Annotated in this window: 40 protein-coding genes and 3 tRNA genes; 32 read left to right on the top strand and 11 right to left on the bottom strand. The window is 40.2% G+C overall.

Going from position 1 to position 47,686, the window contains the following annotated elements:
- Positions 1-426: 426 nt before the first annotated feature.
- Positions 427-519, bottom strand: a tRNA-Ser gene (locus tag VXK47_RS01835).
- Positions 520-529: 10 nt separating this feature from the next.
- Positions 530-617: transfer RNA gene (locus VXK47_RS01830), tRNA-Ser, on the bottom strand.
- Positions 618-861: 244 nt separating this feature from the next.
- On the opposite strand from VXK47_RS01830, the gene hisD reads away from it, so the two are divergent.
- Positions 862-2,175, top strand: a complete 1,314-nt coding sequence (gene hisD / locus VXK47_RS01825; protein WP_435547070.1) for a histidinol dehydrogenase — start codon at positions 862-864, stop codon at positions 2,173-2,175.
- A gap of 22 nt (positions 2,176-2,197) precedes the next feature.
- Here hisD and VXK47_RS01820 read toward each other — a convergent pair whose 3' ends face one another.
- The 3 genes from VXK47_RS01820 to VXK47_RS01810 are packed head-to-tail and all read right to left on the bottom strand — an operon-like array spanning position 2,198 to position 4,822.
- A complete protein-coding gene (locus tag VXK47_RS01820; RefSeq protein ID WP_435547069.1) occupies positions 2,198-3,217 on the bottom strand; it encodes a hypothetical protein in 1,020 nt (339 codons plus the stop codon).
- Positions 3,214-3,879 (bottom strand): ABC transporter ATP-binding protein, encoded by a 666-nt coding sequence (locus VXK47_RS01815; protein ID WP_435547068.1) that lies wholly within the window; start codon positions 3,877-3,879, stop codon positions 3,214-3,216. Before VXK47_RS01815 ends, VXK47_RS01820 begins: the two co-directional genes overlap by 4 nt.
- Positions 3,880-3,886: 7 nt before the next feature.
- Entirely contained in the window at positions 3,887-4,822 is a 936-nt protein-coding gene (locus VXK47_RS01810) for an ABC transporter permease (protein WP_435547072.1), read from the bottom strand.
- Positions 4,823-5,103: 281 nt separating this feature from the next.
- Here VXK47_RS01810 and VXK47_RS01805 point away from each other — a divergent pair, with 281 nt between their 5' ends.
- The 6 genes from VXK47_RS01805 (at position 5,104) to pgi (ending at position 10,842) form a co-directional block, all read left to right on the top strand.
- Complete coding sequence (locus VXK47_RS01805; RefSeq protein WP_435547067.1) at positions 5,104-5,292, top strand: hypothetical protein; 189 nt, start codon at positions 5,104-5,106, stop codon at positions 5,290-5,292.
- 48 nt (positions 5,293-5,340) lie between these two features.
- A complete protein-coding gene (locus VXK47_RS01800) occupies positions 5,341-6,486 on the top strand; it encodes an ABC transporter permease (protein ID WP_435547066.1) in 1,146 nt (381 codons plus the stop codon).
- 12 nt (positions 6,487-6,498) lie between these two features.
- Entirely contained in the window at positions 6,499-7,251 is a 753-nt protein-coding gene (locus VXK47_RS01795; protein WP_435547065.1) for an ABC transporter ATP-binding protein, read from the top strand.
- A gap of 129 nt (positions 7,252-7,380) precedes the next feature.
- Positions 7,381-8,358, top strand: coding sequence for an MlaD family protein (locus VXK47_RS01790; protein ID WP_435547064.1), 978 nt, complete (start codon positions 7,381-7,383; stop codon positions 8,356-8,358).
- A gap of 28 nt (positions 8,359-8,386) precedes the next feature.
- Positions 8,387-9,034: an ABC-type transport auxiliary lipoprotein family protein gene (locus VXK47_RS01785; RefSeq protein WP_435547063.1), complete on the top strand. Its 648-nt coding sequence runs from the start codon at positions 8,387-8,389 to the stop codon at positions 9,032-9,034.
- A gap of 170 nt (positions 9,035-9,204) precedes the next feature.
- Positions 9,205-10,842: a glucose-6-phosphate isomerase gene (gene pgi / locus VXK47_RS01780; RefSeq protein WP_435547062.1), complete on the top strand. Its 1,638-nt coding sequence runs from the start codon at positions 9,205-9,207 to the stop codon at positions 10,840-10,842.
- A gap of 80 nt (positions 10,843-10,922) precedes the next feature.
- On the opposite strand, the gene VXK47_RS01775 is transcribed toward pgi, so the two are convergent.
- Entirely contained in the window at positions 10,923-12,266 is a 1,344-nt protein-coding gene (locus VXK47_RS01775; protein ID WP_435547061.1) for a sigma-54-dependent transcriptional regulator, read from the bottom strand.
- Position 12,267: 1 nt separating this feature from the next.
- Complete coding sequence (locus tag VXK47_RS01770) at positions 12,268-13,686, bottom strand: ATP-binding protein (protein WP_435547060.1); 1,419 nt, start codon at positions 13,684-13,686, stop codon at positions 12,268-12,270.
- Positions 13,687-13,921: 235 nt separating this feature from the next.
- Here VXK47_RS01770 and VXK47_RS01765 point away from each other — a divergent pair, with 235 nt between their 5' ends.
- The 10 genes from VXK47_RS01765 to VXK47_RS01720 are packed head-to-tail and all read left to right on the top strand — an operon-like array spanning position 13,922 to position 26,376.
- The gene (locus VXK47_RS01765; protein WP_435547059.1) at positions 13,922-14,365 is read left to right on the top strand and encodes a universal stress protein; all 444 of its coding nucleotides are present in this window, start codon (positions 13,922-13,924) and stop codon (positions 14,363-14,365) included.
- A gap of 7 nt (positions 14,366-14,372) precedes the next feature.
- On the top strand, positions 14,373-15,302 hold the full coding sequence (locus tag VXK47_RS01760; protein WP_435547058.1) for a sulfite exporter TauE/SafE family protein: 930 nt from the start codon (positions 14,373-14,375) through the stop codon (positions 15,300-15,302).
- A complete protein-coding gene (locus VXK47_RS01755) occupies positions 15,302-16,105 on the top strand; it encodes a TIGR02186 family protein (RefSeq protein ID WP_435547057.1) in 804 nt (267 codons plus the stop codon). The genes VXK47_RS01760 and VXK47_RS01755 overlap by 1 nt, the downstream gene beginning before the upstream one ends.
- Before the next feature lie 36 nt (positions 16,106-16,141).
- Entirely contained in the window at positions 16,142-18,703 is a 2,562-nt protein-coding gene (locus VXK47_RS01750; RefSeq protein ID WP_435547056.1) for a PEP/pyruvate-binding domain-containing protein, read from the top strand.
- Positions 18,700-19,074, top strand: coding sequence for a response regulator (locus VXK47_RS01745; protein ID WP_435547055.1), 375 nt, complete (start codon positions 18,700-18,702; stop codon positions 19,072-19,074). Before VXK47_RS01750 ends, VXK47_RS01745 begins: the two co-directional genes overlap by 4 nt.
- A gap of 59 nt (positions 19,075-19,133) precedes the next feature.
- On the top strand, positions 19,134-19,970 hold the full coding sequence (locus VXK47_RS01740) for a cytidylate kinase family protein (RefSeq protein WP_435547054.1): 837 nt from the start codon (positions 19,134-19,136) through the stop codon (positions 19,968-19,970).
- Between the two features lie 26 nt (positions 19,971-19,996).
- On the top strand, positions 19,997-20,743 hold the full coding sequence (locus tag VXK47_RS01735; RefSeq protein WP_435547053.1) for a YidH family protein: 747 nt from the start codon (positions 19,997-19,999) through the stop codon (positions 20,741-20,743).
- 33 nt (positions 20,744-20,776) lie between these two features.
- Positions 20,777-21,193 (top strand): response regulator, encoded by a 417-nt coding sequence (locus VXK47_RS01730; RefSeq protein WP_435547052.1) that lies wholly within the window; start codon positions 20,777-20,779, stop codon positions 21,191-21,193.
- Between the two features lie 6 nt (positions 21,194-21,199).
- A complete protein-coding gene (locus VXK47_RS01725) occupies positions 21,200-23,788 on the top strand; it encodes a PEP/pyruvate-binding domain-containing protein (RefSeq protein WP_435547051.1) in 2,589 nt (862 codons plus the stop codon).
- Positions 23,776-26,376, top strand: coding sequence for a PEP/pyruvate-binding domain-containing protein (locus VXK47_RS01720; RefSeq protein ID WP_435547050.1), 2,601 nt, complete (start codon positions 23,776-23,778; stop codon positions 26,374-26,376). Before VXK47_RS01725 ends, VXK47_RS01720 begins: the two co-directional genes overlap by 13 nt.
- 24 nt (positions 26,377-26,400) lie before the next feature.
- Here the strand turns inward: VXK47_RS01720 and VXK47_RS01715 are convergent, their stop codons facing one another.
- Positions 26,401-27,063, bottom strand: coding sequence for a metallophosphoesterase (locus VXK47_RS01715; protein ID WP_435547049.1), 663 nt, complete (start codon positions 27,061-27,063; stop codon positions 26,401-26,403).
- Positions 27,064-27,103: 40 nt separating this feature from the next.
- On the opposite strand from VXK47_RS01715, the gene VXK47_RS01710 reads away from it, so the two are divergent.
- The 15 genes from VXK47_RS01710 to VXK47_RS01640 all read left to right on the top strand — a co-directional run bounded on the left by VXK47_RS01710 (position 27,104) and on the right by VXK47_RS01640 (position 41,589).
- Complete coding sequence (locus VXK47_RS01710) at positions 27,104-27,382, top strand: hypothetical protein (protein ID WP_435547048.1); 279 nt, start codon at positions 27,104-27,106, stop codon at positions 27,380-27,382.
- A 260-nt stretch (positions 27,383-27,642) separates the two neighbouring features.
- Positions 27,643-27,718, top strand: a tRNA-Gly gene (locus VXK47_RS01705).
- Positions 27,719-28,026: 308 nt separating this feature from the next.
- Entirely contained in the window at positions 28,027-28,542 is a 516-nt protein-coding gene (gene rimP / locus VXK47_RS01700) for a ribosome maturation factor RimP (protein ID WP_435547047.1), read from the top strand.
- Positions 28,536-29,834, top strand: a complete 1,299-nt coding sequence (nusA, locus tag VXK47_RS01695; protein WP_435547046.1) for a transcription termination/antitermination protein NusA — start codon at positions 28,536-28,538, stop codon at positions 29,832-29,834. Before rimP ends, nusA begins: the two co-directional genes overlap by 7 nt.
- 220 nt (positions 29,835-30,054) lie before the next feature.
- Entirely contained in the window at positions 30,055-32,733 is a 2,679-nt protein-coding gene (gene infB, locus VXK47_RS01690) for a translation initiation factor IF-2 (protein WP_435547045.1), read from the top strand.
- 259 nt (positions 32,734-32,992) lie between these two features.
- Positions 32,993-33,280 carry a DUF503 domain-containing protein gene (locus VXK47_RS01685; protein ID WP_435547044.1) on the top strand — a complete coding sequence of 96 codons (288 nt, stop codon included), beginning with the start codon at positions 32,993-32,995 and terminating at the stop codon, positions 33,278-33,280.
- On the top strand, positions 33,277-33,636 hold the full coding sequence (gene rbfA, locus VXK47_RS01680; RefSeq protein WP_435547043.1) for a ribosome-binding factor A: 360 nt from the start codon (positions 33,277-33,279) through the stop codon (positions 33,634-33,636). Before VXK47_RS01685 ends, rbfA begins: the two co-directional genes overlap by 4 nt.
- Before the next feature lie 56 nt (positions 33,637-33,692).
- Positions 33,693-34,667 carry a DHH family phosphoesterase gene (locus VXK47_RS01675; RefSeq protein ID WP_435547042.1) on the top strand — a complete coding sequence of 325 codons (975 nt, stop codon included), beginning with the start codon at positions 33,693-33,695 and terminating at the stop codon, positions 34,665-34,667.
- Positions 34,668-34,760: 93 nt separating this feature from the next.
- Positions 34,761-35,663 carry a tRNA pseudouridine synthase B gene (gene truB, locus VXK47_RS01670; protein ID WP_435547071.1) on the top strand — a complete coding sequence of 301 codons (903 nt, stop codon included), beginning with the start codon at positions 34,761-34,763 and terminating at the stop codon, positions 35,661-35,663.
- Between the two features lie 212 nt (positions 35,664-35,875).
- Positions 35,876-36,145: a 30S ribosomal protein S15 gene (gene rpsO / locus VXK47_RS01665; RefSeq protein ID WP_435547041.1), complete on the top strand. Its 270-nt coding sequence runs from the start codon at positions 35,876-35,878 to the stop codon at positions 36,143-36,145.
- A gap of 369 nt (positions 36,146-36,514) precedes the next feature.
- On the top strand, positions 36,515-38,608 hold the full coding sequence (gene pnp, locus VXK47_RS01660; RefSeq protein WP_435547040.1) for a polyribonucleotide nucleotidyltransferase: 2,094 nt from the start codon (positions 36,515-36,517) through the stop codon (positions 38,606-38,608).
- The gene (locus tag VXK47_RS01655) at positions 38,595-39,860 is read left to right on the top strand and encodes a M16 family metallopeptidase (protein WP_435547039.1); all 1,266 of its coding nucleotides are present in this window, start codon (positions 38,595-38,597) and stop codon (positions 39,858-39,860) included. Before pnp ends, VXK47_RS01655 begins: the two co-directional genes overlap by 14 nt.
- A 2-nt stretch (positions 39,861-39,862) precedes the next feature.
- Positions 39,863-40,321: a dUTP diphosphatase gene (dut, locus tag VXK47_RS01650; protein ID WP_435547038.1), complete on the top strand. Its 459-nt coding sequence runs from the start codon at positions 39,863-39,865 to the stop codon at positions 40,319-40,321.
- 1 nt (position 40,322) lies between these two features.
- Positions 40,323-41,135: an MBL fold metallo-hydrolase gene (locus VXK47_RS01645; protein WP_435547037.1), complete on the top strand. Its 813-nt coding sequence runs from the start codon at positions 40,323-40,325 to the stop codon at positions 41,133-41,135.
- 61 nt (positions 41,136-41,196) lie between these two features.
- Positions 41,197-41,589: a DUF4143 domain-containing protein gene (locus tag VXK47_RS01640; protein WP_435547036.1), complete on the top strand. Its 393-nt coding sequence runs from the start codon at positions 41,197-41,199 to the stop codon at positions 41,587-41,589.
- A gap of 454 nt (positions 41,590-42,043) precedes the next feature.
- Here the strand turns inward: VXK47_RS01640 and VXK47_RS01635 are convergent, their stop codons facing one another.
- From VXK47_RS01635 to VXK47_RS01625, 3 genes are read right to left on the bottom strand one after another with little or no spacing between them, the layout of a single operon-like run.
- Entirely contained in the window at positions 42,044-44,728 is a 2,685-nt protein-coding gene (locus tag VXK47_RS01635) for a DEAD/DEAH box helicase family protein (protein ID WP_435547035.1), read from the bottom strand.
- Between the two features lies 1 nt (position 44,729).
- A complete protein-coding gene (locus VXK47_RS01630; protein WP_435547034.1) occupies positions 44,730-45,023 on the bottom strand; it encodes a BRO family protein in 294 nt (97 codons plus the stop codon).
- Positions 45,023-47,260 carry a site-specific DNA-methyltransferase gene (locus VXK47_RS01625; protein ID WP_435547033.1) on the bottom strand — a complete coding sequence of 746 codons (2,238 nt, stop codon included), beginning with the start codon at positions 47,258-47,260 and terminating at the stop codon, positions 45,023-45,025. Before VXK47_RS01625 ends, VXK47_RS01630 begins: the two co-directional genes overlap by 1 nt.
- Positions 47,261-47,686: the final 426 nt, after the last annotated feature.

Here is a 47,686-nt window from a genome sequence, read left to right as displayed (position 1 = left end):
AGGCATAACAGTCATCTTCACTCTGAAAGTCTTCCTGGAAAATCAACCAACTCATTTCCCCATAATTTGGCTTAACCCCAATATTGCTGCTCATGATGTTTATTATAAATAATTGGGTCAGCTAAGTCAATAGGCCATAATGTTATATTGATTACTGGATAAACAGATAAAATCTATTAAAGTATGAAACCTTTTATATTGATGGTAGGAGGAAGATATGCTTATTGCAGAAAAGCTCGAAAGTCCATAATCATATAATGAATTTAATCCTTTTTATGACAATTGCTATAAATGGTGAAAAATGCGTTTTTATTCCAGCGCTCTTGCTAAGGCCTGTCCCGGCTTTGTTTAATCCTGAGTAATAAATTCTGTATAATAGATATGTTCCAAGATGCTGCGCAGATATCAAAACGGAAGAAAAGAGTGTGGCGGAGAGACAGGGATTCGAACCCTGGGTAGAACTTTCGCCCTACACTCGCTTAGCAGGCGAGCGCCTTCAGCCGACTCGGCCATCTCTCCGTTTTGTTTGTGGCGGAGGGAGTAGGATTCGAACCCACGGAGCCGTTAAGCTCAACGGTTTTCAAGACCGCCTCCTTAAACCACTCGGACATCCCTCCATTTTGAATGGTCTCTTTTCTAACATCATATCAGATACACGTCAAGAATTTATAGGATAAGAAAGGTATTATTTATTATAATTTTTCAAAACATAGCATGATATCATTAAAAATATAAAACCTCATTGATCTTGATAAATCAAGATGATAGAGTTTTTTTATAAAATAAGCAGACTGTGCGTAAATATTAATTAAACCCCGAAAATATGAAGTGCGGGAATAAGAACAAAAAGGATCAGATATAATGAATATTCTTGAATATCCTTCAAAGCAGGCTGAAGCAAGGCTTAAGGCTATCATCAACAGAGGGCTTGCTTTCAGCCGCAAGGATTATAATGCTGTTAACCGTATACTGGAAGATGTTCGAAAAAGCGGGGACAGCGCGCTTGTAACTTACGCCAGGCGTTTTGACTCTCCGGCTATAAATCAGGACTCTATTAAGGTTGGCAATAAAGAAATTGATTCCGCTTTTAAAAAAACATCAAAGGCTTTCAAGGCTTCTTTAAATCGTGCAGTTTCCCAGATAGAAGCATTTCACAGGCAGCAAACACGATTATCCTGGATAAATAATAAAAGAAACGGTGCTTTTCTCGGGCAAATTATTAATCCGGTTGATGCAGCAGGAATATATGTGCCGGGTGGTAAAGAAGGGAAAACCCCGCTTGTTTCATCAGTTCTTATGGGAGCTATACCGGCAAAGATTGCCGGAGTGCGTCGGATTGTAATGGTTACTCCGTCTACAAAAGACGGCAGTATTAATCCGCATCTTCTTGTTGCGGCCAAGACGGTTGGCGTTGATGAAATATATAAAGTCGGAAGCGCCTGGGCGATAGCTGCGCTTGCTTACGGCACCGAAACAATTTCCAGGGTGGATGTTATTGTCGGTCCTGGAAACATGTATGTGACTCTTGCAAAAAAAATTGTTTCAGGAACAGTTGGAATTGATATGACGGCAGGGCCAAGTGAGATTCTTGTTATTGCGGATGAAAGCGCAATACCCGAATATACTGCTGCTGATTTGCTTTCCCAGGCGGAACACGATGCCCTTGCTTCGGCAATGTTTGTTACTGATTCCATGAAAACGGCAAAAGCAGTTCTTGCAGCTTTAAATGACCAGCTTAATAAGCTTGAAAGACGCGATATTGCCGAAAAATCTCTTTCGAAATACGGCGCTATAATCGTTGTCTGCGATATTTTAGCTGCAATAGAGCTTTCAAACAGAATAGCTCCCGAACATCTGGAACTTCAGATAAACAACCCTTTTGAGTATATCGGAAAGATAAAAAATGCAGGCGCAGTGTTTCTTGGAAACTACACTCCCGAACCTGTGGGAGACTACATCGCAGGGCCTAACCATGTGCTTCCCACTGCAGGAACGGCAAGATTTTCATCAGCCCTTTCTGTGGATAATTTTATAAAAAAGACAAGTCTTATAAGTTATACAAAAGAGGCTTTCAATAGAGAAGCAAAAGATATCATTATGCTTGCCGAAACCGAGGGGCTTGGCGCACATGCCAATTCGGTAAGAATCAGGCTGAAAGATACTAAAAAAGTTTAAAACATAAAGCATGATCAACTATCTAAAGGGCTAAAGCCAAATGAAGCGATAGGACAGCCAATTCGCCAGCCACCATAAAGCCGGACCATTTGAGTAATTTTACCATATATTTATTTAAGATAAGGTTTACGTTTCTATAGTTTTTTGAACATACTACCCAGAAATAGATAATAAAAAGCGTAAGTCCGATAAAAATCATAGCAAAAAAAAGAAGCGCATCCCATACTTCCTGGCCAAGACAAAATACGCAATGATGAAAAGGAAGCCCAAGAAACAGCGGGCTTATTTTGGTATGCAGCGCAAGAATAAATACTATAAAGGCAAATGTAGTAACCAGAGTTTCAAAAAGCATTAGCGTTTTATTTCCAAACCACCATTTATTGCCGGAAGATAAGCTTCTTTTCTGGCCAATAAAAAAGTGCAGGATTTCCCCCAGAATAAATAGTATGAGGATATAAAATATTATAAGCCAGATCCATGTTGATTGTGAAACGACCGAAGGAATATTGTCCGTAGGAACGTCAAAAAGAGATGTGCAGCAAGATACCTGACGGGGAGGATTGGAAAAGAAAAAGGAAATATCAAGAATAGTTTCAAGAAGTATTAAAATTCCCAGAGGAGCAATAAAAAGCAGTTTTTGTTTCATAAAAGGCTGGGATTCTGCCTGACGGTCTAAAAAGTTCAGGATTAACCAATACCCGTATAAAGCAGGAAGAAGCAGTTTGAGAGCGCTTGCAATATAAGATAAGGGGGCATTAACATTATGTACTCCTACGAGACACATAGCTCCGGGAATTGAGATTATCATGCTGTGCAGGGAAAAAAACCATAAGGGCGCCATCAGAAGCCTTATGAAAAATCCGACAGATAATATTGTAATAAGAAGATAAACTCTTTTTTCCAAAAGATATTGTTCATCCGCCTGGCTGTTGATATCCCATTTTTTCCAGACATAGAATCCGTTAAATGCAGCAACAAGTCCTATGAAGATAGAAACAACCGAGCATACGAGATATGTAACTATATAGTTGTTTATAATCATAATATTTTACCCGAATCGAAACTGACCATTCGGTCGATCAATTTTGTAATAAGCGGCTGTGAATCGTGAAAAGATATAATTATTGTTTTGCCTTTTGTTTTCAACTTTTCCAGAACAGTAATAACTGTCCTGGCATTTTCAACATCTATATTGGAAAGCGGTTCATCAGCCAGAATAATTTCAGGGTCATTAATCAACGCTCTGGCAACGGCAGCCCGCTGCTGTTCCCCCCCGCTTAACTCATTTGCATAAAAATCAGCTCTGGTTTCAAGATTCAATTCTTCCAGCAAATTCATAGCTTTCTTTTTTCTCATTTTTTCAGAAATTCCCATTGGCAGCAGAGGGATGGAAACATTCTCCCATGTGGTGTATCCTGAAATGAGGTTGAATTGCTGAAAAATAAAACCGAATTTTTCTCTTCTTATGGCAGATAAAAAATGATCGGGAAAATGGGATATTTCCATATCTTTCAGAAAGAACCGCCCGCTAGTAATTCTAGTAAGACAGCCTGCGATGTTCATAAAAGTTGTTTTACCTGAGCCCGAAGGCCCGTTTAGCACAACGAATTCTCCTTTTTTGATATCAACGGAAACGCTGTCAAGAGCTTTGACTTTCACCTTTCCCGACCGGTAGCTTTTTGTAACTTTATCAAGCCTGATCATAACTGGGTTATTTCCTTATCGTTTCATCCGGATCAACAATGCCGGCCAGCCATGCAGGGATGGCGCTTATTGCCGTTAATGGAACTATCCCCAGAATAAAAAGAAGCGCAACAGAGTTAAAATCACAGTTTACCGGAACGGGAAATTTTGGATAAATACTGGCGCAGCCAAGGCAATATCCTGATATTCCCGGCGTACCCATCAGAGCATAGACAAATCCGGCAAGAATTCCGGCGGATGTACCGAAAAGACTCAGGCTGAGAGACTCCATCATTTTCATCTCTATGATTTCCCCTGCTTGCCATCCCACGGCTTTTAATATTCCAATTTCTTTGCTCACATCAACGCTTATATGGGCTGATTGTGCCCAGATTAAAAGAAGGATAGTTACAAGCAATATAAGCCACATTGCCTGAAAGGTCCCCCCTCTTCGCCCGAAAGCCTCTTCCACCAGATTGGTCAGCGCTTTAGCTGTTAATACCCTGACATTTCTGAAACGTCTGACAATTTCCCGTGCGATTAAATCGGCATTTTCAGGGCTATCCGCATATATAAGAAGATCGGATGCCTCATCTTTTTGATAGTTAAAAAATTCCCTGGCATCATCTATAGATACAAGTACCAGATCAGTGCTGTAAACTTGTACAGTATTGTTAAAAATTCCTACCACTTCAAATTCACCCTTATTTCCTAAAGTATCTTCGATTTCAAGCCTGTCTCCCACATCGGCATCAAAACTTAAAGCTACTCCACTTCCAAGCACAGCTTTATGGCGATCTCCTGCGGCAAGAAAAGTGCCTTTTTCAATTGTCCATGGAAGTTTATTGCTGTATAAAAGATTGTCAAGATCAAGGCCCATCAAAGTAAAAGCTGCATCAACAGATCCGATTTTTAACGGAAGATACCCCCATGTTCTGGCAACAACCTTTTTCACATGACTTATATCTTCAATCTTTGTAACCGGTACCTTTCCAAATTATAGATGTTGGGGAGGTGAGCGAGCCCTTTAGGGTGAGCTCGCGGAGCCTCCCCAACTCTATAATTTGGAAAGGTACCGGTTACAGATATCATTTTATCTTGTTATAGTGACAATGTTATGATATGTATTTTAATATATTGAAAATATTTGTCTTATGAAATATTATGAAGAAAGATGAATTTTATCTGAAAATATTTAAACCATATTGCACGAAGATCAAATAATCAAAATCAGGATAGGTCCTTTTGAAATATATTCCTAAATTAGAAGCCATGAGCTACAGGTTTGACTTTGAAATAGGCCACCTTATTAAAAGCCCGTGCAGAGAATGCCAGTGTAGAATAAATTTTCCTGAATGCGCCGAGACTTGTGTTGTTTTGGGCAGACTTCAGTCTATATTATCCGAAGGTATTTCATGCACAAGAAGAATCTGATACTGTCTTGTATTTGGTCTGAGATTAGTTAAATTATCAGGTCTGATAATGCAAAAACCGGAGCAGCATAAATCTAACAGCTACGATATTTCCGAAGATAAGGAGGGCTTTTTTACTATTCATTTTCATGGGGAAATGGACGCGCAATCCTCCCCCGGAATAATCGGTAAACTCCTTGGCGAGGTAGATTCATTATCCCTGCTATCCATTACAGCCGATCTTGATGATGTTTCATATTTTGATGATTTCGGTCTGCTTGTTCTGATAGAATTGCAAAAAGCCGCAAAAAATAAAAACAGCTCCTTTAATGTTACAGACAACAGCGGTAAAGCAAAAAATATTCTTTATTTACTGGAATCAAACTTTGAAAGGTCTGTATTACCTGCTAAACAAAACAGGTTGCAACTAAAAATTACGCAATTAGGTGAGTCGGTATTGGATAATATTTCCAATTCCAGGGTGTTTGTTTCTTTCATAGGCTCCGTTGCTTTATCATTTTACCAAATTTGCCGTCATCCAAAGTCTCTTCGTATTAATGACACAATATTGCATATGGAAAAAACCGGCGTTAATGCTCTGCCCATTATAGCCCTTATCAGTTTTCTCCTCGGACTTGTTATTGCTTTCATGTCTTCTCTTCAGCTGGAACAGTTTGGTGCAAATTTATATGTTGCTTCTCTTGTATCTATCGGCATGGTTTCGGAACTTGGCCCTATAATGACTGCTATAGTAATTGCAGGAAGATCCGGGTCCGCTTTTGCCGCCGAAATCGGGACCATGAAAATATCGGAGGAAACTGACGCCCTGTTTGTTATGGGATTTGATCCTACTCTTTTTCTTGCAGTTCCCAGAATACTCGCATCAATTATTGTGGTGCCGCTGCTAACCCTTTTTGCAGATATTTTTGCGATTGCAGGCGGCCTTGTGGTGGGGGTATTTATTCTTGATCTTACTACAAGCTCATATCTGACTCAAACAATGAATGTATTGAATCTTTTTGAAATATGCTGGGGTATTTCCAAAAGCATCGTATTTGCCGTAATAATCTCCTGGGTTGGATGCTTAAGGGGTTTTCAGACAAAAGGAGGAGCCGATGCAGTTGGAAATGCAGCTACATCCGCTGTTGTGAGCAGTATTTTCCTTATTATCCTGATAGATTCAATGTTTGCAATAGGACGAAGCTACTGGAGGTAAATAACGGCGCTTATGGGGGAAAATATACTTACAGTAAGAAATCTCGTTGCCAGGTATGGTGACGAGGTGATACTTAATAATATCAATTTAGATGTTATAAAAGGTGAAATTCTTGTGATTTTAGGAGGAAGCGGTTGTGGTAAAAGCACTCTTTTAAGGCATATGATAGGACTTTCCACACCTGCATCCGGGAGTGTTTATGTTGGTAGTACGGACATTACGGAATGCGATACGGAAACATTTCACAACATCTTAAAGGGAATAGGCGTTTTGTTTCAAAACGGAGCACTTTTAGGCTCAATGACTGTCGCTGAAAACATCGCTCTTCCGATTGCCGAATATACCGGTCTTTCCAAAAATTCAGTCGATATCCTGGTGAATTTAAAACTTAGTTCCGTTGAACTTGAAGGTTATGAAGATTATCTGCCTTCCCAGCTTAGCGGAGGAATGAAAAAAAGAGCCGGGCTTGCGCGGGCTCTTGCCTTAAATCCGAAAATATTATTCCTTGATGAGCCAACAGCAGGACTTGATCCGGTGATTTCATCCGAAATTGACCGGCTTGTAATGCAGATAAATGAAAAATACGGCACAACGATTGTAATTATCACACATGATCTTGATACAATATTTACAGTTGCAAAACGGGTTATAATGCTTGATAAAAAAACCAAAAGCATAATCGCCGAAGGCGATCCGAAACATTTAAAGGATCACAGCCCTGATCCTGCGGTAAGACGATTTTTTAACCGTAATGCAAAAGTATAGACTTTCAGATAATGTTTTGGCAAGGCCGGAAGTAGCCCTTCTAAGTAAAGCCTACATCCGGTACGCAGTCGAAGCAGGGCGACTGATAACGCAGTCCAATAATTTTATCTGAAAGAATATGGAAATAATATGGCTACAATAAAAACCAAACTCAGCGTAGGTATTTTTGTTATAATAGGGTTTATTATCGCATTCCTTGCAATAATCTGGGTTGGCATGTCACACTATTTTGAGCAGGGGCGTCTGTATTCTGCATATTTCAATGATTCGGTACAGGGGCTGTCAAAAGACTCGCCTGTAAAATTCAGAGGAGTTACAATCGGAAGAGTTTCTGAAATAGCTGTTGCTCCTGACGGAAAGCTTATAGAAGTTGTATTAAAAATAGAATCCGATATGAAACCGGATGAAAATATAGTCGCTCAGTTAAGATCTGTTGGAATTACAGGCATTATGTTTGTAGAGCTCGACTTGAAGAAAAATGGCGAGTCGAATCTTTCTCCGCCGCTTGGCTTTGTCCCCAAGCATACAGCTATTAATACAAAACCATCTGAAATAACACGTTTTATGGATAGTATAAGCGATGTTATAACCCAAATCAATAAGGTTGATTTCGAAGGATTATCAGTTAAAACAAAAGCGACTTTAGATAAAATCAACAGCGCGGTAAACGAAGCAAAAATTGAGAATTTTTCTTCCGACATAAAAGAATCTTTAGAAAAATGGAACACTGCGATTACCTCGGTGGGAGATGCGGCGGGTGTATTTAAAACATTTACATTAAATACCGACAATACTGTGTCAAATCTCAACAATGCTGTTACAAAAATAGATGCTATAATAACCGGCAATAAGGACAGTGTTGCTCAGGCAATTAAAAATTTAAACCATGCAGTGGAAAATGCAGAATCGCTTGTGATTGATGGAAAAGAATTTATAAGAAACTCGGATCAAAACTTTTCATCTATGCAACAGCAGATACTTTCCACCATGCAAAGCCTGGAAAAAACCAGTGAAACCCTGAACCGCTCAGTTGATCAGATTTCGGATCAGCCCTCCCTTCTTCTTTTCAGTTCCCCTCAACCTGAAAAAGAAATGGAAAAGGATTAGAAGCGGCAATAATTTTACAGGAGCTATTATGAAGATTTCCTTGAAAACCTATTCAATAATTTATTTTGCATTTTTGCTCGCATGTGTTTTTTTAATGCTAAGCGGATGCGGCGGATTTGGCGGATCGGAAACAAAAACTGATTTTTATACACTTGAATATGACCCGCCAAAACTTGCCGGTTTAAATACCCTGCCGTTTATTATAAAGGTTGATCGTTTTAAATCCCCTTTATATAATTCCGATAAAATCAGTTATAGAAAAAATGATTTCCAGACTGATGAATATCTTTATCACAGATGGGAAACAGACCCTGCAAGACTGGTTTCATATTTTCTTTTCAGAGATATCAAGAACTCAGGTCTTTTTAAAGGAGTTTTCACTTATGAAGCAGGTTTTCCGGCCACTCATTCCGTTTCGGGAACAGTTGATGAGTTTTTTGAAGACGACAGAGGAAAAACATGGGAAGCCGTGCTTTCACTTGATATTGTTCTCATGGCGGAAAATGAGCCCGACTTAAGCAAAAAAATTCTTTTTCAGAAAAAATACAGTACCAGAAAAGAATGCGCCAAAAAAAATCCCAAGGCTCTTGCAGAAGCAATGAGCAAGGCTATGCAGGAATTATCAGGACAGATTATTAACGATATATATAAAAGCCTGCCAAAAAAAATTGAATAGATATAATGGGTTGCCTGTTGGAACATCTGCCGGTATTAATAAAAGGACCACCTTCAACAGGGTTTGTGATTTTATATGGGTTTTTGGGCCGTAAAAAAGGGATCGGGAAGAGAAGGCTTGATCCATAGCACCAGTTTCCCAACCAAAATACAATATGGGAGAAATTATTTATGTCTCATCAAAGCTTAGTTGATCTTATCGAATGGGAAAGTCTGAAAAAGCAAGCCGGTATTATAAATCGCAAGCAAAATCATCTTAAACATCTGATAAATGAAAAAGGCCGGATTGATAATTATTCCTTAAACGGCGCCGGTATCATATATGATTTTTCAAGGCAAAGAGTTGATGAAAAAACAATTGCGCTTCTTCTTGAGTTAGCAAAAGCAAGAAAAATAAAAAAACAGTTTAAAGATATGATGGATGGAAAAAAGATCAACAGTACAGAAAAAAGAGCGGCACTCCACACAGCCACAAGGTCTTTTTCAGATTCCCCGGTATTATTAAACGGAAAAGATGTAATGCCCGAAATACTGGCAGTAAATAAAAAGATCAAAGACTTTTCAGACAAAGTCCATTCCGGAAAAATTAAAGGCTCAACCGGTAAAGCATTTGAACACCTTGTAGTAATAGGAATAGGAGGTTCATATCTTGGAACAGAATTTGTCTCTGCAGCGCTAAAGCATCTTGCCAAAAATAATATAAACCTTTATTTTCTTTCAAATGTCGATATCCATAATTTTGCGCAAATAGCGGCATCAATAGATCCTGAAAAGACTCTCTGGATTGTGATTTCAAAAACATACACAACTGCCGAGACAACCGCAAACACGAATCAGGCTATTGAATTTATGAAGCAACAAGGGCTTGATCCTGCAAAGCATCTTATTACTGTAACAAGCAAGGGAAGTCCCGGAGATGATCCCGCATCGAACCCGGTATTGGCATCTTTTCATATGTTTGATTTTATAGGCGGAAGATACAGCGTTACCTCGGCAGTAGGAGGTGTTCCGATAAGCCTTTATCTGGGATATGATGTTTTTGAACGTTTTTTAAGAGGGGCCGAAGAAATGGATCTGCACGCAAAAGAAGCCCCTTTGCATAAAAATCTGCCTTTGGTAGCAGCACTGATCTCGGTATGGAACAACAATTTTCTTAATTACCCGGCGCAGGCAATAATTCCCTACGCCTCCCCTTTATCAAAGCTTGCTTCCCACATTCAGCAGCTCAGTATGGAAAGTAACGGAAAATCTGTGACAAAAGACGGTAGTATCCTTGCTGTGCCTTCAGGAACAATTATATTCGGTGAACCCGGGACCAATGCCCAGCACTCATTTTTCCAGCTTGCACACCAGGGACGGCCGTTTCCCATAGATTTTATAGGTGTCATAAACCCATGCTGTGAGCAGTATAAAAATAAGTCAAAAGGAGTTACAAACCATCAGGAACTCTGGGCCAATTTAATAGCTCAGCCTACAGCGCTTGCCACAGGCAAAGAAGATAAAGATCCGGCGAAATGCTTTTCGGGAAACAGGCCCTCATCCACCATTTTGTTAAATGATTTATCTCCCGAAAATATCGGCCGGCTTCTGTCTTTCTACGAAGCAAAAACAGTCTATGAAGCTTTCATATGGGGCATAAATCCCTTCGACCAGTTTGGCGTTGAGCTGGGAAAAAATCTTGCTTCCGATGTCAGAAAGAAAATGGCTGAAAAAAATACAAACCGGGAATATGTATTTGATGACGCGGATCCGATTACAAGGTTTTATCTGGAAAAGCTGTTTTTGATGACTACCCCGGTTATTAAATGAATTAGCTGATTGGGGATATAATCGGGATCGGATTAAGTTCATACCCCTGTATTCAAGGAGATTTGATGAAACTTTTCTCCTTACCCCAAACCATATTTTTTCATTTTTCTCCACAGTGTAGTGCGGGGAATATTTAATATCTTTGCAGTAATGCCCTTGTTATAATCGGAACGTTCAAGAACCTTGCCTATAAATTTTTTTTCAAGTTCATCCAAAGACATGAGTTTTCCGCTTTCTATAGAGTCAAACTCAAGCTGCTGTAGATCAGAAGGAAGATCGCTTGGCCGGATTTGGTCATAATCGGTTAAAGCTACAGCCCTTTCAATAATATTTTCCAGTTCACGAACATTTCCGGGAAAAGTATAATTGAGCAAAATCTCAAGCGTCTGCTGATTAATCCCTGCAACAGGTTTATGAAATGCGAGACTATATTTATTAATAAAATGCTTTATCAGTAAAGGTATATCATCTTGGCGTTCTACCAGTTGTGGCAGGTGAATTGTTACCACGTTTAATCTGAAAAAGAGATCTTCCCTGAAGTTTCCTGAGCTTACCTCACGCTTTAAATCTTTGTTGCTTGCGGCTATAATCCTGATATCGAGATCGATCGGCCTTACACCGCCTACACGCATAATGCGTTTCTCCTGTATAACATGCAGCATCTTAACTTGCATGGATAACGGCATCTCGCCGATTTCATCAAGAAAAACAGTTCCGCCATCCGCAGATTCGAGAAGTCCGATACGTGTGGCTGTGGCGCCGGTAAATGCGCCTTTTTCATATCCGAATAATTCGCTGTTTATCAGTTCATCAGTAAATCCGCCACAGTTGAAAGAAACAAAAGGCCGCTCTTTTCGAAGACTGGTCTGATGGATTTCTCTGGCTACAAGTTCCTTGCCTGTTCCGCTTGCGCCCTGAAGAAGAACATTGCAATCCAACGGGGAAACCTTGCGGATCATAGAAAAAACCTTTTGAATAGCTGTGCTTGATCCTATTATGCTTTTAAATTTATCTTTACCATGAAGGGCTTGTCTGAGCTTTTTATTTTCAAGACAAATGCTAAGTTTTTCAAACGCACTTTTAGCCAGAAGTCTTATCTCACTTAACTTTAAGGGTTTTGGCGCATAGTGATAAGCACCCTGCTTGATTGCCTCTATAGCTTTATCAATAGAGCTGTAGCCAGTAATAATTATTACTTCGCTATTTTCATTTATTTTTTTGATTTCGGCCAGAAGCTCCATCCCGTTTATGTCGGGAAGCATAAGATCAACAAAAACAATCCCGAAAGGTGAGGCCTTCATACGCTCAAGAAAAGGACTTCCGGAAGTATAAGTCTCAACTTTAAAGCCGTCTTTAGTAAGCGCTTTGGACAGAATGCGGCAGACTGTAATCTCATCATCAACAATAGCTATCCGTCTTTCCATATTATCGATTTTCCGCCTTGGTTATAGAAGGAATAAAAATAGAAAACGTAGTTCCCCGGCCAGCTTCACTTGTCACCTTGATATTTCCTCCGTGGTTTTTAATAAGTGAATAAGTTACGGAAAGGCCAAGACCAACTCCTTTTCCAATGCCTTTTGTGGTGTAAAACGGTTCAAATATTTTTTCAAGAGATTCGGGAGGTATCCCAGGCCCGGTATCAGTAATATCAATTCGTATAAAGCGGGGAGATTCCGGATATGCTTTTATCTCTATACTTCCGCCATTCGGCATGGCCTGATGAGCATTAATCAGCAGATTTAAAAAAACCTGCTGTAAACTTCTTAAATTCCCTTTTATTTGCAGTAAATCCGGGCTGAATATGATGTTCAGTTTTATTCCGGAAAACTTGATCTGGTTCTTTATTAATTTTATAGTACTGTTGATTACATCTTTGATATCCAAATCCGAAAAAGAAGACTCCTCCGTGCGTGAAAAATCCAGCAGATTTCTTACGATATCATTTGCTCTTTCTACCTGAGCAATAATATCGTTAAGCATCTCCTTCCCTTCGGGATCAAGCCGTTCGGAATATTCATCCAGGAAAGTTTCGGCGGTTAAACTGATATTGTTTATCGGATTATTCAGCTCATGAGCAATTCCGGCGGTGAATGTACCCAGGGCAGCCATTTTTCTTGATTGTAAAAGGTTTTCCTGGTTTGTCTCCAATGCAGTAGCCATAAGATTAAATGCTCTTATGAGTCCTGAAATTTCATCATTATGGGGATCTTTGAAAGAAATCGGCGTGAAATCCCCGCTTCCCACCTCTCTTGTTTTCTTTTTAAGCATACTAAGAGTATAAAACAAACGCCTGGAAATAAATATGGAAAATAAAACCGTAACCAGTATAAATATGCCGAGAAAGGCGAAAGGAAGCAAAGATATGCGATAGATGGTTTTGTGTATTTTATTTCGCTTTATTTTTATAAGCTCATTTACAAAGTCCACCATGCTTTTGCCTTCTGAACGCATCTGCTCCTGATTGATTCCGGCTACTTCGCCTATGTTTAATTTTAAGCGTTTCATATTTTGATGATAGGCGCTGAGATTTTGCCTGAATTCCGAAAATCGTTTCATTCCGTTAAGCCTGATAATATCTGCCGACAGCTCTTCCACCAATTCATCGGTTCGTTCAAGATAAGTGATTACCTCCCCAACACTTTCCTTGTCGTAATAAAGAAAAATATTTTTTTCAAATCTGCGTACCTCAAGAATATTATTTGCCAGATCACTGAATCTTTCACTCAAAACCATAAGTTTATTGATATATGAAAAGCTCCAAAGATTCAGGCCGGTTAATGTACATACAGAAAAAAATATGATGCAGGTGGCAAAAATCAGTTTTGAGCGTATCGTTTGAAGCATTAAAATTCTCCTGTTTTGCATTTCACAGCTTATCAAATATTCATTTTACATGTTTCAATATGGCACAAACAAATATAATAATCCATTTATTTTTTCATATTGAAACATACATGTTTTCACAATTATTCAGCCAATCGATAGTATATATTATATTATCATAGTGTTATTGGCATTTGACCAATTTGGCCCTTCTATTGCTTATATTGATTACATAAAGAAGAAGATAAGGAGAATAATGGAAAGAATTCTCGTAATAATGAATGCTCAATATGATGCCTGGGAAGCTCTTGGCAGAGCGATTTCTCTTGCAAAAAGAATCAAAGCCACAGTCTTTGTACTCAGAGTTTTTAATCCTGAGGCAAAGGAAGGTGCAGCACAGGAACAATTCATGAAAAATTCAGCAGCATGCCGTCTGGAAAGTATAATTCAAAATGCAAGATCAGATTCAGTGAATATTGAATACTTTGTCACTGAAGGAGATTTTAACGAGGAGGTGATCCGTTTTGTAGAACACAATAAAATAAGTTTGCTGATAATGGAACCCGGAATTCTGGAAGGGGATATTTTAAAAAACTCCGAAAAAGGATTATGTCCTACAAAGGATATACTCTACCACATTTCATGCAGAGTGGAAGTAGTTTCTCCTAAAAACCATTTTAAGAATATTAAGGAAAGGTGATGAACATATGTATGTATACCTACCCATAGCAGGTAATGCTGTGAACATCTTTGTTATACTAGGCCTCGGCGGTCTGGTCGGTCTTTTATCGGGAATATTTGGTGTTGGAGGGGGCTTTTTGATGACCCCGTTACTGATTATGATGGGTATTCCCCCAACAGTGGCTGCGGCTTCCGATTCAAATCAGATTGTGGCAGCCTCTGCTTCAGGAACCTACGCACATTATAGATTAGGGAATGTGGATTTTAAAATGGGACTTGTACTTCTCATCGGTGGAGTTGTCGGGGGAACCTTTGGAGTCCAGCTGGTAAAAATACTGAGGGCTACAGGTAATGCCGATTTTGTTATAAAGATTACCTATGTAGCTATGCTGGCTATAATTGGCGGCTATATGTTTGCAGAAAGTATCCAAAACATGAAAAAGGCGCCGGCAACCGAAGAAACTTCGTCCTCAATTGCAAAGCCTCCTTCATTATATGCCCGAATGATGAATATCCTTCCTTTCAAAGTCCATTTCGACAAATCCGGAATTAATATCTCCCTTATTGTGCCTCTCATTCTTGGAACGCTTGTCGGTGTACTGGCGGCTATCATGGGAGTCGGGGGAGGCTTTATCATGGTTCCAATCATGGTATATTTATTAAGAATGCCAATGCATGTTGTAGTTGGGACAAGTCTTTTTCAGATATTTTTCACATGCGTAAACGTAACCATTATGCAGTCACATATCAATCACAGTGTTGATTTTATACTGGCCCTCGTACTGCTTGTCGGGTCCTCAGCCGGTGCCCAGATAGGAACGCGCATCAGCAAACGTCTAAAAGGAGAACAGATAAAAATTCTGCTTGCAATAATCATTTTAATAGTAATGGTTCAGATGTTGTTTGGGCTTATCATGACACCTCATTTACTTTTATCATATATAGGAGGCCATTAATGAACCTACTATTATTAAAGCGCCCCGTTTATCTGTTTTTTATTGTTCTTTTGGTACCCGCAGTTTTTATTTGTGTGAGCCATGCCCAGAATTCTCCGGTAGGTGTTGATGTTATTCAACCAAAAACAATTCAGATCAAAAGTACTTTTTCAGGAGGAAAAATTACAGTAAGATCAGTAATTCCCGCACAAGATAAAGTAGCCTTAAGACTTATTGGCCCTAAGCAAAATCTGGCTTTAATGAGAAAGGACAGAGTTAAGGGATTATGGATGAATGTGGAACAAATCCATTTTAAAGATATACCCAATATTTATCTTCTCTGGACTTCAAAAGATTTATCTTCCTTGGAAAACAGGGAGAACCTTAAAGTCATGAAACTGGATTACGTTTCTCTGCTTGCCGATAGTCTGCCGGAAACAAGCGCGGATAAAGAGCCGGATAAATCTGTTCTGATTAATGAACTGATCAAATTGAAAGAAGCTGATAATCTTTTTAAGATATCTGATGGAACGGTCAGTATCAGACCATCGGAACAAGCAGGTTGGAATCAGATTGATGCGGTATTGGATGTGCCGTCTAAAATTGCTCCCGGAACCTATACTCTGGATCTGGTTGCTCTTAAAGACGGAAAAGGAACATTGCTGCAATCAAGCGAGATCAAGGTAAAATTGGCCGGGGTACCGGCTATAATATCGAATCTGGCATTCAAAAAAGGCCTGCTATACGGAATACTGGCTGTTATCATAGCTACCTTCAGCGGATTACTGATAGGTATCATTTTTGAATCAAAGGGAAGCCATTAACTATAATGAAACTATCTGAGAAAGGACTCAATCTGAATGATAAATCCTTTTAAATTATTATTCGGGAGCAACAAAAACGGAGGAGAGTTGTCCCTTAAGTTTCTTTTTCAGACATTCAGGGAACTATTGGTATATAATAATAAGGCTCTGGATCTAATGGCAGACATGGGTGAAAAACTTAGCGGTGATTATCTTTTTGACAAGCAGTATATTGAGTCGGTTACAGATGAATTGGAAGATATGGTTTATAAAATAGTATATGATCTTAATCTGATAACCTCCAAAAAATATCTGGCTCTTTTTGATGTATTTGAAAAAACAAAAATAGAAATACGGGGAGAACTAAATTCTCAGTTCACTCTTCCAAAAGGAGATTATGTTTATTCAATTAGTGATCTTACCAAAGAAATGTCCGATTACGCCGGAGAAAAAATGGCTACCCTTGGCGAACTCAGAAACCGTCTTGATTTAAAAGTTCCGGAAGGCTTCGTGATATCAACCTATTCTTTTAAACAATTTATTGAATACAACAGGCTTGAAGAATTGGTTGCTCCATTATGTGAAGGCAAATTTAACCAGGAGGTGATGGAGAAAAAAGCAAAAGAGCTGAAGGAAAAGATATTGCAGGCAAAAATACCTCCTGAAACCAAAAAAGCGATCCGCAAGAAACTTTCCTCATGCGAATCTAGTTCTTCAGACAGATGGGCGGTTCGAAGCAGCGCAGTTGGAGAAGACAGTCAAATAAGTTATGCCGGCCAGTATACAACTGTGCTGAATATTCCTTCCTCGCAAATAGGCTCTGCTTACAAACAAGTCGTAGCGAGTCTTTTCTCTCCCCAGGTTATAGTTTATCGTAAAGAAATGGGAATTAAGCAACAGGAAATGGCTATGGCTGTAGGATGCCTGCCAATGATATCTCCAATTGCCAGCGGAGTAATTTATACTGCTGATCCTAACGGGCTGGAAGTTGATAAAGCCATTTTGTCGGCTTGTTGGGGGTTGGGTAAGGCTGTGGTGGACGGAGAAATGGAAGTGGATCAATACAAGGTTTCGAAGACCTCTCCATATACCGTTTTATGGCAGCATATCGGCAGAAAGACTAAACAATACGCTATGTCTGAAGATAGCGGAATCGAATTGGTTCCTATGTCTGTGGAAAAGCAGGAAATTGCATGCCTGAATGAAACTATGATGCATAAACTTATAGAAGGGGCCATCCGCATAGAGCAATATATGAAGTCCTTTCAGGATATCGAATGGGCGATTGATAAGTATGGACAAATTACATATCTCCAGGCCCGGTCTCTTAAGCTTTCAGAAAAGCATGCGTTAGATAAAAACCGGTTGGTTACAGCTGCCAGAAACTATCCTGTTCTTTTAAAGAACAAAGGAGTAGTTGCCAGCAGAGGGATAGGCGCTGGAATAGTTTCCCAGGTTAAATCCGAACAGGACAGTCAGCATTTCCCACGCGGAGCAGTACTTGTTATAAAGCATACTTCTCCGCGAATGTCTAAGTTGGTTCCTTTGGCAAGCGCGGTAGTAACCGATATAGGAGCGGTTACAGGTCACATGGCCACGATTTGCAGAGAATTCAGAGTTCCCACAATTGTAGATACTTCTCTTGCAACTCAAATCCTGAAAACAGGAATGGAAGTTACAGTTGATGCTGAAGAAAATATTATTTATCAGGGGATTATAAAAGAACTTTTAACAGCTCAATTGATTGAAAAAATACCATATGAAGAAACTTATGAATTTAAATTGCTTAGAAGGCTGTTGAAAAAAGTATCAACCCTTCACTTAACGGATCCCCAATCAAATGAATTTGATCCTGCTCATTGCAAGACATTTCATGATATCATCCGGTTTGCCCATGAAATGGCAGTAAGAAAAATTGCCCAGGGAATTCAGCCCAGACAATTAAGTTTTATACACTCCATGACAAAACTAAAACTGAACATACCTTTAAATTTAACTGTCATTGACACCGGAGGAGGAATTAAAAAGGGGATTTCCTCAAACGAGATATCACTTAAAGAACTCTCCTGTGAACCCTTGCTGATTCTGCTGGAAGCTCTTACTGCTCCCGGTGTATGGCAATACCAGCCCGTCAACCTTGATTTTAAGGGATTTATGTCCAGCTTTACCAGCAACCGTTCATCACAGTCTCCGCCGGACAGGATTAATATAAATTTAGCCATCATATCAAAGGAATACATAAACCTCAACCTTGGTTTGGGATATCACTTCAATATGGTTGATGGGAACATGTCCGACGACAGGAACGACAACTACATCTATTTTCGCTTTTTTGGAGGAGTCACAGAAATCTCCCGGCGTACAAGAAGAGTAAAAGTGCTGGCACAGATACTGGAAAAAAACGATTTTTCAGTTGAACTCAAAGGAGAGTTGATTATAGCCAGGATAAAAAAGATTGACAAGCCCCAGATGGAAGACAAGTTCCGTCTGATAGGCCGATTAATAGGCTATACCCGCCAGTTAGACGTACTATTGCGTAATGAAAATGATATTGATTTATTCGCAAACCAATTTCTAAACGAAGAGGATTCTATTCTTGTCAAACCGGAGGAGAAATGAATAAAACCAACAGCGTAATGATTCTGGATGATGAACCGATTGTTTGTAAACGGTTACGTTCAACTCTGGAAAAAGCAAACATGGAAATAGAAACTTTTACTGATCCTAATGAAGCCGTAAAAAGATTTTCCGAAAAATTTTTTCAAATATTGATTACCGACCTTAAAATGAAAGAAATGGACGGAATTGATGTATTGAAGTTAGCCAGAAGAATTTCTCCGGAAACAAAAGTTATCATCATTACAGGAGTTGCAACGGTTGAAAAGGCCAAAGAAGCCTTAAAATTAGGGGCATACGATTTTATCGCCAAACCTTTTAAACTTTCCCAATTGCGAAATCTTGTAATGAGAGGAATCGGCCTTTCAGAGTGAAAAATCATTCAGGAAATGTAATTATAAAAAAATAAATATTCAGATAAAAAGGAGAACAAATGGCTATTATAACTATTTCCAGAGGTACTATGAGTGGTGGAGAATCTTTGGCCAAATGCATTTCTGAAAAATTAAAAATTCCGGCCGTCAGCCAGGAGATTTTAAAAGAAGCTTCCAACCGTTTTGGGATATCACAACCCCTTCTTCTCCAGCAGCTGGAAAAAACCAAAGGATTGATTCATGGTAACTCTACAGAACGCGGTCTTTATCTTACAGCCATTCAGCTTGCTTTGGCGGAAAGAGCACAAAAAGGTCCTTTTGTTTATTATGGACATGCAGGTCATCTCCTGTTAAAAGGAGTTCCACACGTATTAAAAATACGCGTAATCGCTCCTCTTAAAAGCCGTGCCCGAATGTTGGCAGATACACATAATATTTCATTTGAAGAAGCAAAAAAAAGAATTGATAAACTAGATGAGAGCCGGGTAAAATGGACCCGGTTTTTATACAATGTTGATTGGCGTGACCCGTCTATATATGATCTTGTCATTAATCTGGATGCTATAAGTCTTGAAAGCGCTTGTGAAATAATTATCTGCACCTTAAAGCAAGCCGAATTTAAGGAATCACCGGAGTCCAAAAATATTATTGATGATTTTCTTCTGGCATGCCGTGTAAAAACCGCATTGGTTACCCATGACCAAACTAAAGGACTAGGGCTGGATGTATCATCTAACAAAGGAGTAGTTATCATTACAGGTAGTTTTGAAACCGGCGGAATATTTTCAAGCGGAAAACACAGAATTAAAAATGATCTGATCGAGGTTGCCAGGCAGGTTGAAGGAGTAAAAAATGTAGAGATAGGTTTAGAAAATATTCCCGTGGCATTGGAATAACTAAAATTAAAAAAGAGGGAAAGCATATGGACAGTGAAACGGAAAATGGAAAAGAGCGTCTTGCCTTTGGAAATCAATTTTTTAAACTATTGGAAGAAGAGAAAGAAGTACTTGACGGGCTTTTGGAGTTTGCCGGCAAGGGCAGCAAGCTTGAAGAAGAACGTACTCATCTGTCCCGCGAGAGAAATAGCCTTACCTCCGCTTTAGTGCAAAATTCCCATAAGCGCACTGACCTTGCTGTTGAGCGTACAGAGTTGAACAAGCAACTGGTTAAAAGTTCCGATGTGCGTACGCACCTTGCTGATAAACGCACAGAAATGGCCGATGTCCGCACAAGCCTGATGCAGGAACAGACCAGACTTTCCGGCAAAAGCACAGAACTTGCTTTAGAGCGTACCGGACTGGCAAATAAACGAACGGGAATGGCGAATACACGAACCGCTTATTCTCTGCAACGCAGTGAATTGGCGGAAGGCAGAAATCATCTCGCCGTTACAAGAACTTATTTATCATCTCTCAGAACGCTTTTGGCCAAGGAAAGAACTATGCTTGCTTTTATCCGCACCGGTCTGGCATTGATTGCCCTGGGCATGGCCTTAACCCGCTATTTTGGCGTGGGCCCATGGACTCTTGTGGATGGTTTCCTGATCCTTGTAGGTATCATTACAATGGGTTTTGCAGTTAAAACTTATTTTAGCACATACCGGCAGGAAAAAAATATTATGCTTGTTCTGAATGAAAAACTCGGCATTATTGACAACTATGCCCCATGATGACTTCGTATTTCTTATTAAAGGAGGTGAGTAATGAATAATATTGATAGCGGCTCTGCCGTTAATTCTATAAAGCTTAAGATCCTTATCTTAGATGATGAGCCTATAGTATGCAAACGTTTGAAGCCGGCATTTCAAAAAGCCGGTTACGAAGTGGAAACATATACCAGCAGTGCGGATGCCATGCAAAGAATACCGGAAAAAAAATTCGATATTGTAATTACTGACCTTAAAATGGAAGGGGTTAGCGGCATGGAATTTTTAACCGAGGTAAAAAGGCAGTTTCCTCAAACTGAAATTATAGTTATAACCGGGTTTGCTACCATGGAGGCGTCGAAAGAATCACTTCAGAAAGGAGTCTTCAGATTTGTAGCAAAACCGTTCAAGCTTGCAGATATATTGGAAATAGTAGAACAATTGAAAAATGAACGTTTTACAAAAACAAGCTGATAATAAATGAAAAATTTATTACTTCGATTCCTGCCCAAGTTTCGCCGTTCAAATCAGCATCCTGAGTTGATAAAGTCTTTATTCTCAAAATTTCAGATCATTCTCGACATGAACACTAAACTGCTTGAAAAAATGGCGGTTATGGAACGTGCTTTAGGAGGAGAATATATATTTGACAAAGCGTTTCTGGAAAGCTCCGTCAGCGAAGCAAGTCATCTGGTATACCAGGTTATATACAGTCTCAACACACTCACGGAGAACAGATTTCCGGAACTTTTTGACCAATTTCAGATTATAAAGACATATCTTGAAGATATTTTAGTCGGAGGATTAGGCCCTTATGCAGGCAGGCTTATCCTGCCCTATTCTTCAATCCGCATAGAAATGTGGCACCTTGCCGGTTTTATGAGCGCCAGCCTGGCTGAATTCGGCCAGCATTTAGGCCTCTTTGCACCGGATGGCTTTGCAATCACAACAACAGGCATCCGTACATTCATGCAAAAAAATGATCTTTATCATAAAATTAAACAAATCTCAGAATCGCTGACAACGGATAAATCAAAGGATAGAAATGATCTTTTGACGGATCTGATAAATAATTCCGATATCCCTGAAGAACTTGAGAAGGCTATACTTGATGAAGTTATAAAACTATCGGATCGGACAGGAAAAAATACCTTGCTGATGCTTAGAGCCGAAAATGTTGAACACGAAACTCACGATCAGTTTACAAACATATACGATGTGTTACCTTCTAATATTCTGGATGCATTTAAACAGAGCATAGCCGGATGTATAGCAAAAGAGGCAGAAAATTATTTGCAGGAAAATCCCGAAAAAGAAATTTCAATTGCTGTCGCTGTTTATGAAAAGATACAGTCCAAAATTTGCGGAACTGTTTTAACATTAGATCCAAAGCGTTTGCCTTTGCAGGTTGCCGGGGTTGCTGTTAGCTTAGACAATAATTTATATGATAGCAAAGAAACACAGGAAAAAGTGGAATATTTTAGTGTTCAAAGGTTTTATCCGTTTGATACTGTTGAGTCGGTAATACTACCCAAAGAATTAACAGAAAGGCTTGCCGATGGAAAACACAGCCTTTCAATTATGGATAACGGCCATCGTCGCGGATCTTCTTTGATCCGTAAAGATACTCTCATATCCGTAGTCGATTCAGCAATGGCTATCGAGCGCACATTCGGAAAACCCCATAAAGTTTTCTGGTCGCAGGAAGAGACAGGGCGTGTAGTAATTACGGAAGTAAGGCCTCTTTCTTCTGTTTTATATGATAATATTTCAGATGAATTATTAATTGATGAATTGAACAAACAGCTTGAAAAAGCTACAGTATTGCTTGATGGTGGAGAAACCGCACAAATGGGAGTAACCACGGGAAAGCTGGTTCATGTAACAGGCAACTACCATTATGACTCATTTCCGATAGGCGCAATAGCTGTATCAGACAAAGCAAGTCCGAATCTTAGCCCGCTTCTAAGGCGTGCTGCCGGCCTGATTACTCAAACAGGGTCATCCATAGGTCATTTGGCTTCGTTAGCCAGAGAAGTGCATGTGCCGACAATTGTCGGAGCCTGCAATGCGCTGGAACTTTTAAAAGAAGGAATGATAGTCACTTTGGATGCAGGAGACTGCAAAGTTTACCATGGAGTTATTGAACCTCTTGTTAGATATCGATCATCCGGTATGGAGCTTTACCCTACAGATCCCGAGTATGTTATACTTCGGCAATTACTGCGATGGATCATTCCGCTCAATTTGACTGATCCTGATTCTGCGGATTTCAATTCTGCCAATTGCCGTACATTTCACGATATCATACATTTTTCTCATGAGATGGCTGTTGAAGAATTGCTTAATATCCGGACAAGACACAAAGAACTTAAAGGAATTGAAGCCAGGCGTCTTAAGCTGGATGTCCCAATTGACATCCGCGTTTTTGATATTGGAAACGGAGTGCTGAATTCAGCAGAAAAAGAACTCCATGTCAATGACATATCATCACTGCCTTTTAAAGCCTTTCTGCAGGGTATCAATACGGATGAATTGTTTGATCAGCAAGCAGGCTCGGTAGGTCTGCGTGAAATACTTTCCGGGATGGACAAAACATATACAGCTTTAAACACTCCGGCTGAATATTCAGGACAAAATCTTGCAATAATAGCAGAAAATTATATTAATCTTACACTTCGTTTAGGTTACCATTTCAATGTCATGAATGCTTACCTTTCGGAAAATCCAAACAAAAATTTCATATATTATCGTTTTGTAGGCGGATTTGCTTACATGGACAGACGGATACGAAGAGTAAAATTTATAGCTGCTCTTTTAGAAAATATGGACTTTAAAGTAACCGTAAAGACAGATCTTGTGATAGGAAAACTTAAAATCATAGACCGGAAATTCATGGAGTCTGTCTTGAATATTCTTGGTGAATTAACTGCTTTTACCCGCCAGCTTGATATCAAAATGGAATCCGAAAAAAATGTGGAAGAATTTTTGGGCCTTTTTACTAAAAGGTCAAAAAATATTATTCTTACAAACAGGATTAAAGAACAGGATCAGTCATGTTCGAAATAATAAAAAAATATCGGGAAAAACGTAAGAACAAAAAGCTGAAAAAAGCAGACGAAATCATCCAGAATCTTAAAGCCCGGTACCATACATTTCGTATTATTCTTATAAATAACGAGCGGGCACTTAAAATTTTAAATGGAATAGATTTGAAATTAAAGATGAAAAGTCCGTCTTTAAGAGACATAATTGATCAGTCGGAAGAACTTTTAAGTATTTGCTACGAGCTTGTTGATGGTCTGAATCGTCTTAGTTATAATAGGTATTTAAAACTCTATAAATTACACGAAATATTAAAAGATACCATAAACAAAACTCTTCCTGACGTATCGCAGGAATCCCTCGATGGACCTCATTGCCTTTTTTTCGATGAAATAACACCGGATACAAAAAAGATGGTCGGAAGCAAGGCAGGTTCTTTGTCGGACTTGATAAAAATTAACATGCCTGTGCCAAACGGCTTCATCATTACCATAGATGCATGCAAACACTTTCTCCGTGAAAATGACATTGAAACCCCCATAAGACAAAGTCTCCGCAAGCTTGAAACCGATGAGAGCTTTCTGAACAATCTTGATGATATTACAGGCAATATCAAAAAAATGATTGTATCCGGAAAGCTTACAGATGAATTGGGGAATGCATTAAAAACTGCATACAATCATCTGGCGGGACCTGATAATTCGCCGATATCTGTTAGAAGCAGCGCAAGTGCGGAAGATCAGATATCGCATTCTTTTGCAGGTCAATTCAAAACTGTTCTCAATGTAGTCTCTTTTGATGGTCTGGTGGATGCCTTTAAAGAAGTCCTGGCGAGCAATTTTAATACCGGAAGCATTATTTACAGATTGCATGCAGGCCTTCCGGTGACAGATTTTAATATGGCAGTACTTTGCCAGATTATTGTTAAAGCAAGAACCGCAGGAGTTCTTTTTACTGTCGATCCTGCTTCGCCAAAAAGCGATCGAATGCTTTTAAGTGCGGTAGCAGGCTTGGGTAGCCTTGCAGTCGGAGGTGAAGTCCCGGCAGATATGTATCATCCTTTACGTTCGGGAAAAGAAACACAAATACCTTCCGAAATTGCCGAAAAGTCATTTAAGGAGGTTTGCTCCCCGGAAGGCGGCATACATAGAGAAGATGTTTTGCCTGAGCAAAGAAATCTGCCTTTACTTTCTGAAAATGAAATTCACAGCCTCACGGGATTGGGGCTTATGATAGAAAGCCTGAGCGGTAAACCTCAGGATATTGAATGGGCTATAACTGAAGAAGGTGTGCTTTATATACTGCAATCCCGTCCATTTCAGTTTGCAGGAAAAAAATCAGCAGTTCAGGAATCAATACGCGGCAAGCTTCTTATACAGGGAGGCGCTTTATCTTCTTCAGGAAGAAGTATAGGAAAAGTAAAAATAATACATTCATCTTCAGACATTAACAATTTTGAAACTGACCCCATAATAGCAGTACTTCACCAAAGCCTTGTAGAAGTTGCAAGGTTTATGCAGAATATCAGCGGTATTGTGGTTGACAAAGGAAACCCTGCAGATCATCTTTCAAATGTTGCCAGGGAATTCGGAGTTCCAATGCTTACCCGTACTGAAAATGCAACTCACATTCTTAATAATGATCAATGGGTTATTATAGACGCCGATCAGGGCATAATATTTCCGGCACATGAGGAGGCTTTGAAAACTCTTCAGACAAAAAAGGCTTTCGCACCATCTGTAAAAAAGCTGCAGGATAACAAATATGCCGATTTTCCCGAATCAGAGCGGCTGTATAATTTAATTGTTCATCTTAACCTGACGGATGCTTATGGTTCTGCTTTTTCAATAATGGAATGCCGGTCTGTGCATGATCTCATACGCTATATCCATGAAATGGCGGTTCTTACAATGTTTGAAGCAGGAGACGAAATTACTGAGGAGGCTGGTTTTTATATTCACCGGCTCGAAGAAAACATAAATTTTCATTTTCTGATAATCGATATGGGCGGAGGACTTGTACCGGATCTTCATACTATGAAAATCAGCACATCTGACATTCTTTCCACGCCTCTTCTTGCCCTGTGGAATGGAGCCACAACACCTGGACTTCGCTGGAATGTGTCCCCACCGGCGATGAGTCTGCAAGGACTTTTCGGAAGAAGCATAACAGATGCAAGCGGTCCAAGGCCTGTCGGAAACAGCAGTTATGCTATTATCGCCAAAGATTATCTGAACCTTAACGCCCGTATAGATTTTCATTTTACTCTGGTTGACACCGTATGCGGCAGAAATTCCAGGGATAATTATATACGTTTCCGTTTTAAAGGCGGCGGAACTGCAATGGTGCAAAGAGAGCGGCGGACAATGCTCATAGCTGAAATTCTTAAAGCATATGATTTTTTTACGGACTGCAAGGGGGATCTGGTTACAGGAACTATTGCGGAAATGTCTCAGAGTGCAACGGAAGAAAGGCTTGTAATGCTTGGGCGGCTTTTAGGCTTTTGCCGTCTCATGGATGCAATGATGTATAATGATGAAACACCAATTATTATAGCACAGGCGTTTCTTGACGGAAATTATAGTCTTGAAGGACTTCCTGTTCAATTGTAGCAAGAATATAGATACGATTTGGTATCAGGCATGAAAAAAGCGAAGATCGGGAAGCAAAACCGCTGTTAGCATGTTTCCATAAACCGCTCCTGTATCGATTCCTATCATGCCCGGAGCAACTAAAGGCATTTCAAAAGGTGTATGGCCGAATACTACTGTGTAGCCCAGCTTATGTTCGTACCTTAAAAAAGTATCCCGAACTGAAAGCAGCCTGTCTAAAGAACATCCATCCGGATCTTCACCTGGTATCACTCCCGCATGGATGAAAAGATAATCATCTGTTTTATAGTATGTAAGTAGTCCGTTCAAGAAATCGAGATGTGCCGGTGGCAAAAAGCCAAGATCGGAAAGTGATTGAAACTTTGCATCGGAATAACTTTTAAGAGTCGGCTCTACATCCATTGAACGTAGCAACCTAAGATATTCCTGATCTTTGGTTTGGGCATACTCCAAAAGCGCATGCTCATGGTTACCTTTTAAAAAAATAATATTTTCAGAACTTTGCTTTAGTTTAAGAAGATATTCTATAACTTCTTTTGATTGAGAACCTCGGTTAATATAGTCCCCAAGAAAGATCAGCGTGTCGGAATGAAGGTCAAATGGCAATCTGTCCATCAAACTTATAAGCTTATCATAACAGCCATGAATATCGCCAATCGCAAAAATTTTACCTGTATTTTTTTTCATGTATAAATTTTCCCGACGGGAAATACCTTGTGGCAATAAAATGGTGTTCAATATTTTTCTTCAGACAAGATATTCTGAGGTCACTGTCTCACAAAAACAATTGCCGCTTATGGAATTTGCAACCGGTTATGCTCAAGAAATCGAGTTAATATTATCAGCAGCATTATTGGTAATAATTTTAACATTTGTGATTATGTTCTTCAAGACATTTTTCCGTAATTTGATAAATCACGCCAAAGAATACCGGAATACATTCGAGATAATCGTCCTTATTCCGGGGGTTGCCGGTAAGGCTCTGTGCAAAGCAAAAGAAGTTTGAAGAAACCGTGTTATTGTGGGGCAACCCTTTAATTTATCTACTATAAAAAAGCATAAAATGTGGTTAATAAAACAAGATCGCTAATATCTATTGGCATAAATATAATGACCTCGGTAACTATGATATATTATTCATATGGAAATACGCGTTTATTGTTTTTTTGACTGATAATGATACCGTAAAAGATATCCGGTTAATGGTTCAACTTCAAAAACTATTGACATTAGTTAAAAACTGTCATAAAAAATTGCATTTCGCGGGCGGGCATAACTCAGCTGGTAGAGTGCAAGCTTCCCAAGCTTGGAGTCGCGAGTTCGAATCTCGTTGCCCGCTCCATAGTGAATTCGCCTTTTCCATATAAAAAGGCTTTTTGGCAGGGTCGATGAATATGCAGTTTGGAGATACTTTTTGAGTATGTTTAATTTTAGAGCTATGTAGTTTTTATCGATCCATTTTTTATATTAAGTAGCATTTTCATAAGGAGACGGGCTGAAGCCCGTTTTTTATTTTAGTAAGGCTGTTGAACTTGATTATAGCACAACAGCAGAACGAGTGTTTGCAAACCACGATTTGGGGTGATGGTTTGGATATTATTAACTGAATCGGCGAGCAGATGCATATATTTTTATAAAATTTTATTATATATGAAAAAGCAAAAATCCGAAACAGGGTATACTAAACCTCTAACCCGGGAAGAATTAATTGCTAAAATTAAAGAATTTGCTGATACAATATGTGAATCGAAAGGTATTGAACTGGTTCATATTGAATATCAGAGGGAAACAGGAGGTAGAGTAATTCGTCTTTATGTTGATAAACAGGGTGGAGTCACACTGAAGGACTGCGCCTGGGTAAGTCATCAATTAAGTGACATTCTGGATATTAATCTGGATACCGATTGGCCCTACAGCCTTGAAGTTTCATCACCAGGCGCTAATCGTCCTTTAGGAAAACCGGAGGATTTTAAAAGGTTTAAAGGAAATACGGCAACAGTCAGAACTATAGTGCCAGTCGAAGGGCAAAAAAATTTTAAAGGGGTTCTGCTTGGCTTTAATGATGGATTTGTTAAACTTAAAATAAATGACAAAATGGTCGCTATCTCTTACAAGGAAATCGCAAAGGCGCGGCTTTTCAACTATAACGGAGAAAACGGATGCTAATATCAGAAATAAAACGTGTTGTTGATCAGGTCAGCCGGGACAGGGGAATTGATAAGAATGTCCTAATCAAAGCAATTGAAGAAGCGCTGAAATCTGCTGCAAGAAAAAAATATGGAAATAAAATAGATATAGAAATTCAATATAATGAAGAAAGCGGCGATATTGAGGCTTTTCAGTTTAAGAAAGTAGTTGAAACTGTTACGGATAGTATGACACAGATAAGCCTTGAAGAAGGGCAAACACTGGATCCTGAATGTGAAATTGGTGACAGTCTCGGTACCAAAATGGATACTACGGCATTTGGCAGAATTGCTGCCCAATCTGCAAAACAGGTGATTATACAGAAAATGAAAGATGCTGAAAGAAATGCTGTATATTCAAGTTTTATTGAGCGTAAGGGCGAAATAATAAACGGCATTGTCCAGCGCATAGAACATTCGGGAGATATTATAGTGAATCTTGGGCAGACGGAAGGTATTCTGCCGATCAATGAACAGATTTCAAAAGAGACATATAAACGTGGTGATCGTATAAGAGCGCTTCTCCTTGAAGTATTGCAGGATTCCCGGGGACCTCAGATTGTTCTTTCCAGAACGCATTCAAATTTTCTGGCAAATCTTTTTAAAACGGAAGTTCCTGAAATCAGTGAAGGAATTGTCAAAATAATGGGAGCCGTTCGAGAACCGGGGGTTCGTGCTAAAATAGCTGTATCCTCAAATGATTCCGATATTCATCCGGTAGGTGCCTGTGTGGGAATGAAGGGTAGCCGGGTTCAAAACGTTGTTCAGGAATTAAGAGGTGAAAAGATTGATATAATCCCCTGGCATGTTGATTCAGCAAAATATGTATGCAACGCTTTGGCTCCTGCTGAAATAATAAGGGTGATTATCGATGAAGATAATCATGCGATGGAAGTTATTGTTCCTGATGAATCTCTTTCCATTGCCATAGGCAAACGCGGTCAGAATGTGCGACTTGCTTCAAAATTGACCGGCTGGAACCTGGATGTTCAAAGTGAATCGCATTATAATGAGGTTCTGAAAAACGGCTATGATTCGCTTGTATCTTTGCCCGGAGTAGGCATAAACCTCGTCAATTCACTGATTGAAAAAGGTTTTACATCTGTGGATGAAATCAGCAATGCTTCGGCGAGCGATTTAATGCAAATAAAGGGTATTGCCAAAGAAAAAGCCGAGAAACTGATAAATTCTGCGACAGAGGCAATTTCTAAAGATGAAGACAAAGTGAGTGCGGAAGAAGAAAACCCTGACATCGAAAATAATGTTTCATAATGTTGCGATATAAGTTCCGTAGATATAGTTTATGATCCCAAAAAACAGATAGTTGCTGTATATATAATAATCTATTATAATATTAAAGTGGCAATTTTGATGGATTCATAAAAAGTTATTATTTTGACTTTTTACGCAGATATAAATTATTAAGACATGAAATACGAGATAATAAATCATTCTGTGAAAGACCTGTTAACAACAATACTTGGGGGGCTGCATGGCAAAGATCAGAGTATATGAACTTGCCAGAGATCTTAATATGACGAACCAGGCTCTTCTTGACAAGATAAGAAATATGAATATCTACGTCAAGAGCCACGTTAGTTCTTTGGATGAAGAAACAGTTGCAAAAATAAAAGCTGGCTTCAATAGTACAAGTACAAAGTCGGAAGGGGTAGCTGAAATTCGCGTTAGACCGACTATAATCAGAAGGCGGAGAATTGTTGTTCAGGAGGAACCTGAAACAAAACCTGAAACACAGGAAGAGGAGGCTATTGAAGAAGTTGAGCCTGAAGAACAATTGCCTGAACCCGAAATTATAAAAGCTGCTGACGAAGTTAAGAAGCCTGATATAGAAGAAAAGCAGGAAGTTATGCCTCAGGCAAAAATCGAGAAGAAACCGGTTCAACAGACTGCTGCACCCGTCAAGGTATTTAAAAAAACAAAAAAAGAACAACCGGCAAAAGTCCTTAAATTGCCGGATGTTGAGAAAAAACCTGAAGTATTGGAAGAGAGCCAGCCTTCACAAGAAGTTAAACCTGTAGAACAAATAATTACCAAAACAATAGATACTCCCGCACAGGTTCAGCCATCAGAACACGCAAAAAAGCCGGTTACTCATCTCAAAAAAACGGTAGAAATAGTTCCTGAAATCCCGAAAAAAGCCGATCCTATAGAAATAATTGCAAAAAAAGAAGAGACAGTTTCTGAGAAAAAGAAAGGCAAGGTCCGGGATAAGCGCGAAGAGGATCCCGATTTTAAAGATAAATTGTTGTTTAAAAAGAAAGCTCCGTTCAAGAAAAAAGAAATAATCGAAGTAGAAGATCTTTTTACGCCTGAGCCCAGGGTTCGCAAAGAAAAGAAAGGTGCTAAAGCAAAGGCAATACAAGGCCATAAGACACAGCTAACTGTTCCGAAAGCTATAAAACGCAGGATAAAAATTGATGACGCGATTGTATTATCAGATCTTGCGAAAAGAATGGGAATAAAGTCAAGTGAAATGATAAAAACCCTTATGGGTCTTGGTGTTCTTGCAACTGTCAATCAAACAATAGACTTTGATACGGCATCTCTGGTTGCAACGGAATTTAGTTATGAAGTCGAGCGCGCATCTTTTGAGGAAGGTAATTTCTTAAAGACGGAAAAGGTTGATCTAAGTGCACTTGTAAGCAGGCCACCGGTGGTTACCATAATGGGTCATGTTGACCATGGGAAAACCTCTCTTTTGGATGTAATCCGCAAGACTAAAATAACAGAAATTGAAGCAGGTGGAATCACACAGCATATAGGGGCTTATCACGTAAAAACCGAAAACGGCCAGATAGTTTTTTTGGATACACCGGGCCATGAAGCTTTTACAGCTATGCGTGCAAGAGGAGCTAAGGTAACTGATATTGTTGTGCTTGTCGTAGCAGCTGATGATGGTGTAAAGCCACAAACCGTAGAAGCCATTAATCATGCAAAGGTAGCCGGTGTCCCTATAATTGTTGCTATAAATAAAATGGATAAACCCGAAGCAGATCCCGATCGCGTTAAGCGGGAATTGGCTGATCAGGGTCTTGTTCCTGAAGAATGGGGCGGAACCACCCCGTTTCTCAAAGTATCGGCAAAACAGAATACAGGAATAGACGATTTGCTTGAAATGATTCTGCTTCAGGCAGAGGTGCTTGAATTAAAGGCAAATCCAAACAAACTTGCTGTTGGACACGTGGTTGAAGCCAAGCTTGATTCCGGAAGAGGGCCTGTTGCAACTGTATTGATATATGAAGGAACGCTTCACTTAGGCGAATCTGTTGTTTGCGGAATACATTATGGAAAGGTGCGGGCCCTTTTAGATGACAGGGGTATGAAAATTGATGAGGCAGGTCCGTCAATCCCGGTCGAGGTTATAGGTTTTTCAGGAGTACCTATGGCCGGCGATGAACTTATAGCTCTTGCTGATGAAAAGGATGCCAAACAGGTCAGTACTTACCGGGTTCAAAAGCAACGTTCAAAAGAGCTGGCTAAAACAAGCAGGCTTAACCTGGAAAACTTATTTGACAGGATTCAGGAAGGCAAGATCAAGAACCTTGTCTTAATAATTAAAGCAGATGTTAACGGATCTATAGAAGCAATAAGAGATTCACTGAACAAACTGTCAAACAAAGAAGTTAAAATCGATATAATCCATTCAGGAACCGGAACCATTACAGAATCGGATGTTTCTCTTGCTGCTGTTTCCAACGCCATTATCATTGGGTTTAATGTCCGTCCCAGTTCCAAGGTTCAGGCAATGGCAAACGAAGAAAATGTAGATATTCGTTACTACAATATAATATATAATGTAATCAAAGATATAAAGAATGCAATAGTCGGCTTGATGGCTTCGACTTTCGAAGAAAAATTTCTAGGCAGAGCCCAGGTCAGGGAAGTCTTCCATGTTCCAAAATTTGGAGCTGTTGCAGGAAGTTATGTCTTAGATGGGAAAATTGAACGCGGGCAGAAAATACGCCTGATCAGAGATGGCATAGTTTGCTTTGAAGGGAAGAATTCGTCTTTAAGACGATTTAAGGATGATGTTAAAGAGGTTCAAGCAGGGTTTGAATGCGGAATCGGTATAGAGAATTATAACGATATTAAAGTCGATGATATAATTGAATTTTATTATATTGAAGAAATAAAGCCGGAACTCGAATAACAATTTTTATTTTCCCCCTTAAATATTGATTACAGAGTTATATTTTTTTGATGGACTTGTAAAAAGTCGTAAAATACCTGTTTTGTCATGCCGGACCCGATAAGCCTGCCCCGGCAAGCTTTAAGCCGGGGGCATCCAGCAATCTCAATAAGTTCTGGATACCGGCTTTTGCCGGTATGACGGTCTGGAGTTTTTTTCGGTTTCATCTTTTTTAATAAAAAGGTAAAATCTAACTATATAAAAATATTTTATATAATCTATGGTTATAGGACTAGGACTAATAACTTTCAGGCTTCATGATTGCCGCTCTCTTAAAAGCAAAAGAAAAATTGTAAAATCGGTTATCAGCAGATTGCGTAATAATTTCAACGCTTCTGTCGCAGAAGTGGATTCAAATGATATTTATGATGAAGCAATAATTGGCTTTGCATTTGTAGGAAATGACAAAACCGTCGTCAATTCAAAAATTGATAAAGCTTTTAGCTTTGCTGATGAACTGGGTCTTGCCGAAATTATTAATACTGAAATGGAGTTAATCAATATATGACGCTTTTTTCAAGAGCCGAAAGGGTCGGGGGACAGATTCAAAAAGTGCTGTCAGGAGCACTGCTAAAAGGGATAAAAGATCCCCGTCTTGAAATGACAACAATTACAGCTGTTAAGATGTCAAAAGATCTTAAGATTGCGCGCATATATTTTACCACAACCGGCGGCAAAACAAATGCCGATGAAGCAGCAAAAGGATTTAAAAGTGCTGCCGGGTTTCTTAAACGTTCCTTGTCAAGCGAGCTTACCTTACGATATATGCCTGAACTAATTTTCTTTTATGATGAATCATATGATTATGGTGAACAGATAGAAAAAGTGCTGAAATCAATAAAAACAGAAAACACAGAGGACTAAAAAAAGATGTGCAATATTGCTGCACACAAATTATGTAAAACCATATAGATAAAAGGATGATGGACCGGATAATAGAATATCTGAAAAATAGTGCTAATGTGCTTATTGCCTCACACATAAATCAGGATGGGGATGCAATAGGGTCTTTGCTTTCTGTTGGACTTGCTCTTGATTTTATTAATAAGAAAACATTCTTATTTAATGAAAGTCCAATTCCTGAAGTTTACCGCTTTCTTCCGGGCATTGAACTCATACAACATGAAATTGACGACTTAAGTGCTTTCGATACAGCTGTTATTCTGGATTGTGGGAATTTAGACAGGATAGGAAAATTTGCCAGGGCAGTGTCACAGATCCCGGTTATTATTAACATAGATCACCATATGACAAATACTGGTTACGGAACCTGCCTGCTTCTTGACATATCGGCCTGTTCTACAGCTGAAATTGTTTACAGCATAATAAAAAAAATGGGCGTACCTATAGGCAAAGAAATAGCTACTTCAATTTATACAGCCATCCTCACTGATACCGGGTCCTTTAGAGCTTCAAATACAAATAAATCAGCATTTGCAATTTGTAAAGAAATGATAGAGTGCGGAGCAGATCCCTATGAAATCGCTCAGAATGTATATGGCAAATATTCCATGGGGCGTATTCGCCTTTTGAATCTTGCTCTTGAATCCATTATAATATCCAAGAATGCTAAACTTTCGTTGATGATAATAACAAGGGATATGATTAATGAAACCGGAACTCAATCCGATGATGTTGATGGCCTTATAAGCTATGCTAAACGCATTAAAGGTGTAAAAGTAGCAGTTCTCATTCAGGAAGAAAAAAACAACCCTGATAAAATAAACTGTTTAAAGAATTTTCATGTCAGTTTACGTTCAGATGGAACAGTTGATGTGACTGATATAGCCTTATCCTTTGGTGGGGGCGGACATCACAGCGCTGCCGGATTTAATATTGAAACCAGTTTGGATGAATTAAGAACAATTGTTATGGGGTTTTCTGAAAGCTTATAATCTATAGGTGTTGTTTTTACCACGAACGGTTCAATGGATTTTAATGATAGAAAAACATTAACACTTTTAATTTATTAAGTTTTTTAAGGGCGTATAAAAATTAAGAACGGATTATTAATTATTGATAAACCTGCTGATATGAGTTCGGCAAGGGTGGTTTCTATTGTAAAAAAACTAACCGGAGCAAAAAAGGTTGGGCATACCGGCACACTCGATCCCTTTGCTACTGGAGTTTTGCTATGCTGCATAAATGAAGCAACAAAAATATCAAGATTTTTTCTTGCCGGAAATAAAAAATATATTGCCAAACTTTGCTTAGGGATTCAAACAGACACACAGGATTTTACAGGAAAAGTCATTTCGGCAAGCAGCGAATTGAATTTTTCGGATGAAGATATAATTTCGGCCTTTAAAAAATTTGAAGGAAGAATCAGCCAGGTTCCTCCGGTTTACTCAGCCTTAAAACATAAGGGAATCCCTCTTTATAAGTATGCAAGAGAAGGCAAGGCAGTTACAAAACCGGCCAGGGAAATTAAAATACATTACATAAACATCCTTAATATAAATCTTCCGGAAATTACTTTCGAGGTATACTGTTCATCAGGTACATACATAAGATCATTATGTGCAGATATCGGAGAGATTTTGGGATGCGGGGGACATCTTAGCCAGTTAAGCAGAACTGAAAGTTGCGGGTTAAATATTAAACAGTCCTTAACTATTAATGACCTTGAAAATATTATATCAGCCGGTAATATTTCAAAACATTTGATAAGCATGTCCGATGCACTGGCCCATATGCCCGGTTATATAGCTGATGAAACATTGATTGCAAAGATATCCCACGGAAAATTAATAACTGAAAGTGATATTCGTTTTGTGAAAACAAACACATCTGAAGGTTTCATTAAAATTATAAATAGAAATAAAGAGCTTTTGGCAGTTCTGAATAAGGTCGAAAATAAGTTTAGCTATTGTTGCGTTATAAACAACTGATTTTTTCCCTGAGCAATAAACAGCAGATGACAGATAAAAAATAACAAGCTTTTTGGTGAATAAATTATGTTGTTTGTTTGCACCTATAATTGTATATAAAGTTCAAAAGTGTTGTTTGTGTCAATCAGAATCGACAATACGGTTTGTAAAATAATGGTTAAAAGTCTGTAATTAAATAGTTATTAAGATGGAAAACAGGAGGCAGAGAGAAATTGGTTTTAAAAACGGAAGATAAAAAAGAATTGATCGAAAAATATAAGTTACATGAAAGCGATACAGGCTCTCCGGAGGTTCAGGTGGGACTATTAACCCATAGGATAACTTATCTGACTGAGCATTTAAAGGTTCATGACAAGGATCATCATTCAAGAAGAGGCTTGCTTATGCTTGTAGGAAAAAGGCGAAGACTTTTGAATTATGTCAAGAATAAAGATGTACAACGGTATAGAACAATTATTGAGTCTCTTGGTTTGAGAAGATAATCTTTTTGATCAGATCAAAAAGCAGATTATTACAAGCTGAGAAAAAATATGCCTGCCGTTAATTATCTGGAGCTTAGCATCGTTCAGTTCTCTTAAGTATCCGGAAAGAGATTATGGGTATAAAAAGTAAATAGGGGTTTATATGACCATACGTCTGCCGGGTCTTCATTCCATTTTGGTGCAAAAGAGATATAGGCAATATTAGCTTATTATTACAGCAATTTAAATGTATGCCCCATGAACGGATTGCAGTATAATCTGAGATATGTTCTTTATATGTGGTTATTAACTCTGCAATACACACAAAATTCATTTGAGCAATCGGAACGTTAACTATGACAAATGCTAATTATTATTTAGGAGATTTTTATGATAAACACGTATAGAGTCGATTTAGGGGGAAAAACTCTTACCATACAGGCAGGCAAACTGGCTAAGCAGGCATCCGGTTCAGTAACAGTGCAATACGGTGATACTGTTGTGCTTGTTACCGCAGTTTCTTCATATGAAGAACGGCCCGGCGATTTTTTACCGCTTTCTGTTGAATATCAGGAAAAGATATATGCCGCAGGGCGTATACCCGGAAATTATTTCAGGCGTGAAATAGGAAGACCCTCAGAAAAGGAAACATTGACTTCACGCCTTATAGACAGGCCTATCAGACCATTGTTTCCCAAAGGTTACAGTTGTGAAATCCAGGTAATTGCAACGGTTCTTTCTATGGATCATGAAAATGATCCTGATATACTGGCTATGATAGGTGCATCAGCAGCTCTTGAAATTTCCGATATACCTTTTGCCGGACCGGTTGCCAGTGTAAGGGTTATCAGAAAGGAAGGTCAATTAATTGTAAATCCTACCATACAAGAATGCGAGGGCAGTGATATAAATATAATCATTGCAGGCTCAAAAACCGGTGTAGTTATGGTTGAAGGCGGAAGTAATATGGTCAGTGAAAAAGACATGCTTGAAGCCATATTTTATGGACATGAAGCTATGCAGCCGATCATAGATATTCAGCATAATCTGAGAGAAACCAACGGAGTTCCAAAAAGAAACTACACTGAGAAGGAAAAAGACCAGGCTTTTGTGGAAAAAATTGAAGCTATTGCTGCCACCCGTTTGCGCGAAAATCTTATTATACCCGGAAAAATCGAAAGGCATTCTGCATTGCGAGCTCTAAAGAGCGAATTATTTGAGCAGCTGGGCCCTGATTATACCGACCGTAAGCCTGAGTTTTATGAGATATTTTACGATCTTCAGAAAAAAATAAGCAGAGACCTTATAATTAAAGAGGGGCGCCGCATAGACGGAAGAAAATTTGATGAAATAAGACCTATTACATGCGAAGTAGGTTTGCTTCCAAGACCACACGGCAGCGCTCTTTTTACACGGGGCGAAACACAGGTGCTGGCAGTACTTACACTTGGCTCGGGGCCTGACGAACAAAGAGTTGAAACACTAAGCGGTGAAGAATTAAGGCCGTTTATGCTTCACTACAATTTTCCGCCATATTCTGTTGGCGAGACAAAACGCCTTGGAGGACCGAGCAGAAGAGATATCGGCCATGGCGGCCTTTCAACCCGTGCCATAGAAAGAATTCTTCCGCCTAAAGAGGAATTTGATTATACGATACGCCTTGTTTCCGAAGTTCTTGAATCGAACGGTTCGTCATCTATGGGAACAGTCTGTTCCGGGGCTATGGCTCTTATGGATGGCGGAGTTCCAATCAAGTCACCGGTTTCAGGTATCGCAATGGGTCTTGTAAAAGAAGGAGATCAAGTTGTAATTCTTTCCGATATACTTGGAGACGAGGATCATTCCGGAGATATGGATTTTAAGGTCACAGGAACCCGGGATGGAATAACTGCTCTTCAGATGGATATAAAGATTCACGAGCTGCCCAGAACCATACTGGAAAACGCCCTGGAACAGGCGCGTACAGGAAGAATTTTTATCCTTGAAAAGATGCTGGAAGCTATTAGCCAGCCCCGTGAAAAAATATCACCACACGCTCCGGCCATAATCACCATAAAGGTTCATCCCGACAAGATCAGGGAAATTATTGGCCCTGGCGGAAAAACAATCAGATATATACAGAGCGAAACAAATACCCGCGTTGAAATTGACGATTACGGCCTTGTAAAAATTGCAGCTACATCTAAAGAAGATGGAGCCGCCGCTCTTAATCTGATAAACAACATCACTATGGAACCTGAGGTCGGTGCTGTATATGACGGAACCGTTGTGAAGATTATGGATTTTGGTGCTTTTGTACAGATAATGCCCGGCACTGACGGCCTTGTTCATATATCGCAGCTTTCAACCAGAAGAGTAACCAAGGTTTCGGATGTAGTAAAAGAAGGAGATATAATAAAAGTAAAGGTTCTTGAGATATCCAAAGACGGCAAGATCCGGCTCAGTCATAAGGCCGTTCTGGAAGATGAAAATGTCCCAGCCTGAGAATAAAACTATACTTCCAAACAGAATCGGAATAATTACTAAAAATATGCCCCATGCATGCTCCGTATCAATGGGTATATGGGTAAAGGCAGGAACCCGCGATGAGTCGCAGGAAGAAAACGGCATTTCACACTTTGTCGAACATATGCTGTTTAAGGGCACAAGCAAAAGATCGGCATTTCAGATAGCCAAGGAATTTGATGCCATGGGTGGAAATTCAAATGCCTTTACCTCCATGGAGACAACCTGTTATCATACAAAAGTAATAACATCCCATGTTAAAACTGCTACTGACCTTCTTTTTGATATTTTTTTAAATTCCCTTTTTGATACAAAAGAAATTGAGAAAGAGCGTCCTGTCATTATTCAGGAAATCGGAATGGTTGAAGACAGTCCTGAAGATTATATACATCTTCTTTCCGGCCAATGTTTTTTCAAAAACAACCCTCTCGGATTTTCCGTGCTTGGAACACGCTCAAATGTCACTAATTTTAAACCCGAAAAAGTAAAGGAGTTTTTCGAGCTCCTTTACCAGCCTTCCCGTATTGTGATTTCCGTTGCCGGCAATATTGAACATAATAATATCTTGGATCTTGTAGGCCCGATTATTGAATCTTATAAAAACAATACTTTTTCCCCTGAGCGGATAACTCCGGATGTGCAAGGTGGTGTTAATATCTTTGAGAAAGATCTCGAACAGGTTCATATATGCGCTTTGTTTAAGGGCTTGCCGATTTCAGATGAACGAAGGTATGCCTTTTCGCTTATAAATACAATACTCGGCGGGAATATGAGTTCAAGGCTTTTTCAGGAAATACGTGAAAAGAGAGGGCTTGCCTATTCTGTATATTCTTTTATCTCTTCTTATTCGGATACAGGCATGTTTGGCGCCTTTGCAGCGGTTGATCCTGAGAATGCCTTTGATGCAGCGGATTTGATTATAAAAGAAATAAAAAAAATAATAAAACATGCTATAGATGATCAGGAGCTTAAAGATGCTGTTGAGTATACGAAAGGCTGTTTGCTTCTTGCTTCCGAAAGTACTGATAATCAAATGTTCAGGCAGGCACAAAATGAAATAAATTTCAAACGGCATATTCCGCTTCATGAAATAACCGGCAAAATTGAATCGGTGACAAAAGATGAAGTATATGATTTGGCCTGTTTACTTTTTGGTTCCGGCAATCTTTCACTAACCGTTCTTGGGCCGGTTCCGGATAAAAGTAAGTTTATGGATGTTTTAAACTCTTAATAATGGAAAATACTCCTGCCATCCGTTTTTTACGGTTAAACCCGGATAAAAATTCCGACATTCCTCTGCCGCGCTACATGACACCCTATAGTGCCGGTATGGATGTATGCGCCTGCCTTGAAGAAAGTCTTGTTATTAAACCGGGAGATATTGCTTTGATACCGACCGGCTTTGCCGTTTCGATACCTGAAGGATTTGAAATCGAAATACGCCCGAGAAGCGGACTTGCCGTTAAACATGGAATAGGCATAATAAATTCTCCCGGCACCATAGATTCAGACTACCGTGGCGAGATTATGATAGCAATAATTAACCACGGCAAAAAAGATTATACTTTCGTGCGGGGTGACAGGATTGCCCAGATGCTTGTAAAACGGGTTTATCAGGCCAGAATAGAGATTGCCGGCAGCCTTGATGATACAAAGCGCGGCAAGGGGGGCTTTGGCCATACCGGGGTATAATGTGAATAAAAACACATCTTCTGAAAAATCCGGCAAACCATCCGATATTAAACTTTGCATGCTTGCAAGCGGCAGTAAAGGCAATTCAATTTATATTTCAGATGGTCAAACTTCAGTTCTTATTGATGCCGGATTATCCGGGGTTGAAATCGAACGGAGAATGAAAGCAAACAACCTTGTTCCGAATAACCTTGATGCAATTATTGTAAGCCATGAACATTCCGATCACATAAGCGGTGTCGGAGTACTTTCCCGCCGTTTTGCCATTCCTGTCTATATAAGCAGTAAAACCCAAAAAGCTGCATCTTCCTTTCTTGGCAGAATTGATGAATTTAAAATTTTTGAATGCGGAACAGGCTTTAATATAAATGGTATCAATTTTCATCCTTTTTCCTTATCCCATGATGCAAGAGACACGGCAGGTTTTACGGTAACGAAAAACAAAACAAAAATAGGAATTGCAACAGATCTCGGAATTGTGACCACAATGGTAAAAGAGCATCTGAAAATGTGCTCCATATTAATTCTGGAGGCAAATCACGACCCTTACATGCTCGCTAACGGCCCCTACCCCTGGCCGTTGAAACAGCGGATAAAAAGCCGCTCAGGCCATTTGTCCAATCAAGATTCAAAAGTACTTTTACAGGAAATTGTTCATGACAATCTTGAACATGTAATTCTGTCCCATCTCAGCGAAACAAACAATACGCCTGAAAAAGCGCTAAACGCTGTGGGCTGCGCCCTATCATGCTGCAAAGCCAGAATCGATGTCGCCCGCCAGGACAAATGCGGCGCTATTATTCATTCCTCTTGATGCAAATATAATTATTATTGAAATTTATTCATGATGTGATGTATATTCAATCGCAATATGAATGATTTCCTACAAGCTGCCACATGAAATTGAATTTTCCCCTGTTACTGTCCTAACCGGGGCAAGACAGACCGGTAAAAGTACGCTGATTGATGCCAATCTCAAAGGCAGGCTGTTTGAAACATGGGTATTTCATAATTTGTCTGCTATAGCTTCTGTTTTAGGCGGTGAGCTTTTTTATCTTAGAAAGCAAGGTGGTTTGGAAAGAGAAATCGATTTCATTTTCGGGATCAATGGGAAATTATATCCCATAGAAGTGAAAGCATCTGAAAAAGTTACACTGAGAGACGCTGAAAATATGGAAGCACTGAAAGATACTCTCCCGCACTGGGAAATGGGCATGGTTATCTACAAACAAATACTGCCGGATTCTTTGAAAAATGTTTATTACTAAAGGAAAGAAAGCAATGCATGCTTAAAGGGCTTGTCCGCAGAATGTTTTTGTTTGGTAACTCATCTTAAAAAAAAGTAAATTATTGGGGCTGGCTATTAAGAAATCGTTGTTGTGGCATCTTTCATGATGGCCGTTTTCATCCCTGCGCTGTCTTAACGACGCGCAGGTTCCAATTATGACCTTTATTCCGCTAAAATATCGCCTGTTCCAATGAGGTCCAGTAACTTATTACTCCGGCAATTCAACATGTCTATTAAGTCCGCACAAAACCCGTATTTACTACAAATGCGTAGCTGGAATGGTTGTATTTAGTTGCCAGTGTAATACTATCATCATCACCCCTAAAGATAATTTTATCTAAATCAAAGAGTTGCATCTGATCCATATTGTGATTTTAGAAACTCGTGCAGCCTGCGGATGTTGTCAAACTATTCAGCATTGTCGTAATATGAGTTCATTTATATTCCCTGAACCCTTCTATCAAGTTCCGGAATAAAGTGGGCTTGAATTTTTCAAAGCTCACTTCGTCCACGTAAACAAAGTCGTATTTCACTTCTGTCTGCACCCGATTGATATCTTCGCACCATTGCCGCAGTCGTTCCATCTTAAGCGGCACATCAATATCTTCCTGCCCCTTTGTTTCGACAATGACAACTCGGCTATCCGATAGTTTAACAATAAAATCCGGGTAATAGTTGGAAATATCACCGTCTGCTTTTACATAATCGAGTTTGAAATGGACAGCCATGTAGTTTTTTGCAAAAGAAACCACGTCATCGCAATTTTCCAAAAAGTCGGCGAATTTAAGCTCCAGCCGGCTGTCACCAATGATACGGTTGAAGACGCTTTTTTTAGGGACAAGATAACCTTGATCTTTTGCCACAAAAGGCCGGGTCTGGCGCAACTTGATGGTATCCCGTATTTCGGCATCGCCTTTGTCCCGCACTGTCAGTGCATTGATGGCCTTTTTAAAGGTTTCAATCAGTGTCTTGCTCGCAGCCAGTTCTGACAGGTTGCGTAATGTGTTGAGGTCTTCCAGATCCACCGGACTTTCAAACAACTCCTCTTGCACAAATGCCTTGATTTTGCCATATAGCTTGTCATAGCCGCTTACCAGGTGCAGATCCTTTATTATGCTTTGTGCAAAATAGCCGATCACACTGCGGTAGTCGGCAATGCCGGCGGTATCTAAAATCGTGGTATGCGTAATCTCTCCGTTGGTGATATCCTTAAATACAATCTCCCGCTGTTCTTCCTCGCTGAACTGCCGATACAGCACCCGTTGATGCCCCATTGCGGCAATGTCCAGATCGCCCAGGCTTTTGTATTCCCTGTAAATGCGGGGCGACAGCACGGGGATTTCTATATCCAGAGCAGCTATATCTTTCTTCCCGTTTTCCTTGTCAACTTCGATTACAAGCGGAGTCTTTGGTCCCGTTCCTTCCCCCATAGCCTTGCGTTCCAGTATCACGCCTTCAGCCTGGATGGATTCCACAAATTCCATAAAGGCATTGGTGCCGATCACGCTGACGTGCTCTTCCACATCGCCGGGATACATCTTGCGTAAACCGCGCCCAAGCGTCTGTTCGGGAAGAATGTTGCTCTTTGCGCTGTAGGCGCGTAACCCGACGATGGTCGTAACATTGCGGACATCCCATCCTTCTTTAAGCATCATAACCGAAATGATAGCCTTATGCGGGCTCTCCATCTCATCTATCTCATTAGCCTGTTTGCGCAGTTTCTCCAGTTCCTCCTTACCCTTACCCGTGGCTGCTTCCGAAATCTCGCCGTTGTTTTTTGTGTGAATAACCAGCACAGCTTCTTTATCGGCAAATTCCGGATAAGTGGTCCGGAGATATTCGGCAACATCGTCACAGTTGCGGGTATCGTCAGTCATTATAAACAGGATTGCCTTCTTACCCATCTTCTCGTGTTCATCGTACGCCTTGCGCCATTCGATTACACCCAGATGGATATAGTCGGCGTATTTCTCGGTGAATCTTGCGCTTTGACGTTCGCTCAGTTTGGCACGGCTGGGTTCGTCGGGCAGGACCGGATGCTTGACGACGTTCTGCCAAATTGCTTCCACGAGCGGGTAATCAGCAATGGTCTGTACGAAAATTGCCCCGTTGTTGTGTTTGGGAGTAGCTGTTGTGTCCACCTGCATGGAAAGAGCCGCCCCTTTTTGCTTAAGGCGGTTGTGGATATCTTCAATGGATTTGAACCAGGCCATGCGCGGATCGTGAATATGGTGGGCTTCGTCATTCAACACCATCAGTTCGTCTATATCACGAACAATCATGCCAAGATCTACTTTAGAATCATTAGTTGCACCTGTTGGACGCTTGCCTAAAAAATAGTCCCGCATATCTTCATCATCCGGTGATGGCGGGATATCCTCTCCCGAATATACACGGTGGATATTGGTCAGAAAGATATTGCCGGTAGACCGGGTAATGCGAACCTCATCCTGCAAATGCAACGTCAGTTGAAAATCATCGCGCCAGTTGTGCCCGTCATAGCCGTTATCCGGCACTACCGGATCATCAAAGAAGATACGTAGCCCCTGGAAATCCCGGTAAATACGATCCAACACAATGATGTTTGGAGTGATAACCAGAAAGTTTCGTGCAAGTTCGGATTCAGGCTCGTAGAGCTTGTGATAAAAACTCCAGGCCAGCGCAAGGCTTAGTACCTTGGTCTTGCCGCTGCCAGTCGCCATCTTCACTACAAACCGCCGCCAGGTTTCATCAAACATGCTTCCGGAAACAAGTCCGCTCGCATCAAAGCGCATCAGGTCATGTTTGTCCTTAACACCCACCACATCATAAAGATATACTATAGTTTCCAATGCCTCGCGTTGGGCAAAGTAGTATCCAAACTCCACCATGGTTCCATCGGACTCCGGTAACAGGTGTGGCGTGTTGAACCACCAATTGAGCAGGCTCCGGCTGGTGTCAGCCGCACCAGCGTATCTTCCATCCCGGAACTTTTTCACCTTACGGCGCAGTTCTGCCACAAGTGGCGGCATCAACTTTTCCATACTACTTTCCCGCAACACCTCATCAGCGGGAAACCATCGGATACCAGGTTCGAGAATTGTGTGGGGGGATTTCGGAAAGTCTTTATGCAGTGCCATATTAGTTATTCGCCTTTTTTTTTGCGGGTGCTTCAGCCTTGCCGAGTTGCTTGCGCTGTTTGGTCTCGACCATTTTGCTGACGTCAGCAAAATGGTCTTCAATACGATGTCCACTGTTAAAACAAGACAGCTTGGCTTTTTCTATCACAGCCTCGAAATTGCGGTATTGGGTATAACCCAACACATCGGCCAGGTCGCGGCTTTCCCAATACTCATTGCCCACTTTATTGACCTTCCTGATCCGCTCGAAAGGCGAAGCATGACCACCAGTTGTCTTCACAATTTCCTTTGCCATTATTTCCTCCCCACGCTTACATCCACAATAGTCATAGTATCATTCCCGAAAATGTCCACCACTTTTACCGCGATTTTCCGCCGTCCCGGCGAGCATTCGTGAAAAACGCTTTTTAGTTCCAGCGAGCGGTCTTTTTTGGTGCGGAAAGACTGCCACTCATTTTCGAAAATATAATCTCCAGACCATCGTTCTTCCCATTCTTCTGTTTCCTCATTCTTCACCCGGATAATTTCGCGTTTGCTCTCGAAGTTAAAATCCACCGCCCAGTAATCAATCCAGTCAGTCCAGTCTTTGGTCAGCACATCCCGCTTGAATTCACCTTTTGCATCCTTGCTGATTTTAACGATTTGGCCCTTTTCCACTACTATCTTACTGCCTGCTTTCTTGTTTGCCGACAGTGCAGCTTCAGCATTGGATATAGAATCCTGGGAATAGAAAACAGAAAAGTCAGTCAACTCCACCGCCACGTTGTTCTTCTTGATATGCGGTTTTACCTCAATGGCTGCAACATCGTGGAAGACTACCTGATTCTTTTCTACTGCCCGTTTGTCGAAAACCTCGGACGGAATATACTTGGGAGCGATATCGATTCCCTTGTTTCTTGCCTCATCCAAAATATTTGGGAACAATCCCATCTCGAATTCAAAGCCCAGAATATCCACCCTCGTGATATGCTTTTTGCGGCATTCCAGGATTATCTCTTCCACAAACAGGCGTGTCACCGGCAGGTTGACCGGCCCAACGGCCACCAGCCGCCCGGCTTTCTTGCCGTGAAATGCAGTAAAACCTGAGGTCTTTTCCGCCCGGTAAGCCTTTAAAATAAGTTCAATAAAGGCGGCTTCTTTTTCTTCCAGTTGCTTATGCTGTTCCGCCTCACGCAGATTGGGATTGATGCCGATATAATGCTGGCGCTCATATTTGCCCAGGTTTAGGATTTCAAAGGCACGGTAGTTCTTACCCTCGGCCTTGAGCTGCCGCTGGACACCGATCAATCGCTTGCGGGTGGTGTGGATGGCAAACTTGCCCAGATCGGTTGCGATCCACTTGCGGCCAAGTTTTTCTGCAACTGCCGCGGTAGTGCCGGAACCGCAGAAGAAATCGGCAACGAGGTCGCCTTCGTTGGACGAGGCTTTGATGATAATCTCAACCAAAGATTCGGGTTTTTGAGTTGCATAGCCCGTTCGCTCGACTGCCATCGAATTAACTTCAGGAATATGCACAAGCATATCGCCAAGTGACTCGCCCTTTTCCTCATCCAAAAAACGTTTAAGCCGTTTTTTGCCTGAACTTGTGATGTAAATTTTCCCTTGTTTTTCAAAATCACTTATTGATTTCTCTGAATAATCTCCGAGATCACAATCTCTAAAAAGACGACCATCTGTATCAGATCGAAATTTAGTTTCAATAAATTTCGGGTCATAATCTTTGTAAGCACCATTCCAAGTCCATTTGTCTGACTTGGAGTAAAACAATATGCCGTCAGAGTTTCGGGCATATTGGTTACTGGTTGCTTTCGCACCACGGACTGGTTGTCGTTTCCATCGAATTTCGTTCCTGTAGCAGCTTGTGCCAAATATATCGTCCAACACTAAGCGGATATAGCTATTCACTCTCCAATCACAATGTACATAAATACTCCCATCTTCCGCCAGCAAATCCCGCATCAGCACCAGCCGTTCATAGATCATGGCGATGAAGGAATCAGCCCCTTTGCCCCATGTATCGCGGTAGGCAATTTCTTCGAGGATATTGGGTTTTTTGGTGAAGGTTTCAACCCCCCTTTGTCCCCCCTTCTCAGGGGAGAAAGAAGAAGGAATTTCGATGTCCATGCTAAAATCTGCGCCAACATCAAAAGGTGGATCAATGTAGATAAGCTTTAGGCCGCCCTGCTTTTCAATTTCCTCGCGAAGCGGCCCGTTCTTCAGTGATGATAGAATAAGCTTGTTGTCGCCCCAGATAAGTTTATTCGTCCAGCCTTTCATCTGACGGCCGCGGGTGTCAAATAATTCATATTGCAGACTGGTATCTTCCGGTTTGTCTGCGCGCGGCTCATCCACCTGCTCAATAACCTGAAACGGCAAGACGATATTGCAGACCTCGCTTGTCTTGCCGTTCCAAACCAGTTCCACCTCCCGCTTGTCTTCAAACAGCAAAAAGCGGTACTTTTCCGGCAAGGACTTGTCCGCCTCGATAAAACGGATGATCTCCTGTTGTTCCTGTTCAGTCAGTCGTGGCATAATTATCCTTTACTTCCTGGGGTATAGTATTTAATGCCCGTATTGAAAAAGCATATTCTTTGAATAACTTGTTCTTTACAGTGTTTTTTATATGAAATCAAATAAGTTCTATGGAAAGTGGGAGATAGCTCACTTAGGAAAAGGTGCAAGGAACAAGAGAAATCATAAGTTGTAACAGAATGGATGACGTATTAACGTATTATATTTATATAATATTAGGCAGTACCTTATTCTGTTTTTATTTTATGGAAGTCATATACAGAAGTGTGTTTCTAACGGTTTTACCGGTTTTTTTGGCATAGCCATCCCCCATACCCACCACAAAAAAAGGAGAATTTTACATGACGAAAGCAGAATTAGTTGATGCAATAGCTGCCGATGCAAAAATCACAAAAACTGCTGCTGTTGCAGCGCTGGATTCATTTA

It is taken from the genome of Desulfobacterium sp. N47 (genome assembly GCF_051233685.1).
In the GTDB taxonomy this organism is placed as follows: domain Bacteria; phylum Desulfobacterota; class Desulfobacteria; order Desulfobacterales; family RPRI01; genus RPRI01.
The sequence above is the reverse complement of the archived record's forward strand: the minus strand, read 5'-3'. Positions and strand labels throughout refer to the sequence as shown.

Excerpts from the sequence above, each read along its gene's own strand:
- hisD (WP_435547070.1), top strand. The coding sequence starts at position 862 with ATGAATATTCTTGAATATCCTTCAAAGCAGGCTGAAGCAAGGCTTAAG.
- VXK47_RS01820 (WP_435547069.1), bottom strand. The coding sequence starts at position 3,217 with ATGATTATAAACAACTATATAGTTACATATCTCGTATGCTCGGTTGTT.
- VXK47_RS01815 (WP_435547068.1), bottom strand. The coding sequence starts at position 3,879 with ATGATCAGGCTTGATAAAGTTACAAAAAGCTACCGGTCGGGAAAGGTG.
- VXK47_RS01800 (WP_435547066.1), top strand. The coding sequence starts at position 5,341 with ATGCAAAAACCGGAGCAGCATAAATCTAACAGCTACGATATTTCCGAA.
- VXK47_RS01795 (WP_435547065.1), top strand. The coding sequence starts at position 6,499 with ATGGGGGAAAATATACTTACAGTAAGAAATCTCGTTGCCAGGTATGGT.
- VXK47_RS01790 (WP_435547064.1), top strand. The coding sequence starts at position 7,381 with ATGGCTACAATAAAAACCAAACTCAGCGTAGGTATTTTTGTTATAATA.
- VXK47_RS01785 (WP_435547063.1), top strand. The coding sequence starts at position 8,387 with ATGAAGATTTCCTTGAAAACCTATTCAATAATTTATTTTGCATTTTTG.
- pgi (WP_435547062.1), top strand. The coding sequence starts at position 9,205 with ATGTCTCATCAAAGCTTAGTTGATCTTATCGAATGGGAAAGTCTGAAA.
- VXK47_RS01775 (WP_435547061.1), bottom strand. The coding sequence starts at position 12,266 with ATGGAAAGACGGATAGCTATTGTTGATGATGAGATTACAGTCTGCCGC.
- VXK47_RS01770 (WP_435547060.1), bottom strand. The coding sequence starts at position 13,686 with ATGCTTCAAACGATACGCTCAAAACTGATTTTTGCCACCTGCATCATA.
- VXK47_RS01765 (WP_435547059.1), top strand. The coding sequence starts at position 13,922 with ATGGAAAGAATTCTCGTAATAATGAATGCTCAATATGATGCCTGGGAA.
- VXK47_RS01760 (WP_435547058.1), top strand. The coding sequence starts at position 14,373 with ATGTATGTATACCTACCCATAGCAGGTAATGCTGTGAACATCTTTGTT.
- VXK47_RS01755 (WP_435547057.1), top strand. The coding sequence starts at position 15,302 with ATGAACCTACTATTATTAAAGCGCCCCGTTTATCTGTTTTTTATTGTT.
- VXK47_RS01750 (WP_435547056.1), top strand. The coding sequence starts at position 16,142 with ATGATAAATCCTTTTAAATTATTATTCGGGAGCAACAAAAACGGAGGA.
- VXK47_RS01745 (WP_435547055.1), top strand. The coding sequence starts at position 18,700 with ATGAATAAAACCAACAGCGTAATGATTCTGGATGATGAACCGATTGTT.
- VXK47_RS01740 (WP_435547054.1), top strand. The coding sequence starts at position 19,134 with ATGGCTATTATAACTATTTCCAGAGGTACTATGAGTGGTGGAGAATCT.
- VXK47_RS01735 (WP_435547053.1), top strand. The coding sequence starts at position 19,997 with ATGGACAGTGAAACGGAAAATGGAAAAGAGCGTCTTGCCTTTGGAAAT.
- VXK47_RS01730 (WP_435547052.1), top strand. The coding sequence starts at position 20,777 with ATGAATAATATTGATAGCGGCTCTGCCGTTAATTCTATAAAGCTTAAG.
- VXK47_RS01725 (WP_435547051.1), top strand. The coding sequence starts at position 21,200 with ATGAAAAATTTATTACTTCGATTCCTGCCCAAGTTTCGCCGTTCAAAT.
- VXK47_RS01720 (WP_435547050.1), top strand. The coding sequence starts at position 23,776 with ATGTTCGAAATAATAAAAAAATATCGGGAAAAACGTAAGAACAAAAAG.
- VXK47_RS01715 (WP_435547049.1), bottom strand. The coding sequence starts at position 27,063 with ATGAAAAAAAATACAGGTAAAATTTTTGCGATTGGCGATATTCATGGC.
- VXK47_RS01710 (WP_435547048.1), top strand. The coding sequence starts at position 27,104 with ATGGTGTTCAATATTTTTCTTCAGACAAGATATTCTGAGGTCACTGTC.
- rimP (WP_435547047.1), top strand. The coding sequence starts at position 28,027 with ATGAAAAAGCAAAAATCCGAAACAGGGTATACTAAACCTCTAACCCGG.
- nusA (WP_435547046.1), top strand. The coding sequence starts at position 28,536 with ATGCTAATATCAGAAATAAAACGTGTTGTTGATCAGGTCAGCCGGGAC.
- infB (WP_435547045.1), top strand. The coding sequence starts at position 30,055 with ATGGCAAAGATCAGAGTATATGAACTTGCCAGAGATCTTAATATGACG.
- VXK47_RS01685 (WP_435547044.1), top strand. The coding sequence starts at position 32,993 with ATGGTTATAGGACTAGGACTAATAACTTTCAGGCTTCATGATTGCCGC.
- rbfA (WP_435547043.1), top strand. The coding sequence starts at position 33,277 with ATGACGCTTTTTTCAAGAGCCGAAAGGGTCGGGGGACAGATTCAAAAA.
- VXK47_RS01675 (WP_435547042.1), top strand. The coding sequence starts at position 33,693 with ATGATGGACCGGATAATAGAATATCTGAAAAATAGTGCTAATGTGCTT.
- pnp (WP_435547040.1), top strand. The coding sequence starts at position 36,515 with ATGATAAACACGTATAGAGTCGATTTAGGGGGAAAAACTCTTACCATA.
- VXK47_RS01655 (WP_435547039.1), top strand. The coding sequence starts at position 38,595 with ATGTCCCAGCCTGAGAATAAAACTATACTTCCAAACAGAATCGGAATA.
- dut (WP_435547038.1), top strand. The coding sequence starts at position 39,863 with ATGGAAAATACTCCTGCCATCCGTTTTTTACGGTTAAACCCGGATAAA.
- VXK47_RS01640 (WP_435547036.1), top strand. The coding sequence starts at position 41,197 with ATGATTTCCTACAAGCTGCCACATGAAATTGAATTTTCCCCTGTTACT.
- VXK47_RS01635 (WP_435547035.1), bottom strand. The coding sequence starts at position 44,728 with ATGGCACTGCATAAAGACTTTCCGAAATCCCCCCACACAATTCTCGAA.
- VXK47_RS01630 (WP_435547034.1), bottom strand. The coding sequence starts at position 45,023 with ATGGCAAAGGAAATTGTGAAGACAACTGGTGGTCATGCTTCGCCTTTC.
- VXK47_RS01625 (WP_435547033.1), bottom strand. The coding sequence starts at position 47,260 with ATGCCACGACTGACTGAACAGGAACAACAGGAGATCATCCGTTTTATC.